The following is a 42,157-nucleotide window of genomic DNA, read 5'->3' as shown; positions in this document are numbered from 1 at the left end:
ACTTCCCCACCCAGCAGTACGGCCAGACCTCGGGCGGAAACCGCTGCTGATCGCACACCCCAACCCGACCGGACACCTCGAGGAGACCCCCATGCTGCTGAAAGGCTTCTCCTACGCCATGATCGCCGCCTTCGCCGGCGGACTCGTCTTCACCCTCGTCGGCTCGGCCCAGACCTTCCTCAACCTCTGAGCCGTTCCCGACCGACAAGATCTCACACCGACCCGCCCGGCCTCCGCCGTGGCGGGTCGCGCCATGCGCGCCTGGGGGCGACCATGCCCGACCCCCTCGTCGCTCTCCCGATGCCGCCCGCCCGGGAACACAACGACCGCCGGGACGTCACATCCGGTCACAGCGGGACCGGAACGGGCAACACAGAGCGATGGCGCACAGGGCGGAACAAGACGGCGGCCAAGATGAGGGACAAGACGAGGCGGGCACCGCGAAGGACCTGCATCCGCGCAAGTTCGACCTGCTCAACCTCACCCTGGTCGACGTGAATGGCGGGCTGCGGCCCTATCTCAACGTCTTCCTGCTGGTGCACCGCGAATGGAGCGCGACCACGGTCGGCCTCGTGACGACCCTGGCGGGGCTCGTCGGCGTCGGCCTGCAGGCCCCCCTCGGGGCCGTCATCGACCGCGCGCGCGACAAGCGCTGGGCCATCGTGGCCGCTCTGATGGCGGCCTCCGCCGGGGCGGTGGTCATTGCGCTCTGGCCGCAATTCTGGCCGGTGCTCCTCGCCTTCACGGTCCTGACCGCGGCGGGCAGCAGCTTCACCCCGACCATCGCGGGCCTCACCCTCGGCATCTTCCCGAAGGCGCGCCTGTCGCGCCGGATGGGCCGCAACAGCGCCTGGTACCGGGCCGGCAACGTCGTCATCGCCGTCCTGATCGCGCTGGTCGGTTACGGCTTTCCCGACCGGGCGGTGTTCTTCCTCGTGCCGGCCCTGTCGTTCGCGGCCGCCGCGGCGGTCCTGTCAATTCCCCGGGACATCGTCGGGCGGGAGCTCGCCGAGGGGGTGAAGCCGAAGCCGCGCTCGGGGGCCGCCTTCAAGGTGCTCCTCGGCAATCGCCCGCTCCTCGTCTTCGCCGCCGCGATCTTCCTGTTCCAGCTCGCCAACGGGCCGATGGCTTCCCTGGTCGCGCAGAAGATCTCCCTGGCCCACGAGACCTGGTCGGCCGCCATCACCTCGACGACCATCGTGGCGGCGCAGGCGGTGATGCTGCCCATGGCCATCCTGGTCGGGCGCTTCGCCGACGGCTGGGGCCGGAAACCGATCCTCCTGTTCGCCTTCGCGATGCTGCCGGTGCGCGCGCTGCTCTACACCCTGTCGGACGACGCGATCTGGCTCTTCGCGGTGCAGGGCCTGGAGGGCGTCAGTACCGGCCTCTACAGCGCCATCAAGCCCCTGGTGATCGCCGACCTCATGGAGGACAAGGCCCGCTACAACCTCGCCTCGGGGGTGATCGCCACGGTCCAGGGCGTCGCCATCGCCTTCTCGAACGTGCTGGCCGGGAGCATCGTCGATTGGAGCGGCTTCACGGCGGCGTTCCTCGTCTCGGCGGCCATCGGCATCGGTTCGGCGCTCCTCCTCACGCGCATGCCGGAGCCTTCGGCGGAGCGGGCCTGAGAAGGTTCCGGCCGCCGCAGGCGATGCGCAGGCCCACGGGACCCGATCCCCGGAGCCGCCGCGTCAGTACGCCCCGGGTCCTGTGGCGAGGCCCGCGAGGGTGAAGAGGTCGACGGAGAGCTTGGCGCCGACGACGAGGGCATCGGGGATGTTCTTTGGGTAGGCGGGGAAGCGGGTCTGGTCGGGGTTGATGATGTACTGGAGGTTGGGGGTGAGGCGGACGGCGGGGGTGACCTGGATGCCGTAGTTGAGCTCCATCATGATCTGCTGGCGGGGCAGGGCGCGGTCGAGGCCGAGGGTGCCCTGGACGGCGGCGATGTTGGACAGGGCCAGGGGCGAGAAGCGCTGGGTGTTGACGACGAAGCCCAGGGTGTCGAAGGGCCGGCCCGCGAAGGTGCCGGTCTGGAGGGCGCCGATCTCGAGGAAGTAGTCCTCGACGAGGCGCCCGGAGGTGCCCGCCATGGCCACGCCGAACAGGGTCAGGCCCTGGACGGCGCCGGGATCGGGGCGCCAGACCATCTGGTCGAAGCGCGCATAGACGCCCGAGCGTCCGAAGCGGGTGGCGGGGGCCAGGCCGGTGAGGACGGCGCGCTGGCCGGTGATGTCGCGCACGGGGTCGGCGTAGTCGGAGGCGTCGTACCATCCGCCGATGCCGTAGTTGCGGGGCAGGGGGTCGTTGGCGAAGGTGGTGGAGTAGCCGAGCTCGAAGGGCAGGACCGCGCCGGTGGCGCCGCGGGTGGAGAGGTCGAGGCCGTTGTCGCCGGGCTGCTGGTGGCGGGGATTGACCTCGTAGACGCCGGCATGGACGAAGATGCGGTCGGTGAGCCAGGCCTTGGCGTGGGCCCCCCAGCTGGAGACGGGCCAGAAGGTGAAGTTCGAGGTCTTGAAGACGAAGGTCGGGTTTCCGCAGGCGGAATTGGACTGGAAGTTGCAGTAGAGCGGCGAGTTGAGGAAGGCGATGTTGGCCACGAGGCGGCCGAACTCGACCACGAGGCGGTCGTCGAAGAGCTTCTGCTCGTAGCTGAGCAGGGTGAGGCGGGTGGTCTGGCCGCCGCCGTAGATCTCCTGGACGGAGGTGTTGTTGCCGATGAAGTCGCCCGCGAGGTTGTCGCCGTGGCGGTTGGTGACGGCGACGTGGAGGGCGCCTCCGGCGAGGCCGGCGATGCGGTCGAGGTCGGCATCGATGCCGAAGAACAGCTGCCCGGCATAGGCGCGGCCCTGGCGGATGCCGCCGATGGGGTTGGCGGCGGCCTGGCCGGTGTAGTTGGCGCTGAGGGTGAGGCCGTGGCCGAGATCGAACACGCCGGTGGGCAGGGTGGCGGGCGTCGCGCTCTGGCCCAGGGTGTCCGCCGCCCCGGCCGCGCTCTGCGCTCCGGTGATGTCCTGGCCGTCGGGACGGGGCGGCAATCGGCCCGGAGAGCGCAGCGCCGGGCGCTGAGCCGTGTCGGGAACGCCGAACCCGGCGGCGGCCGCATCCTGCGCCTGTGCCTGCGGTCCGAGCGTCAGCGTTACCAGTCCCAGGCCGATGGCAGCCGTCTTCAATCCCGTGCCCATCTGTCGTCCCCTCATGGTCCGTGGTGTTCGCGTGGCCGGTCTTGGTGCCGGGTTGGGTGGTCGTAGTCCGATCGTTCGCAGCCCCGGCGCGGGTTCCTCCCCCACGGAGGGGGGACGGCCGGGCTCAGGCGGCGCGCGTCTTGAGCAGGCCGACGAGCAGCCCGGTGACGAAGGTGCCGACCACCAGGGCGATCAGGGCGCCGGGGACGTTGGTCACCGCGTTGGGGATCGGCAGGACGAAGAGGCCGCCATGGGGCACCTTCAGTTCGACCCCGAGGCTGAGCGCCACGGCGCCGGCCAGCGCCGAGCCCGCCACCATCGCGGGGATCACCCGCAGGGGATCGGCCGCCGCGAAGGGAATCGCCCCCTCGGTGATGAAGGCCGCGCCGAGCACCGCGGCCGCGCCGCCGGCCTCGCGCTCGGCCTGCGAGAAGCGTCCGGGGAACAGGCGGGTGGCGAGCGCGATCCCCAGGGGGGGCGTCATCCCGCCGATCATCACGGCGGCCATGGGCGCGGTGATGCCCGATGCGATCAGCGCGGCGGCGGAGGCATAGGCGGCCTTGTTGACCGGGCCGCCCATATCCACCGCCATCATGCCGCCGAGCACCAGACCGAGCACGACGGCGCTCGCCCCCTCCATGCTGCGCAGCCAGTCCGTGAGCGCCGCCAGGATCGCCGCCACGGGCACGCCGACGACGTAGACCATGAGCAGGCCGGTGACGGCGCTGGCCAGCAGCGGCAGGATCAGGACCGGCTTCAGGCCCTCCAGGTTCCGGTGCAGGCGGATGTGCCGATTGAGGAAGGCGGTGGTGGTGCCGGCGATGAAGCCCGCCGCGATGCCGCCGAGGAAGCCGGCCTGCAGGTTGGCGGCGAGCATGCCGCCGATCATCCCCGGCGCGATGCCGGGCCGGTCGGCGATGGAGAAGGCGATGTAGCCGGCCAGCACCGGAACGATCAGCGCGAAGGCCGCCTTGGCGCCGATCTCCCCCAGGGCGAAGCCCAGGGTGCCGGCGTGGTCGGGCTTCATCGCGTCGATGCCGCCGACGGCGAAGGCCAGGGCGATGAGCAGGCCGCCCGCCACCACGAAGGGCAGCATGAACGAGACGCCGGTCATCAGGTGCTTGTAGGCGCCCGCTTTCTTCTCCTCCGCCGCCTGACGGGCCGACCCGTCCGCCGCGGTGGTCCCCGCGTCGGGCTGGCGCTGCGCCTCGGCGAAGGCCGTGGCCAGCAAGCCCTTGCCGTCGCGGATCGCCGCCTTGGTGTTGGTGGCGTAGAGCCGCTTGCCGGCGAAGCGCGTCCGGTCGACCCCGGTATCGGCGGCGATCAGCACGAGGTCGGCCGCCGCGATCTCCTCGGCGGTCAGGGCGTCGCGGGCGCCCACCGACCCCTGCGTCTCGACCCGGACGGCGTAGCCGAGGGCCTCGGCCGCCGCCTGGATGCCCTCGGCCGCCATGAAGGTATGGGCGATGCCGGTGGGGCAGGAGGTGATGGCGACGATCCGCCGGCGTCCGCTCGGCGCCCCGTCCGTCGCCGCGGCCGCCTCGCCCGCCCCCCCGAGGAACCGGTCGAGCACCGCGTGGGCGTCGGTGAGCACGTCCTCGATGCGGATCCGGGCCCGGCGCATGGCCCCGAAGCGCCCCTCGTCGAGGTCGCCCTCGCCCACCAGCAGCACCGCGTCGGCCCGGGCGATGGCGCCGGCGCTCAGGGCGGTGCCGGGCACGCCCTTGCCGCGCAGTTCCAGGTCCAGGGGCTGGTTGCGCCGGCCCGCCGCCTCGCGCAGGGCCTCGCCGGCCAGCACCGCGTGCAGGCCGAGATCCCCACCGCCCACCACTGCGAGCACCTGCGTCATGGCTTCCTCCCCATGGTTTCCTCACCTTGCGGCGCGTCCCGGCCCGCCGGTGCGTCGTCGTGCTGCGTCGAAGGTCCGTGCCTCAGGCCGAGGCCGTGAGGGGCTCCACCCGTACCGCCGCGGCGAGGGCCAGGACCGTGTCGCGGGCGGGCAGGTTGGCGCCCGCTAGCCCGAGCTTGCCGGCCGCGAAGGCCAGGGCGAGCCGGGCGGTGGCGGTCCGGTCCAGGCCCGCCTGCAGGCCCGCCACGAGGCCGGCCACGAGGGCGTCGCCCGCCCCCACCGTGCTGGTCACCCGGGTCGCGGGCGGATGGGCCAGGTCCGTGCCGTCGGCGCTGGCGAACAGCGCCCCCTCGGCACCGAGCGAGACCACCACCAGGGGGATGCCGCGGGCCACCAGGCCCTGGGCCGCCGCCGCCACCCCGGCCAGATCCGGCAGGGACCGCCCGGCCCACTCCTCGAGCTCGTGTCGGTTGGGCTTGACCGCGAAGGGCAGGGCCGCGGCCGGGGCGGCCAGGGCCGCCGCCAGGGCGGGGCCGGAGGCGTCGAGGACGAGGCGGGCGCCCAGCGGCCGCAGCTCGGCGGCGATCTCCGCGTAGATCGTCGGGGCCACGCCGCCCGGCAGGCTGCCGGCCAGCATCACCAGGGTGCCGGGCTCCACGGCCTCGCGCAGCATCGCCCGGACGGCGGCGAGGCTGCCGGCCTCGACGGCGAGGCCCGGCAGGTTGATGTCGGTGGTGTCGCCGCCGGTGCCGTCGACCAGCTTCAGGTTGGTCCGGGTCTCGCCCGGGATCCGGACGAAGCGATCCGCGATGCCCTTGGCCGCGAGCAGGGCCTCGAACGGCCCGGCATTGTCCTGGCCGAGCAGGCCGGCGGCGGCCACCGGCACGCCCCAGTCGGCGAGGCAGGCGGCGACGTTGACGCCCTTGCCGCCCGCATCCGACCGGGTGCTGCGCGCCCGGTGGACGTGGCCGGGCCGGAGGACGTCGAGGATCACGGTCCGGTCGAGGGCCGGGTTGAGGGTGAGGGTGACCACGCGGGTCATGCGGGCTCTCCGTCGAGGAGGACGGCCAGGGCCCGGACTGCGGCCGCGTCCTCCTGGGCGCAGGCCCGGGCGGCCAGGGCCCGCAGCGCGCCCATCTCGCTCGCCCGCAGGCGCGCCTTCACGGAGGCCACGTCGCGCGGGGTCATCGACAATTCGTCAACCCCGAGGCCGGCGAGCAGGCAGGCGCCGAACGGATCGCCGGCGATGCCGCCGCAGACGCCGACCCAACGCTTGTGCCGGGCGGCGCCCTCGCAGGTCAGGTGGATCAGGCGCAGCACCGCCGGATGCAGGGAATCGGCCTCCGGCGCGAGTTCGGTGTTCTGGCGGTCGATGGCCAGGGCGTACTGCGTCAGGTCGTTGGTGCCGATCGAGAAGAAATCGCAGTGCCGGGCCAGGGCGTCGGCCTGGATCGCGGCGGCCGGCACCTCGATCATGATGCCGAGCGGCAGTTCCGGCGCGTCGAGTTCGGCCCGGATGCGGTCGCAATGGGCCCGGAGCGCGAGCACCTCCGGCACCGAGGTGATCATCGGGAACATGATCGACAGGGGGGCCCCCTTGCCGGTGGCCGCATCGGCGGGAATTCCATCCCTCGCCGCCCGGTAGAGGGCCCGCAACTGCGGCTCCATCAGGTCGGGCCGGCGCAGGAGCAGCCGGGCGCCGCGCACGCCCAGGAAGGGGTTCTCCTCCCGGGGCAGATGCAGGTGGGCCACCTGCTTGTCGCCGCCGATGTCGAGGGCGCGCACGATGAGGGGACGGCCGGCGAGGGCGTCCAGCATCGCCCGGTAGGTGGCGTACTGGTCGTCCTCGGTGGGCGTGTCGCCACGCTCGAGGAACAGGAACTCGGTTCGCATCAGGCCCACGCCCTCCGCGCCCTGGTCCAGGGCGAAGGGCACCTGCTCGGGATTGTTGACGTTGGCCCCGATGGTGACCGCGTGCCCGTCCCGGGTGCGGGCGGGCAGGGCGCGCGCGCGGGCCTCCTCCTCGGCCTTGGCGCGCTGGCGCGCGCTCCAGTCCCGGGCGGAGGCGAGGTCGGCGGCGCTCGGATCGAGGTAGAGCCGGCCGGTGCCGCCGTCGAGGATCGCGGGGGTGTGGTTCTCCAGGGCGAGCAGGGCGGGGCCGCCCGCCACCAGGGCGGGAATGCCGAGGGTGCGGGCGAGGATCGCGGTGTGCGAGGTCGGGCCGCCCTGGGCCGTGGCGAGGCCGATGACCCGGGTGGGGTCGAGCCCGGCGGTGTCGGACGGGGCGAGATCGGGGGCGATGAGGATGCAGGGTACGTCCGGCAGGTCGTGGCCGCTCTTGAGCGACGGGTCGATCTGCGCCAGCACCCGCCGGCCGACGTCGCGCAGGTCCGCCGCGCGGGCGGCCAGCACGGGATTGCCCAGGGCCGAGAGCCGGCCGGCCATCCGCTCCACCGCCTGGTTCCAGGCGAAGGCGACCCCGTGGCCCTCCACCATCAGCTGGCAAGCCAGGGTGATCAGGTCCGTGTCCGCGATGAGCTCGCCCTGGGCCCGGAAGATGCCCGCATCGGTCTTGCCGAGGCGGCGTTCGGTGTCATCCGCCAGCGCCCGGAGCTGGCCCTCGGTGGCGGCGAGGGCGGCGTGCAGGCGGTCGCCGCCCGACGTCAGGGGCTCGGGCTCGTCCCGGACCGTGACCTCCGTCTGGCTCAGCACGTGGATGGGGCCGATGGTGAGGCCGGGGCTCGCGCCGAGGCCCGCCAGCACCCGCGGCGCATCGGCGGGATTCCAGCCGGCCACCGGGCCGGCCGCCCGGGCGGCGGCGTCCGCCGCGGCCTTGGCGGCGGCCTTCTCCCCCGCGCTCAGGCCCGTCACCGCCGCGCAGATCCGGGCGAGGGCGCCGGCCTCGTCGTCGCCCTCCGCCGAGATCGTCACCCCGTCGCCGCAGCGCAGGCCGAGCTGGAGCAGGGCGATCAGATTCTTGGCGTCGGCCACCTCGGCGCCGTGGCGTACCTGGATCCGGGCGGGACAGGCGCGGGCCGTCTCGACCCAGTGGGCGGCCGGGCGGGCGTGGAGGCCGGTGGGATAGTCGACGGTCCAGTCGAAGCGCTGCCTGAGGTCGCCGGCCGGGCCGGCCGCGCCGGGGGCGGGCGCGTCCTCGGTGAGGGCCGCGGCGATGTCCTCCTTGCGGGTGGTGGTGCGCAGGGCGGCGAGGCGCGCCTCGTCCTGGATGAGCCGGGTGAGGCGGCGCAGGATGGTGATGTGGGTGTCCGACTGCGCCGCGATGGCGACCACCAGGTGGGCGACTTGGCCGTCGTGCCATTCGATCCCGCCCGGAACCTGCAGGACCGCCAGCCCGCTGGCGCGGACGTGGTGACGGTCGTCGACCATGCCGTGCGGGATGACCACACCGTGGCCCAGATAGGTGTTCGCCACGCCCTCGCGCCGCAGCATGCTGGCCTCGTAGGGCGCATCGATGCAGCCGGACGCGACGAGGAGCTGGGCCGCCGCGCGGATCGCCGCCTCCTTGCTGGCCGGGGCCGCGCCCAGCTGGATCAGCAGGCGCGGAGGTAGGATCGGCGTCGGCGCGAGCATGGCGTGCTCCTCCCGGAAAAACGGTTGTTGAAATGCTCGTTGGCACTATGAAAACGTTTTCACAATCGGTGTCAACGCGATTCGGCGCAATAATGCCGTATCACCGCTTGCCGATGGTGGGACGGGATGCCAGAACGACGCCATGACGCTGAAAACGTTCTCCGCCAGATGAGTGCCAGTATTCGTGACGTGGCGCGCGCCGCCGGTGTCTCGACGGCCACGGTCTCCCGAGCTCTCGGTCGAGGGCCGGTCAGCGACGTCCTGCGCCAGCAGGTCGAGGCAGCGGTTCGGGCGACTGGATATCGCCCGAATCTGTCCGCGCGCCGCCTGCGCTCGCAATCGACGCAGACCATCGGCTTGATCGTCGCCGATATCCGCAATCCGTTCTTCACGGCGGTGAGCCGGGCGGTGGAGGACGCGGCCTACGCCGCCGGCATGCGGGTGATCCTGTGCAACACCGACGAGGATCCGGAGCGCGAGCGCCTGTATCTCCGGCTGATGGAGGAGGAGCGCGTCACCGGCGTGATCTTCGCGCCCACGCGCGGAACGGCGGAATCGCTCAAGGCCGACAGCCTCGACGTGCCGGTGGTCTTCATCGACCGCACCGGCCCGGCGGGGACCTACGACAGCGTCGTCCTCGACAACGCGGCGGCCACCGGCGCCCTGGTCGATCATCTCTGGGAGCGCGGCTATCGCCGGATCGGGGGGCTGTTCGGCTCGACCAGTTCCACCGCGCAGGAGCGGCAGGCCGCCTACGAGGCGGCGCTCCGGCATCGCGGCGCCGAGCCCCTGGCCCGCGTGGCGCCGCCCACCGCGGAGGCGGCCGAGGCCACGCTCACCCGCTGGCTGGCCGAGCCGGACCGGCCCGACGCGCTGATCCTGTCGAACGGCCTGACGCTGATGGGCGCGGTGCGCGCCGCGCGCACGCTCGCCCTCGCGGTCCCGGACCAGCTCGGCCTCGCGGGCTTCGACAACGACCCCTGGACCGACCTGGTGGAGCCCGGTCTCACGGTGATCGAGCAGCCGGTGGCGCAGATCGGCGCCCAGGCGATGGCCCTGCTGTTCGACCGGCTGAAGGCGCCGGGCGAGGCCGTCCGCAAGGTCACCCTCAGCGGCCGGCTGGTGGTCCGGGGGTCGTCGGGGCGCGGCTAGCTCCGCGCCCGCCGCAGGGGGCCCGAGGCGTCGCCGGCCCGGTCTCGCCCCGGCGCCGGATCCGTCGCGGGGCGGACTCAGCGCAGGGTCGGCGACTCGCCGGGGTGCAGGGGCCGGTCCTCGTCCGGCCCGCTTACGGCGTTCAGGCGCTCGAGATGCTCGAAGACATGCGCGAAGGCGTCCGTGACGGCCTTCTCGAAGGCGCCGTCGGACCGACCCTGGGAGGCCTTGAGGGCGCTGAGCAGGGCTTGATGCGTTTCGGTGTCATGCGACATGGCTGTCCTCCCGACCGGACGGATGGCCCGCCCGGGGGAGCAAGCGCCCGCAGGGATCGCCGGTTCCGAGGGGCCGGACCCCGTGCGGTCCCGCAGACCCGATCGGCGCGGCGCGGCCCCTCGCGCATCCGTCATCGAACCTTGGCCGTCGGCACTCGTTGTCCGCCGGCCCCTGCAGGCCGGAGACACCCCCTCGGCATGCGTTCCCGTTCCCTTCTCGTCGGCTCCCTCGTCCTCCTCGCCGCCGGGGCCGGCCTCGCCGGCTTCGGCCGCTTCAGCTACGCGCCGACGCCGTCGCGGGAGTCCCTCGCGAACCCCGACCGCTACCCGATCTCGACGGCCTACGACGTGCTCGGGCGCCGCATCGGCCGGGAGGAGGCCGCGACCCTGCGCACCACCGAGGCGGGGCGTCGGACCCTGTCGCCCGAGGCCGGCGCCTTCGCCATCGACGAAGCCGTCATCGCGCGTGGGCGGGAGGCCTTCTACACCGAGACCTTCGGGAACGAGGTCTTTCTCACCGACGTGATGGGGATGCTCGACGGCGCCCTGACGCCCTACGAGGTCGCCCGCGCCGTGCTGCTGCTGGGCGGGACGGCCACCCACAACCTCCAGGTCCGCGTCGCCCAGGACGTGCGGATCGGCGAACGCCAGTGGCGCAAGGGCGACCTGGTCTCGACCGGCCTCGACGTCGAAAAGGGCGGCCTCGGCATCATCGGTCTGAAGACCTTCTACGACCGGGGCCACCTGCGCCTCGGCATCACCTGCGCCCTCTGCCACGCGGCGGTCGATCCCCGATCCGGCAAGGTCGTGGAGGGGGCGCCGAACGCCGACCTCAATGCCGGGCTGCTCCTCGCCCTCTCGGCCAACGCCTCCGCCTACTTCATGCACGGCAGCGTCGACCTCGCGGCCGTCGCGGGCGATCCGTCCCGCACGGTCCCGACCGCCGGGGGAGGGACCGCGGTGCTGCCGGACCGGGACAAGCTGGAGGCGGCGGCCAAGGTCGAGGTCGCGAGCTGGCCGCCGGGCAGCTTCGATTCCTCCGCCGACCGGGTGACGAACCCGACCTCGATCCCGTCGAGCTTCTCGGCCTACGGCGAGCCCTACAGCTGGAGCGGGCGCGAGGCGGTCGGGCCCTTCCACGGGCTGTCGTCCCTGAACAACAACGTGCACGCGGCCAATTCCGACACGACCCAGCTCGCCGCCGCCGCGCCCTGGCTGTTCGACCTCGATCCGGACCTCTACCTCGGCATCCTGTTCCAGGGGGCGGTGAACCCGGCCCTGCGCTACGACCCGACGAAAGCCACGCGGCCGAGTGCGATCCTGGCCGCCTTCGACCCGACGCCGGGCTCGCCCGGCCTCAACCGCTACGCCGTCCTGCCGAGCTTTCCGGCGACCAACTACATGACCGACAACGGGCTGTTCGCCTCCGCGGCCGGGGAGCCGGCGAACTTCGCCAACAACGCCATGTCGGCCTTCCAGAACCTCCTGCGTCCGCCGGCCGCCCCGAAGGCTGGGGCCGAGGCCGGCCGCGCGGTGTTCGCGCGGGCCGGCTGTGCCGGCTGCCATGCCGGCCCGGCGCTGACCAACAACCGGATCGTGCCCGTGGGCGAGATCGGCACCGAGCCGACCCGGGCCCGCGCCGGGGCCAAGATGGAGGCGCACCTCGCACCGCCGTCGATGTTCGCGACCGACACGCCGTTCCCCCTGCCGGCCGATCCCAGGATCGTGCCGATCCCCCTGGAGGGCGAGGCCCTGAAGCAGGTCCGGCTCGGCTGGGCCCATGCCGGCACCGAGGGCGGCTACAAGGTCCCGAACCTCGTCGGCCTCGCCTGGTCGGCGCCCTACCTGCACGATGGCGGCGTGGCGGTGGGGACCGACCCCGCCGGCCAGCTCGGCGTGCCCGGCACCCTGGAAAGCGGCCTCGCGCCGGACCCGCGCAACAGCCTGCGGGCCCTGGTGGACCGGGACCTGCGCGGGCGGGTCGTGGCCGCCAACCGCGCCTCCGCCACCGCACGCACGGCGCGTGTGACGGGCGAGGGGCACCCCTACTGGGTCGATGCCGCGGCCGGCTTCGGCCCCGCCGACCAGGAGGCGCTGCTGGGCTACCTGCTCTCCATCGATGCCCTGACGCAGGACGTGCCGGTGCCATGAGCCCGGCCGCGGACACCCACGAGGACACGACGATGCCCACGAGCGGAACCACCGAGGGGCCCCCGCGCCTCGAACGCAAGGCGGTCGCCGCCGTGGTGCTCGGCAACGCCCTCGAGTTCTACGACTTCACCATCTACGCCTTCTTCGCCAAACCCATCGGGGAGGCGTTCTTCCCCTCGCAGAACGCCACCGACAGCCTGCTCGCCTCCCTGGCCCTGTTCGGCATCGGCTACGTCATGCGGCCCATCGGCGGCATCCTCATCGGGGCCTTCGCGGACCGGGCGGGACGCAAGCCCGCCATGCTGATCACCATCGCGCTGATGGCCATCGGCATGGTGATGCTGGCGGCCGCTCCCGGCTACGCCACCCTGGGGGGCTGGTCGCAGGTCATCGTCATCGTGGGCCGGCTCATCCAGGGGCTCGCGCTGGGGGGCGAGGTCGGCCCCTCCACCGCCTACCTCCTGGAGGCCGCGCCGGGGCAGCAGCGCGGCTTCGTGGCGAGCTGGCAGATCGCCAGCCAGGGCTGCGCCGCGCTGATCGCCGGCCTGGTGGCCTCGGCCCTGACCTACGCGGTCGGCGACGACGCCATGGCCAGCTGGGGCTGGCGGGTGATGTTCGCGCTGGGCATCGGCGTCGTCCCCGTCGGCCTGATCATCCGCAGCCACCTGCCTGAGACCGCCGGCGAGCGCGCCGACCCGGCCGCGGCCGAGTCCACGCTCGCGGTGGTCCGGCGCCTGGTGCGCGAGCACGGCCGGATGCTGGTCCTGACCTTCCTCGTCATCGCTGCCTCCACCGTCTCCAACGCGGTGGGCACCAATATGCCGGTCTACGCCCAGGCCACCCTCGGGCTCACCGAGACGGTCTCCACCGCCGTGCCGATCGCCCTCGGCCTCGCCTCCATCGCCTTCCCGCTGCTGGGCGGCTGGCTGGCCGACCGGTTCGGCCGGCGCCCGGTGATGATCTGGCCCCGCGTGCTCATCGTCGTGCTGACCGTGCCGGCCTTCGCCTGGCTCGTGCGCGACCCGACCGGCCCGTCGGTCTACGCCGTGACCTTCCTGCTCTCGGCCCTGTCCTCGATCAACGCGGCGGCGATCATCGTGGCGATTCCCGAAGCCCTGCCGCGCGCGGTGCGCAGCGCCGGCCTCTCCATCGTGTACGCCTTCTCGGTCTCGATCTTCGGGGGGAGCACGAACTACCTCGTGAACAAGCTCATCGCCGTCTCGGGCGACAAGCTGGCCCCGGCCTACTACCTCGTGGCCTTCAGCATCGTGGGCACGATCGCGGCCCTCCTCATGCCCGAGACCCGCGGCCGGGACCTCGAGGCGAACGCGGAGGCGCGCTGAGCGGCGGCCGGCGCGCGCCGCCCCCGTCAGCCTCGGACAAGATAGGCTCCCTAAAGCTTCGGTCATGAATGATCGGGACCGGAGCCGGCCGTGACAGGCGTCTACCTCTTCGACTTGGCCTCGCAGCAGGCGCGCTACCTCGCGGTGCGTCAGTCGACCATCGCGAGCAACGTCGCGAACGCCAACACGCCCGATTACAAAGCGCGCGACGTGGTGCCGTTCTCCGAGGTGATGGCGCGCACGGCCTCCGCCGGCATGGCCTTGACGGAAAGCGCCCACGTCACCTCCGTCGAGGGCCGCATCCCGACGAAGCCGGTCTCGGCCGCCGAGGCCTGGGACGCGCTCTCGACCTCGAGCTCGGTGAGCCTGGAGCAGGAGATGCTCAAGGCCGGCGAGGTCAGCCGCGAGCACAACCTCAACATGGGCATCGTCAAGGCCTTCGACCGGATGCTCAAGGCGGCGGTGAAGAGCTGATGATCGACCCCCTCGCCGCCTCCACCCGCCTCGCCAGCGCCGGCATGGAGGCGCAGTCCCTGCGCCTGCGCATCGCCGCCGAGAACGTCGCCAACGCACAATCCGTCGGCGATGGCCCCGGGGCGGACCCCTATGCCCGCAAGACCGTGACCTTCCGGTCCGCCCTGGACCGGGCCGCGGGCGGCCCCACCGTGGCCCTGCGGCGGATCGGCACCGACGACGCGCCGTTCCGCATCGAGCGCGACCCCGGCAACCCGGCGGCCGATGCCGAGGGCAACGTGAAGATGCCCAACGTCAACGTGCTGGTGGAGATGGCCGACATCCGTGAGGCCAACCGCTCCTACGAAGCCAACGTCCAGGTGATCAAGCAGGCCCGCGCCATGGTCGCCAGCGTCATCGACCTCCTGAGAACCTGAGACCCGCGATGATCGAAGCCCTCACCTCGCTCGCCGCCTTCGACCGGGCCGCCGGCATCACCCGCACCGACTCGGCCGCGCCGCTGGCGCGCACGAGCTTCCCCGTGATCCCGGCGGCCGCCACGGCCGGTCCCGCCACCGATTTCGGGGACGTCATGGCGCAGCTCGCCGGGGGGCTGCGCACCTCCCTGCGCACCGGCGAGGCCACCGCCATCTCGGGCATCCAGGGCAAGGCCTCGACGCAGCAGGTGGTCGAGGCGGTGATGTCGGCCGAGCAAAGCCTGCAGACCGCCATCGCCGTCCGGGACAAGGTGGTCGCCGCCTATCTCGAGCTCAGCCGCATGCCGATCTGACGATGGATCGCGTGGACAACCCTGCCAAACGCTTCGACGGGACCGGGACACCATGAGAGCGCTCGCCATCGCGGCCACGGGCATGAACGCCCAGCAGATGAACCTCGAGGTCATCGCCAACAACATCGCCAACCTGAACACCACTGGGTTCAAGGGGGCGCGGGCCGAGTTCACCGACCTGCTCTACCAGGCCGAGCGCCAGCAGGGCGTGCCCAACCAGGCCGGCCAGGAGCCGGTGCCGGAAGGCGCGATGCTCGGCCTCGGCGTGCGCACCGCCGCCATCCGCAACCTGCACCGCCAGGGGCCGCTCGCCAACACCGCCAACCAGCTCGACCTCGCGGTGAACGGCCGGGGCTACTTCCAGATCACCAACCCCAACGGCGAGATCAACTACACCCGCGCCGGGGCCTTCAACCGCAACAACACCGGCCAGATCGTCACCCTGGAGGGCTACGCCCTCGACCCGGCGGTCCTCATCCCCAACGGCGCCGTCGACGTGGTGATCAACCAGTCGGGCCAGGTCTTCGCCAAGGTGGACGGGCAGGTGCAGGCGCAGAACCTGGGCCAGATCACCCTGGCGAACTTCGCCAACGATGCCGGCCTGGAGCCCCTCGGCAACGGCCTCTACCGCGAGACCGCGGCCTCCGGTGCCCCCGTCACCGGCGTGCCCGGCGACCCGAGCTTCGGCAAGCTGCAGCAGGGCTACCTGGAGAGCTCGAACGTCGATCCCGTCAAGGAGATCACCAACATGATCACGGCCCAGCGCGCCTTCGAGATGAACTCGAAGGTGATCCAGGCCGCCGACGAGATGGCCGGAACGATCTCCAAGGGCATCCGCTAAGCGCGTCGGGCGGCGCCGCCGCCTGAGCCCCATACCCCCACCTCCGCGCGGCGGCGACGGGCGGCACCGGCTCTCCGCCGGGGCCGTGGCCGCCCGTTCGGGCATTCTCCAAGGGCGCGACAACGTCATGGGTATTCACCTTCCGGGCCTTTCCCCGCGCAGCCGGTGCCGCCTCGCCGCCGTCGGGCTCGCGCTGCTGGCCGGGCCGGCCGCGGCCGAGGACCTGATGCTGCCGGTGCCGACGGTGACGATCTATCCCGGCGACACCATCAAGCCGTCGATGCTGCGGATGCAGGCCTATCCGGAGAGCTTCAAGGCCCGCACCGCCGTGGTCGACGCCGCCCTAGCGATCTCCGGGCGCGTCGCCAAGCGGATGCTGCTCCCGGGCGAGCCGGTGCCGGTCAACGCCATCGATGATCCCCGCCTCGTCAGCCGGGGCACCCCGACGCAGATCGTGTTCGAGGAGCAGGGCCTGCTCATCACCGCCGTCGGCGCGCCGCTCCAGAACGGCGGCCTCGGCGACGTCATCCGCGTGCGCAACACCGACACCAACCGCATCGTGCTCGGCACCGTGATGGCCGACGGCCGAATCCGGACCGGGGACCATTGATGCACCGCCTCCTGGCCAGAATCCTCGCCAAGCTCCCGGCTCTCGCCGCGGCCCTCCTCCTGGCCCTGCCCGCGCCCGCCCTGGCCGGCACCCGGATCAAGGACATCGCCACCCTCAAGGGCGTGCGCGACAACCAGCTCGTGGGCTACGGCCTCGTCACCGGCCTGCAGGGCACCGGCGACACCCTGCGCAACGCCCAGTTCACCGAGCAATCCCTGCAGTCGATGCTCGATCGCATGGGCATCAACGTCCGCGACGCCCGCCTGCGCACCCGCAACGTCGCCGCCGTGATGGTGACCGCCGACCTGCCGCCCTACACCGGCACCGGCTCGCGCATCGACGTCACCGTGACCTCGCTGGGCGACGCCACCTCCCTCAAGGGCGGCACCCTGCTGATGACGCCGCTGATGGGCGGCGACAGCCTGACCTACGCCGCCGCGCAGGGGCCCCTCGCGGTCTCGGGCTTCAGCGTCGGCGGCCAGGCCGAGACGGTGACCCAGGGCGTGCCGACGGCCGGGCGCATCCCCAACGGCGCCCTGATCGAGCGCGAGGTGCCGGGCACCTTCCGGGACCTGCCGGAACTCGTGTTCGAGTTGAAGAACCCCGACTTCAAGACCGCCACCATGGTGGCCGACGCCATCAACGCCTACGCGCTGGCGCGCTTCAACCGCCGGGTCGCGGCCCCGCGGGATCAGCGCGCCATCGCCCTGATGCGGCCGAGCAACATCGCCCAGACCCGGTTCGTGGCCGAGATCGGCGACCTCACCGTCAACCCCGACACCCCGGCCCGCGTCGTCGTCGACCAGCGCACCGGCACGGTGGTGATCGGCCGCAACGTCCAGATCTCCACCGTGGCGGTGACGCACGGCAACCTCACGGTGCGGGTGACGGAGGCCCCCGAAGTCTCGCAGCCGGCGCCGTTCTCCAACGGGCAGACGGCGGTGGTGCCGCGCACGGAGGTGGCGGTCAACGAGCAGTCCGGCCGGATGGCGATCATCGGCGGCTCGGACCTCCAGACCCTGGTGCGCGGCCTCAACAACGTCGGCCTCAAGCCCAGCGACATCATCTCGATCCTCCAGGCGGTGAAGACCTCCGGGGCGCTTCAGGCGGAGCTCGTGGTGCAATGAGCGCGGCCAACGGCCATCCCCTGCCGGGCGCGGCGGCCCGCCTCGTCGTGCGCACGCCCGGCCTGACCCGGCCCGCCCGCTGGCTCGCCCTGATGGCGCTGCGGGTCCTGCTGTTCGTCGGCCTCCTGTTCGTCGGCGTCCTGGCGCTCGCCGCCTTCGGCCTCGGCCCGGCCGGCGCCGTCGAGGGCGGCCGACCGGCGATCTCGGGGATGAACCCGGGCCCGCTCCCGAAGGCCGCGGCGAAGCCGGCCGCGCCCCGCCTCGCCGTCGCGGCCAAGCCCGTGGCAGACAAGCCCGTCGCCGGCGTCATCCCACCGGTCGGCCCGGCCGAGCCCGTCACGGTGGTGTCCCAGCCGATCGAGACCACGGGGGCGATCGAGGCCAAGGGGTCCGATGCCAAGGCGTCCGATGCCAAGGCGTCCGAGGTGAAGCCCGCCGAACCGGCGCAGGTCGCCGAGGTCCGGGCCCCCGAGCCGGAGCCGGTCAAGCCCGCGCCGAAGCCACCGGCCTATTGCGCCAGCATCGCGGACGCCGCCGCCGACGCCCGCTTCGCCTGGCAGAAGGAGCAGCTGGCGACCCTGGAGAGGCAGGTCGAGGAGCGGATCGCCGCCCTGGAGGCCAAGCGCGCCGAGTACGAGACCTGGCTCGCCCGCCGCGACGCCTTCCTGGCCAAGGCCGACGAGGGCGTGGTGGCGATCTACACCAAGATGCGGGCGGATGCCGCCGCGCTCCAGCTCGCCAACATGCCCGACGAGGGCGCCGCTGCGATCCTGACCAAGCTCAACGCCCGGAACGCGAGCGCGATCCTGAGCGAGATGGAGGCCGCGCGCGCCGCGCAGCTGGCCCGCATGATGACCGAGATGGGCAAGACCGGCGCGGGTAAGACCGAGCCGGGCATGAAGCCCCGCACGAGCGAGAAATCCTGATGCTTCCCAACACGTTCCGGGCCGGCCTGATCCTGGTGCTGGCGGCGCCCGCCCTCGGCGCCTGCAACACGCCGGTGGACCGGATCGGCCAGGCGCCGCTGCTGACGCCGATCGGCACCGGCCTGCAGCCGCCACGCGAGGCCTTGCCGACCACCTACGGCTCCCTCGGGCGCCGGACCTACCACTCGACCTGGGCGCCGGGCAGCGCCGAGATGTTCCAGGATCCACGCGCCCGCAACATCGGCGACGTGATCACGGTCTCGATCCTCATCGACGACAAGGCGCAGTTCGGCAATTCGAGCGACCGCTCGCGCAGCCAGAAGTCGGGCCTCGGCTTCGATTTCGGCTACGGCGTCTCGGCCCTGAAGGACACGGCCACCGCGGATGCCGGCATCCGCTCCTCCACCGAGACCAAGGGCGCCGGCAACATCGACCGCTCGGAGGTGCTGCGCCTCCAGGTCGCCGCCATCGTCACCGAGCAGATGCCCAACGGCAACGTCGTCATCAGCGGCTCGCAGGAGGTGCGGGTGAACAACGAGGTCCGCGTGCTGACCGTGGCGGGCATCGTCCGGCCGCGGGACATCTCGCGCAAGAACACCATCGACTACGACAAGATCGCCGAGGCGCGCATCTCCTATGGCGGGCGCGGCCGCATCTCGGACGTGCAGGCGCCGACCTTCGGCCAGCAGGTCTTCGAGACCCTGGCGCCGTTCTGAGACCTGGGGGGCGGGAGCGGAACCATGGCGGCCAAGGACGACAAGACGGCGGCGAAGAAGGGCGGCGGCAAGGGCTGGATCCTGGCCCTCGCCCTGACCAGCCTCGTCGCCATCGGCACGGGCGGCGGTCTCGGCCTCTACCTCCTGTCCACCGTCGAGAAGGCGGTGGACGGCAAGAAGAAGGACGAGGAGGACAAGGCGGTCAAGGTCCTGAAATACACCGGCGACCTCGCCCTGCGCAGCGTCGGCTCGGTGGTCACCAACCTCGCCGACACCAACGACGCCTGGGTCCGCCTCGAATCCTCGGTCGTGTTCAAGACCGGCGCCGTGCCGAACCCGGACGTGGCGCTCGCCGAGATCCGCTCCGACATCGTCGCCTACCTGCGCACCGTCTCCCTGAAGCAGATCGAGGGTGCCAGCGGGCTCCTGCACCTGCGCGAGGACCTCAACGAGCGGGTGGCCCTGCGCACGAAGGGGCAGGTCCGCGAGCTGATCGTCGAGATGCTGGTGGTGCAGTAGGGCCCCATGACCGTGCCGACCCTCTCAAGATCCGTCACCGCCGGCCTCGCCCTCGCCGCCGGACTCGGCGCCGGCCTCGCCCTCGCCGGGCCGGCGCTGGCCCAGTCGGCCACGGGCCTGCCCGCCCTCGATGCGCTGCTGCCGGCCGGGAACGGGGCGGCGAGCGGGCGCATCCTGCAGCTCGTGGCGCTGCTCACCGTGCTGTCGCTGGCCCCCGGCCTCCTCGTCATGGTGACGAGCTTCACCCGGTTCGCCATCGCGTTCTCGTTCCTGCGCTCGGGCCTCGGCCTCCAGAGCACGCCGGCCAACATCTTCCTCGTCAGCCTGTCGCTGTTCATGACCTTCTACGTCATGGCGCCGACCTTCGACCGGGCCTGGGAGGAGGGCCTGAAGCCGCTCACGGAGAACCGGATCTCCGAGGTGGAGGCGATCCCGAAGCTCGTCGAGCCGTTCCGGGAGTTCATGACCCAGCATGTCCGCCCGAAGGACCTCCAAACCTTCACGGATCTGGCCAGCCGCAACATCCCGAAGGCCGAGGGGGGGGAGAAGATCGACCTGCGCATCCTGATCCCGGCCTTCATGATCTCGGAGCTGCGCCGCGGCTTCGAGATCGGCTTCCTGATCGCCCTGCCGTTCCTGGTGATCGACATGATCGTCTCCACCATCGTCATGTCGATGGGCATGATGATGCTGCCGCCCACCGTGATCTCGCTGCCGTTCAAGGTGCTGTTCTTCATCCTCATCGACGGCTGGAACATGCTGGTGGGAGGCCTGGTCCGGTCGTTCTTCTAGCGCTTCGTCGGCGCGGGCCGCCCGGCGTGTCGCGACGCAATCTCCGCGCAAGGCTGGCGGGCGACAGGACGGGATCGGATCGCGGATCCGAAGCGGAGCAGCCCACCGAATGTCCGGTCTTCAGCACGCCGAACGGCTCTGGAACAACATCCTCGCCCTCGGCGGACGGCGCATCGCCGCCCTGTCGCTCATCGGCGTGGTGGTGTTCCTCGCCGTCGGCCTCGGCGCCTATTACCTGAGCCGCCCGGCCCAGGAGCCCCTCTACACGGGCCTGAGCCGCGAGGATGTCGGGCGCATCGGCAGCGTCCTGAAGGACGCCAACATCCCCTTCGACGTCAGCGCCGACGGCGCGGCGGTGCTCGTCGCCTACGGCCACACCGCCCAGGCCCGGATGCTGCTCGCCGAGAAGGGCCTGCCGCAGAGCGCCAAGTCCGGCTACGAGCTGTTCAACGACCTCGGCTCGCTGGGCATGACCTCGTTCATGCAGGAGGTGACCCGCGTGCGCGCCCTGGAGGGCGAGATCGCCCGCACCATCCAGGGCATGAAGGGCGTGAAGGCCGCCCGGGTCCACATCGTGCTGCCCGACCGGGGCTCGTTCCGCCGCGACCAGCAGCCCCCTTCCGCCTCCGTGGTGGTGCGGACCGAGCCCGCCGACGACGTCAGCGGCGCCCAGTCGATCCGCCACCTCGTCGCCTCCGCGGTGCCCGGCATGAAGCCGGACCGCGTCACCGTGATCGGCTCGGACGGTTCGCTCCTGCTTTCCGGGGACGATGCCAACGCGGTGCCCACCGGCAAGATGGCGACCCTGGAGAAGACCATCGGCCACGAGGTCCAGGACAACATCCGCCGGACGCTGACCCCCTATCTCGGCGTCGGCAACTTCGAGGTCAGCGTCGCGGCGCGCCTGAACACCGACAAGACGGTGCAGAACGAGACGATCTTCAATCCCGACCAGCGCGTCGAGCGCTCGACCCGGGCCGTGCGCGAGACCGAGAACTCGCAGAACCGCAACGCCGGCCAGCGGCCCACCACCGCGCAGGCGAACCTGCCCGACCAGCGCGCCCGCTCGGATGGCGGCGACACCGCCAGCAACGAGACGCAGAAGCGCGAAGATCTGACGAACTACGAGATCTCCTCGAAGACGATCCAGACCGTGAGCGACGGCTACAACATCAAGCACATCTCGGTGGCGGTCCTCGTCAACCGCGCCCGCCTCGCCGCCCTGGCCGGGCCGGATGCCAGCAAGGCCGCCATCGACGCGCAGGTCGCCGAGATCGAGCAGCTCGTCGGCTCGGCCGCGGGCTTCAACAAGGAGCGCGGCGACAACGTCAAGGTCGCCGCCGTCGGCTTCGTCAATGACGGGCAGCCCCTGGAGCCGGTGGCCCCGCTCAGCCTCACCGACGTGCTGATGCGCCAGTCGGCGACCCTCATCAACGCCGGCACCATCCTGCTGGTCGCCGGCCTGCTGATCTGGTTCGGCCTGCGCCCCGCCATGCGGGCCATCCTGGAGATTCCGGCCGCCCAGCAGGAGGAGGCCCGCGCCCTGGCCGCGGCGGCGGAGGCCCAGGCCCTCGCGGCGGCCGCGCCGAACGCGGCGCTCGCGGGTCCCAACGCCGCCCTCGGCGCCGATACGGACGCCGTCCCGAGCCTCGCGGCCCCCGGCCAGAGCCCGGTCGCCAGCATGATCGAGGACCTCACCGAGAAGCTGAACCGTTCGCCGCAGAAGAGACTTGAGCAGATGATCGAGGCCGACGAGGCGCAGGCCGCCGAGATCCTGAAGCGCTGGCTGCTGCGTGAGGCCGCGTGATGGCCCCCGTGATCGCCCGCCTCCTGCCCGACTTCTCCGACGCCGTGGTGCCGGTGCGCGGCGCCCCCGCGCCCCACACCGCCGCGCCCCGTCCCTCCGAAGGGCTCGCGGCCCTCCTGCGCAAGCCCGTGGAACCGCCCGAGGACCGCGAGGCCCTGCTCCGCGCCGCCGAGGCCCGGGGCCTGGAGCGCGGACGCGAACTCGGTCGGGCGGAAGCTGCCGCCGAGTCCGCCTCGGTGATCGCCTGCCTGCAGGCCGATCACGCGGCCCGCCTCACCGAGACGCGCCAGGCCTGGTGCGTGGAAGAGGGCGACCGCCTCGCGGCCGGCTTCGCCGACGCGCTCCAGGCCCTCGGCGCCGGACTCACCGACCGGGTGGGGCATCTCCTCGTGCCCGTGCTCACCGAGGCCCTGCGCCGCCAGGCCGTCGACGAGCTGGCCCAGAGCCTCGCCCGCATCCTCGGCGAGGCCCGCGCGCCCGTGCGGGTGAGCGGACCGGCCGACCTCCTCGACGCGGTGGCGGGCAAGCTCGGCCCGTTCGAGGCCACCCTCGCGTTCCAGCCCTCCGAGGCCGTGGACGTCACGGTGCAGGCCGACCAGACCGTGATCGAGACCCAGCTCGGCGCCTGGGGCCGCCTCATGACCGCCGCGGTCCAGGGAGCCTGACCCGATGGCGGACGAGGGCCACCACGAGATCATCATCATCCGGCGCCACGGCGACCACGAGGACGGTCACCACGGCGGTGCCTGGAAGATCGCGCTCGCCGACTTCATGACCGCCATGATGGCGCTGTTCCTGGTGCTGTGGCTGATCGGCTCCACCACCAAGGAGACGAAGTCGGCCATCGCCGAGTACTTCAACCCGGTGAAGCTCGCCGACGTGAGCTTCGATCGCAAGGGCCTGCGCGATCCCCAGAACAAGCCCGGCGAGCCCACGCCGGAGGAGGGCAAGCCCGACGGCGGAACCGGCGACAGCAGCGCCGACGGCAAGGGCGGCCAGTCCGACGCGAAGTCGGATGCCAAGACCGACGGCAAGAGCGCCTCCGGGCCGCCGGGCAGCCGCGCCCGCGAGGCGGCCCTGTTCCAGGACCCCTACGCGGTCCTGGCCAAGCTCGCCGCCGAGCTCGAGCCCGGCCCGGAGACGGCCTCGGCCGACGCGGTCGTGACCGAGACCGGCGAGCCCGGCATCAAGGGCGGCGAGGCCGCCCGCGATCCCTTCGATCCGCTCTACTGGCAGGTGGCGCCCCTCGCCAAGACACGCACCGAGCAGGCCGGGTCCACCGGGACGGTGACCCCCCTGCCGCAGGAGGCGCGCCCCGACGTGCGCGCGGCCGCCTCCGGGGCGAAGCCGGCCGCGATCAAGGTCGCCTCGGCCCTGCCGGGCGAGACGGACGCCAGGGTGATGGCGCTCCTGGCCAAGGCCGAGGCGCCCAAGACTGAGGCGTCCAAGACCGAGGCGCCCAAGACCGAGGCGCCCAAGGACGCGAACAAGGACGCGAAGGCTGCGGCCGAGGCCAAGTCGGCCGCCGAGAAGTCCGCCGCCGAGAAGGCGGCCGCGGAAGCCAGGTCCGCGGAAGCCAGGTCCGCGGAGGCCCGGGCGGCCGAGGAGGCCCGGCAGGCGGCCGATGCCGCCGAGACCGCAACGCTGGCCGAGATCAGGGCCGAGATCGCCAAGGTGCTGCCGATGCAGGGCGGCGCGCCGGCGCCCCGCACGGAGGTCCGCCGCACCGGCGAGGGCATCCTCATCAGCCTCACCGACGAGGTGAACTTCGCGATGTTCAGCGTCGGCTCGGCCGAGCCGCAGGCCAAGGTGGTGCGGGCCCTGGAGCAGGTCGCCCGCATCCTCAAGGACCGGCCCGGCCGGATCGTCGTGCGCGGCCACACCGATGCGCGCCCCTTCCGCTCGGAGGTCTACGACAACTGGCGTCTGTCCTCGGCCCGGGCACAGATGGCCTCCTACATGCTCGTGCGCGGCGGCGTGCCCGACGCGCGCCTGGAACGCATCGAGGGCTATGCCGACCGTCAGCCGCGCAACCCCGCCGATCCGAAGGCGGCCGAGAACCGGCGCATCGAGATCCTGCTGCGGGCGCGGCCCGAGTGATGCGGGCCGCCGGGATGCGCCGCGCGCGGATCGCCTGCGTCCTGCTCGGCGGCCTGGGCTTCGTCCCGGCCGCCTGGGGGGCGGACTCCCACGGCGCGGGGGATCACGGCGGAAGCGATCACGGCGCCGCCCCGGCCGCCCCGATCGAGCCCCTGCCCGTGGCCCCGCGCCCGGTTCCGGTGGAGCTGGTGCGCACGCTGCAGCTGCTCCAGGACCGGATCGCCCAGGGCTCGGCCCAGGCCCATCAGGGCCAGCGCGCCTTTCTGTCCCTGGCCGAATCGCGCATGCTCGGCCTCGATCCCGAGACCTGGGCCGACCCCGTCAGCGTGCACGCGGCGGTGACCTTCGGGCTCGGCGGCGGCGGCCCGGGGCTGCTGCGCCACCTCGTCGCCTCGGGCAAGGTGCCGGAGGCCGAGCGGCCGGTGGTGTTCGGCGCGCTCGCCTATCTCGAGGGACGCGAGAAGGAGGCCCGCGCCCTCCTGGTGAAGATCGACCCGCTGGTCGTGCCGGTGAGTCTCGGCGCGCAGCTCGCCCTGGCGCAATCCGCTCTGGTGGTGCGCGACGATCCCACCCAGTCGATCCGCCTCCTCGACCTCGCGCGCCTGCTCGCCCCCGGCACCCTGGTGGAGGAGGGGGCGCTGCGCCGCGAGATCTTCGTGCTGGCCCAGGCCAACGACCTGGCGAAATTCGAGACCCTGGCGGTGCAGTACCTGCGGCGCTTCCGCCACTCGGTCTATGCCGGCAACTTCCGCCAGCGCTTCGCCGCCGCGCTCACCCGACTCGACTTTGCCGGCGACGACGTCCGCTTCGCCCGCCTCCAGGCCATGCTCGACGAGATCGAGATCGAGGGGCGGCGCGAGCTCTACCTCCTTCTCGCCCGGGCCGCCCTCGATCAGGGCAAGACCACCACGGCGGTGTTCTCCGCCGAGCGCGGCGTCACCCTGGCGGAGCCCGGCTCGCCGGAGGCGGTGCGCGCGCGCCTCTATCGCGCGGCGGCCCTCCTCGTCGTGGAGGGGCGCTTCGACGAATCCGTCGAGACCCTGCGCATGACCGACCGCACCGTGCTGGACTCCGCCGACCGCGACCTCCTGGACGCCGCGCTCTCGACCGCCCGGGAGATCCGGGCCGGGCCGCCCGCCCCGATCCCGGTCCAGGCGGACCCCACGGGTCCCCGCGTCCTGCCGGTCGCGCCATCCATTGCCCGGGCGCAGGACGCCATCGGGCGCATCGACGAGATCATGCGCAGGAGCGAGCGTTGAACACCCTCGGTGCCACCAGTCCCGGCCCCCGCGCCCTCTCGGACGCGCCCGGCCCCCGCGGCGCAGGTTCGGAGACGCCGGAGGCGCCCCGCGATGCCTTCGGGGCCGTGCTGGGCGCCCTCGGAGGGGGACGCAACGCGGACGAGACGCCCACGCCGGAGGCCGACCGGCCGGGCCGCCGCGACGACGAGGCTGCCCCGGCCCCGTCCGGCGAGGAGACCGATCCGCTGGCCCTGCTCGCCCTCGTGGTTCCGACGGCCGCCCCCGCCCCCGCCGCCGGCGCCCCGGCGCCGAAGCCGCAGGCGATCACCCTCGAGACCCTGGTGGCCCGCGCCTTGCCGGCCCAGGCCCCGGGGCAGGCCGTGGCCAGCGGCCCGGCGACCCGGCCCGGCGGACCGGACGGTCCGGCCGGGACGGACCCGCTGGCCGGGGCGGACCTGCTTCCGGGGGCGGACCTGCTGGCCGGGACGGACCCGGTCGCCGCCGGCCGCGTGCCGCAGGCCGCGGGCGCCGAGGCGCGGACCCGCATCGCCGTGCTCCAGCGCGAGACCCACTTCGCGCCGGTGCTTCCGAGCCTCCTCGGCGGATCGCGGGCGGCCGTCCCGGCGCCGGGCGCGCCCGGCCTGCCCGATGCTGCGGCGCTCCTGCCCGCCGCCGCTGGGGGGCTGCCCGCCGCCGCGGGGGGCTTGGCCGCCGCCGCGGGGGGCCTGGCCGCCGCCGCGGGGGGCCTGGCTCCCGGCGAAGCCGCCGCTGCGGTCGGCCCGACCCCGGCTGCGCCGCCCACCGGCCCGGCAAACCTGCCCGCATCGGGCGCCCCCGTCCTTCCGGCGCAGCCCCCGACGCAGGCCGCCCTCGTCTCCGCGACCGCGGCGGCCGCCCCCGCGCGCGCGCCGGGATCGCTCTCGGGCGACGCCGTCATGCCCGCGCGCGATCCCGTCCGTGGCGGCGCAGGACCGGGCGCGATCGAGCGGCCCCCCGCGACACCCTCTGCGATCCTGCGCGTCGATCCGGTGGCGGCGTCCGCCGAGACCGGCACCGCGGCCGCGCGCACGGCCCGGAGCAGCCTCGCGCCGGCCCTGCCGGGCGTTGCCGACGCGAACCTGTCCACCCCCCTGACCCTGCCGGCCGGGTCCCTGTCCGGCCCGGCCGCCGCGCCGGCCCAGCAGGTGGCCGCCGCCGTCCTGGCGGAGCTGCCGCGCGGACCGGCCGGGGCCGTCCCCGGCGCGCTGCCCGGGGCTCCGGTGGGGGAGGGCCCCCTGAAGCTTCTCACGCTGCAGCTTCATCCGGCGGACCTCGGCACCGTTCTGGTGCGGATGCGCCTGCGCGACGGCCAGCTCGAGATGAGTCTTCAAGCCAGCCGCGAGGACTCGGCGCGCCTGCTCCGCGAGGGCGGCGAGGTCCTCAACGATCTCCTGCGCCAGGGCGGCTACCGGCCCGAGAGCGTCACCGTCACCGTCGCGTCGCCCCCGGCCGACGGCCGGGGCGCATCGGGGAATCCAGGCTCGCAACAGGGACAGGGCGCACAGGGCTTCCCGGGCCAGGGCGAGTCCGGTGCGAACCAGGGCCGCCCCACCCCGGACCAGGCCGGGCGCTGGTCCTCCCCGGGCGGCGATCCGGCCGCCTCCGACCTTCACGAGCGGATGCATGAGAGCGTTTCGAGCAGCCCTGATCGCAGCGGCATTTACCTCTAGCCCCGGCCTGGCCGTCTCCGGTCTGGGCGGGGCGCTGGCCAACAGCGCCCCGCCGGTGCCGGGAAAGGCTGCGGCGCTGCCGGCCTCGGCCAATATCTGCGAGCGGGAGATGGCGGGGGCCTCGGCCAAGCACGGGGTGCCGCTCGGCGTCCTCTACGCGGTCGGCTTGACGGAGAGCGGCCGGCGCGGCTCGCTGCAGCCCTATGCCATGAACATCCAGGGCCGGGCCTATTTCGGCACCAGCGCCGCCGACGTGATGAGCCAGCTCGCCCAGGCGCGGGCGAGCGGCATCAAGCTCGTCGACCTGGGCTGCATGCAGATCAACCACCATTATCACCGCGAGAAGTTCGCCAGCCTGGAGGCGATGATCGATCCGCGCCAGAACGTCGAGTACGCGACCCTGTTCCTGAAGCAGCTGAAGGCGCGCGAGGGCAGCTGGACCCTGGCGGTGGCGCGCTATCATGCGGGTCCGAACAACAATCCGGCCCAGAAGCAGTATGTCTGCCGGGTCATCACCAACATGGTGGCCACGGGCTTCGGCGCCTGGACGCCGGGGGCGCGCAGCTTCTGCCAATAAGGCGCGTGCGCGTTGGGGACTCCGTCGGAGCCTCCTCTCGCGCCACGCCCCCGTCCGAGCCCCCTTGTGGCCTGGACGGCCTCCGGGGCCCGCCAGGTGGCGCCGACTTTGCGAGCGGCCCGGCTCAGGAAGGAACGCCCATGGCCTTTGCCTGCACCATCCCCGCGGTCGCCACCCTCCAGCAGGACGACGCGACCGTGCGCATCACGCGGTGGGATTTCGCGCCCGGTGCGGTCACTGGCTGGCACGAGCACGGATGGCCCTACTTCGTCGTGATGCTGGTGGCCGGGACCCTCAGGGTCCACGACGGCGACCGGGTCACCGACAGCATCCTGGAGGCCGGACAGGCCTATGCCCGCCCGGCCGGCATCCGGCACGACGTGATGAACGGCTCCGACCACCCGATCGCCTTCGTCGAGATCGAGGTCAAACGCCCGGAGGCTCTGGTCACGACGGCGGAGCCCGGCGACGGGCCGTCCCCGCCGGCAGGGTCCTGAGCCGTCCCGGGGCTCGGGCGCGTCCTCACGCGGAGGCCGCCCATCGCTCCTGCATCAGCTGCATCGACGGCGGCAGGCCGAGGACACGGCGATAGACGGCGATGCGCCGCAAGGCCTTCTGCTGTTCCCGACCCGATTGGGCGCGACACATCCGTTCCGCGGACCCCAGCAGCATATCGGCGTCACGGGCTGGCAGGGCCGCCAGGGTCTGTAGCGCGGGGAGAGCCGACCGGGACATGTGCATGAACACGGAACGTCCGGCGCGCCGGCTTTCGGCCGTCACGGCTGCGTGAGCGGGCGAATGTGGTAAATAGATTCCTCCGCCCCTCGGCGTTTGGGGAGGACGACGCGCAAGGGGCGGGCCGCTGAATCACGGCGACGGCCGCGCCCGATCAGGGATCGGCCGGCGAGCCGCTCTTGCAAGCACAGGCGCGCGATCGGTGGGGCGGATGCTGATGAACCGTGGCGCATGTGCTGTTTCTCACCTGAGAACATCAAAATACGATTGAGAGACGCGAAAATTAAATTTGGGCGGCCAAGTCTTCCATTTCAGGCCTATGCGCTGAAGACATGTCTCTTCGCGTCGAAGCCTCCGAACCCTCCTCTGGAGCATGCGCTATAGTGGTCGGACGCTGAGGCCTTCGCATTATGGTGCGTTGCAAAATGAGCAAGTCGCAGCGCACAAAAATGTGGTTTCATCTCCTCAACGGCCGGCACGTTGCCAGCCAAACCGGAGATTTCAGATGCGCGCGACCCGCCTCTTCGCCTTGACCGTCCTCGCGTCCGCCACCGTCGCCACCGGCGCGGCCCAGGCGGGCGAGGCCCTCTACCTGACGCCCCCGCTGTTCCGTGAGCAGGCGCGCGAGACCCAGCAGGTGCGGACCCTCAGCGACCTGACCACCACCCCTCAGCCCGTCGCCCCCGCGAAGGCCGCCACCGCCCCGCAGAGCGCGCTGGCCGGCAGCGAAGTCGAAACGACGGGCTCCTTCTGAGGAAGAGACCGACCGCCGCGACCCTGCGGTCCATCCGCCGAGGTCGTCGAACCCGGGCTCATCGGGCGATCCCCTGAAGGATCCGCCCCGGTGGGCCCGTTTCGTTGTGCATCGGCGTCGCGGCAGGCGGGGCTCAGCCGACGAAGGTGTAGCCCATGAAGCGCTTGGCCTCGATCGGGTCGTAGCCGAGGCGCTGGCTGAGCTTCTTGCGCAGCTTGCTGACGTGGCCCTCGATGACGCTCTCCTCGACGCCGTTGCTGTAGACGCCGTAGACGATGTTGTAGATCTGCGACTTGGTCATCCGCCGGCCCCGGTTGCGCACCAGGCACTCCAGGATGTGGCGCTCGCGCCGCGGCAGGGGCAGCACCGCGCCGTCCACCTCGGGATCGCGGCCATCGAAATGGACCTTCAGGCGCTCGGGCTCGGGCGGCGCCTCGCGGACCGGGCCGGCCTGCGCGTTCACCCGGCGCCAGATCGCCTCGGAGCGTGCCAGGATCTCCCGGATATGGACGGGCTTGGGCAGCACGTCGTCGATGCCGGCCTCGAAGAGCTGCAGGGTCTGGTCGAGGGAGCGCACGTCGCTCAGGGCGATGATGGGGGCGCGCGACAGCTTGCGGATCAGCGTGGCGCACTTCGCCCGGCCCTCGAAATCGCCCAGGAGGAAGCCCTGGATCGCCTCGCGGTCGACCCGGGAGGAAGACTGGAACCAGTGGGTGAATTCCTGCGGGTCGAGGCCGAGGGAGGAGATGCCCTCGCGGTCGAAGCTCGCCTTGTAGCCGGAATTCACCGAAGGCCGCTCGTCGACCAGGACATACATCGGCAATCTCCGGATGATCTTGCGACGGTCGGGGGTATGCTGGGTTACAACTGGACAGCGAAACAATCAGGGGTCGGTACGGAGCCTTGCACGTCGCTCCTCAAGTCCAGCCTGGCCGAGGGAATCGCCTATCATTTAGCAATGTCGGGCATCGCCGGCGCCGTCAATGAGGTTTGGGTCACACGCAGATGTGATCGCGCGATCGGCGCGTCGACAAACGGTCGCGGTGCGGGTGAGGAGCTGCGAGGACGCGGCCGGGCCGGATCGATCGGGCCGGTGCGCCCGGCTTCCGCTCAGGCGGCGGCGCGGGTCAGGCGGGCCCCGGCGAGGGCCGTCTCGAAGCCGTTGAGGCAGAAGGTCGGGCCCTGGTCGGCCAGGATCCGCTGGATCGCGACGCCCACGTAGACGCCGTCGAGGATGAGCTTGAAGAACACCGTCACGGGTTCGGTGACGAACTCCATGTCGAGCACCACGGTGAGCGAGCGGCCCCAGTCGAACCGGACGTCGGCCCCGTCCGCGTACGCGATGGTCGCTTCCTTGAAGAACGGCTCGGCGGAGGAGGCGACGAGGTCGGCGATGTTCCCGTGCCGGGCGGCCTGCACCCAGCCGATCAGGATGCCGCCGTCGAGGAGGCAGAGTTCCGCGATGAAGTCCCGGATCGCGTTGGCGAAGACGCGCTCGGCATCGGCGAGCACGTCCGGGACGTCCACGCACAGGGCTCCGGGGGAGGAAGACGCCTCGGTCATCAGCGAGCCTTCGAGAACAGGAAGAACAGGATCTGAGCCACTGCGCTGTAGAACTCCGCGGGAATCATCTGGTCCACCTCGACACTGTCGTACAGGGACCTTGCGAGAGGCTTGTCTTCCACGACCGCAATGCCGTTCGCCTCGGCGATTTCTCGGATGCGGAGCGCCACGAGGTCCTTTCCCTTGGCGAGAACGAGAGGCGCGGGCTGTTCGTCGCGCGCATACCGGAGCGCGATCGCGTAGTGCGTCGGATTGGCGATGACCACGGTGGCCTGCTTCACATTGGCGAGCATGCGCTTGCGGGAGCGGTCCTGGGCCAGGGAGCGCAGGCGGCTCTTCACCAGGGGATCGCCCTCGGTCTGCTTGTGCTCGTCCTTGAGGTCCTGCTTCGACATCCGCAGGGAGCGCTGCCAGCGCAGGCGCGACCAGACCAGGTCGGCGGCCACGATGACGATGGTGGCGATGCAGACGACGGAAACGAGCCGGATCGAGACGGTGAGGATGAGGTCCGGGATCTGGCTCGGGTCGGTGAACATGGCACTCACGGCTTTGCTGCCCTCCGAGCGCAGGAGCAGCAGGCAGACGAGACTGATGCTTAAAAATTTAAGGACCGATTTCAGGAACTCGAGCTGACCCGCTTTTCCGAAGATTCGTCCCCAGCCCGCCGCCGGCGAGATGCGCGACCATTGCGGGCGGATGCGTTCGCCCACGAGGCTCGGCACGTTCTGGATCAGGGCGGAGACGAGGCCGCAGAGGCCGAGGATCAGCACGACCGGGATCAGGAAGCGTGCGGCCGCCATCGCGGTTCCTTCGAGAATCCGGGCGACGTCCTGATTGTTCTCCAGGGCGAAGTCGCGGGGATGGTCGAAGAAGGGCGCGAGCGCCTGCATCAGGGGCGTGACCGCGTCGCGCACGACGAAGCTGAGGGCGATGAGCAGGCCGAGGATCGAGGCGAAGATGGGGGCCTCCCGGGAGAACGGGACGTTGCCCTTCTCGACGGCCTCCCGGATCTTCCGCTCGGTGGCGGCTTCGGTCTTGCTCTCCTGATCCTCGTCGGACATCGCTCACGCCGGGTCGGGCCACCGTCCCTAGCGGACGAGGGCCTCGACCTCGTCCCCGGAATTGATCTCCAACTCGCCGCGCCCGGCCATCTCGAGGGCGAGGTCGGTGATGCTGCGGCGGGCCTCGGTCACGTCCTTCTGCGCGGCCGGCTCGCCGCCGTTCAGCTCGTGCTCGACCATGCGGCGGACGCGGGCGGAGAGGGCGCCGAGGATGACGCTGCGGAACTCCGCGTCGGTGCCCTTGAGCGCCAGGACCAGGCGGTCGTTGGGCACGGCGTCGAACAGCGTGGTCCGGGCACGGGGCTGGAGCTTCACGATGTCGTCGAAGGTGAAGAGCAGGCCCTTGAGGATCTCCACGGATTTCGGGCGCGACTCGGACAGGCTGGTGAGCACCTCGTCGATCTGGGTCCGCTCCATCTTGTTGATGATGTCGGCCATCTTCGCGTGGGTGTCGGCCCCGCCGTTGCGGGCGCCGCTGGCGAGGAGGTCCTCGTGCAGGGCGCGCTCGACGGTGGCGATCACCGCGTCGCAGACCGGCTTGAAGCTCAGCATCCGCCGCATCACCGTGTTGCGGGTGGGCTGGGGCAGGTGGGCCATCACCTTGGCGGCCGCCGCGGGCTTCAGGCGGGACAGCACCAGGGCCGCGGTCTGGGGATGCTCCTTGATCAGGTAGCTCGCGATCACGCCCTCGGAGACCGTGGTCAGGCGCTCCCAGACCGAGCGCGTGGCGTCCCCCCGGACGTCGGCCAGGATCTCGGCCACCTGGTCGGCGGGGAGCAGGCCGGTGAGGAGCTTCTCCACCTCCGACGCGGTGCCGACGAGGCGCCCGTCGGCGGCGAATTCGTGCGAGAACATCTCCACGATGTCGTCGAGCTGGTGGGCGCTGACGGTGCCGAGCTGCGTCGCCGAGCGCGTGATGCGCCGGATCTCCTCGGGATCGAAGTACTTCAGCAGGCGACCGGCCGCCGGCTTGCCCATGGCGAGCAGCAGCGCCGCGACCTCGTCCACGGGGTTGAGGTGCCGGTGGACGCCCTGCGTCCGGTGGGGGATCGGCACGCTCGCCACGGGTTCGCCCTCAGCCGTTCTGGCCGGCATCGGCCGGGCCGACGATCTCGGTGAGGGAGACCCCGAAGCGGGAATTGTCCTCCTCGACCACGACGATCTCGCCCCGGGCGACGACGCGGCCGTTGACCGTGACGTCCACGGGCTCTCCGACCCGGTGGTCGAGGGGCACGATGGCGCCGCGCCCGAGCTTCATCAGGTTGGCCACCGGCATCGTCGCCGAGCCGAGGACCACCTGGATCAGCACCGGGATGCGCAGGATCGAATCGAGGTTGCGGCCATCGCCGATCCGCGCGTCGCCGGCCGCCGACCCCTCGGGCGCGACGCTGGGCGAGACGGTCGGAAAGACCGGGGCGGTGCCGGTGGACGCGAGGTCCGCATCGTCGAAGGGGCTGTTGCTCATCGTCCGCTCGTCAGGGGCTGCAATCGAACGTCAGGGGAAGAGTCGTCTGGCAGCGGAAGGGAAAGGATCGGGGAAACGCGGCCGGGGCGCAAGCGGATCGGCCGGCCTCAGCCGAGTTGGGGGGCGCGTGTGGCCGCAAGATCGCGTCGGCTCGCCTCTAATTCGGCGAGGGTCTGGCGCGCCTCGCCGATGCGCTGGTCGAGGGCCTCCAGGATCTCGCGTCCCTCGGTGCTGAAGTTGCGGACCGCGTCGCCCGCCTGGGCGAGGGCCTGGCCCGACTGCGTCAGGATGCGGCCGTACTCGGCCTGGGTCCGGTCGAGGCGCTTCAGCTTGAGGTACATCGGCACCACGCAGGCACTCGTCGCCACGAGGGCCACGAGGAGAATGGTGTCAACCCACGGTGTCATCGGGTGTGCCTTCCTTGTCCTGTGCGATGGCCTCGTCGACCCGCAGCACGTAGGAGCCCTGCGCCTGGCCCATGTGGCACCAGAACAGCGGGCGGTCGTTGCCCTCGAGCTTCACCCGGGTCGAGGGCGTGGCGTCGAGGCCGATGATCTGGCCGACCTTGAGGTCGGCGATCTCGCCCAGCGTCAGCAGGCGCTCCTCGAGCACCGCCCGGAGGGTGACTTCCGCCTTCTGCACCTCGGCGGCGATCTGCTGCGTCCATTTCGGGTCGCGGGCGGCCGTGTCGCCGGTGAGCACCTTGGACAGGGCGGGCCGCATCGGGTTGATGACCGATTGGGGCAGGATGAGGAACATCTCGCCGCCGCGGTTGAGCGCCTGGATGGTGAACTTGGCCTCCACCGCCTTGTTGTTGCGCCCCCCGATCACGGCGAACTCCATCCGGGTCTCGGTCCGCTCCAGGCGGAACGGCGTCGCGGAGACCAGGGAGAACGACGATTCGAGCGCGCGGCCGACCTGTTCCAGGATGGTCTGGGCGAGCCGGATCTCGAGGCTGGAGAAGGCGCGCTCGTCCTCCACCGGCGGCTCGGCCCCGTCGCTGCCGAACAGGGCCTCCACCATGGTGAAGAGGAAGTCCCGGTCGAGGCCGATGAGGATGTGGCTGTCCCATTCGGGGGCGTGGAAGATGCCCGCCACCGCGTTGTTCTCGTAGGCGTCGAGCATCTCGCCGAAGCGGCCGCTCGCGAAGCCGCTGAAGGCGAAGTAGACCGGCGAGGCGACGAGGGGCTTCAGGTTGTCCGAGCAGCCCGAGGTGAGCCGGTCGAACACCACGTTCAGCATCGGCATGCGGTCGAGGGACAGGCCCCCGGCCTCGATCAGGCGGGCGCGGATGTCGGTGGCGTTCCCGGTGGGGCCGTCCATGCTCAGGCGGCCTCCCGCTGGGCGCCGCCGGTGACGGTGGCGTTCTCGACCTCGTCGATGGTGGGACGATCGCCGAGCGAGATGCCCTTGCGCCCGTGCTCGACGGCGATCTGCGGCACCGCTCCGCTCATGTGGGCGATCAGGCTCTGCTTCACGATGATGTAGACGTGGTTCTGCTTCTCGCGGATGGTCTTGATCTTGATCGCGAAGGGGGCCAGCACGCCGTAGGACATGAACACCCCGAAGAATGTCCCCACGAGTGCGGCGCCGATGAGGCCGCCGAGGATCTGCGGCGACTGGTCGAGGGCGCCCATCGCCTTGACGATGCCGAGCACCGCCGCCACGATGCCCAGCGCCGGCATCGCCTCGGCCACCGTGGTCACGGCGCCGTAGGGCTTGAGGCGGTCCTTGCGGTAGCCGCTGATCTCCTCGTCCATCAGCGCCTCGATCTCGTGGGCGCGGGCGTTGCCGATCAGGATCAGGCGGGCATAGTCGCAGATGAACAGCACGAGGTCGGCGTTCTTGGCCACGTCCGGGTAGGCCTTGAAGATCTCGGAATTGGCCGGGTCGTCGAGATGCGGCTCGACCTCGTTGCGGGGCTTGGTCTTCAGCTCGCGGATCAGGGCGTGCATCAGGCCGAGGAGCGCGAGGTAGTCCTTGCGCTTGGGCACCTTGCCCGTGAGCGCGTCGAGGCTGGCCTTGCCCGTATCGACCACCGTCTTCATCGGGTTGGCCATGACGAAGGTGCCGGCGCCCATGCCGCCGATGATGACGAACTCCCAGGGCTGCCAGAGCACGACGAGGTGGCCGCCCATGGCGACGAAGCCGCCGAGCATGCAGCCGATTGCGATGACGAGGCCGATCAGAACGCCCAAGGCTCAACGCCTCCGATAGGGATGGAGAATCCGGTGCAGTGGACCTACGCAGGATGGCTTGCGCGGGGCTGGATGGGAGGGGCTGGAGGGGCGGGGCCTGATGGACGGTGCGCGCGAAAACGCACCGGCGGCCCGGCCGCGCGTTAGGGAGGAACCCGATACAGCAGCGAGACACGCCATGAGCAGCAGCGCGACCCCCGACAACGACCACGAGCCCGCCACCGTCAACGTCTCGGAGCCCTGGACCCTGGCCTACTGGGCCCGCCGCTTCGAGGTGCCGCGCGAGGACGTCGAGGCCGCCGTCGCCGCGGTCGGCCACGAGCCCGCGAAGGTCGCCGCTGAACTCGGCCGGCCCTGGCCCTTCGCGGGCAGCGGCATCGTCTGAGGCGCGCGCCCTAGCGCCGCCCGGTCGAACCGAACCCGCCGGTGCCCCGCGCACCGGCCTCCCCGGAGGGCGGCACCGCGTCCGAGGCGTCGCGGAGCGTGAGCGCCGGCCGGGTCACGCGGGTGAAGACGAGCTGGGCGATGCGGTCGCCGGGCTCGATGCGCAGGTCGGTCCCGCCGGGATTGCGGTTCCAGGCCGAGATCATCAGCGGCCCCTCGTAATCGGCGTCGATCACGCCGGTGCCGTTGCCGAGGACGAGGCCCTCGCGATGGCCGAGGCCGGAGCGCGGAAAGACGAGGCCGCACCAGCCCGGGTCGCCGATGGCCAGGCTGAAGCCCGCCGGAATCAGGGCCGGCGGCCCCTGGGGCGCCAGCGCCAGCGGCGCGTCGAGGCAGGCATGCAGGTCGAGGCCCGCGGCGGCCGCCGAACCCCAGCGCGGGAAGCCCCAGCCGGAGAGGCGGCCGTCCAGGAGGCGGATCTCGACGGCGAGGGCCGCGCTCACGCCGTCCGGGCCGCGATGGCGTCGGCCAGGGCCACGGTGCGGGCGGCTTCGGCCGCGTGCAGGCGCTCCACCATCTGGCCGTCGAGGCCGATGACGCCGCGGGTGCGGTTCTCCGGTTCGGCGAAGGCGGCGAGGATGCGCCGGGCCCAGGCGATCTCGGCCTCGTCGGGGCCGAAGGCGGCGTTGGCCGGGGCGATCTGGTCGGGATGGATCAGCATCTTGCCGTCGAAGCCGCAATCGCGGCCCTGTGCGCACTCGGCCGCGAAACCGGGCGCATCGCGAAACGCGTTGTAGATGCCGTCGATGACGTCGATCTCGTAGGCGCGCGCGGCCGCGATCACGCTCATCAGCCAGGGCATCAGGGCGGGGCGGCCCGGCACGCCGAGGCGCAGCCGGCTGGCCTTGGCCAGATCGTTCGGCCCCACCATGAGGCAGGCGAGCCGGGTGTCGACGTCCCGAGCCGAGCTGGCGATCTCGGCGAGGTGCAGGATCGCCATCGGGCTCTCGATCATGGCCCAGGTCCGGGTCCGGTCCGGGGCGCCGAGGCGGCGCAGGCGCGAGCCCACCGCCACCAGGGCGTCGGCCCCCGTCACCTTCGGCACCACGATCGCGTCCGGCCCGGCCGGCGCGATGGCGGCGAGGTCGTCCGCGCCGTCGGGCGTGTCGAGGGCGTTGATCCGCACCACCACCTCGCGCGGGCCGAAGCCGCCCTCGGCCACGGCGCGGGCCACGGCCTCGCGCGTCGCGGCGCGGGTCTCGGGGGCCACCCCGTCCTCGAGGTCGATCATCACCACGTCGGTGGGGAGGGTGCGGGCCTTCACGAGCAGGCGCTGATTCGACCCCGGCATGGCCAGGACGCTGCGGCGCGGGCGGATCTCGGTCATGGCGCATCCCTCGAGGCACGGTCGGGAATCGGGCGCCGCACGTCCGCACCCGGCGGCGCGCCGTTCCGGTCGAGGCCTCGACCGGCAGCGACTCGCCCTCGGCCCCGGCGATAGCCTCCCGCGAATCCCGATTCAAGGCGGCGGCGCGGACCGAGCGCCGGCCCGTCCTCCCCGGAAAAGCGCGTCGGCCGCGGCCGGTCCGCCCCTGTCCGGGGCCCGTGTCATCGAACTGTCGCGCAATCGTCATACCGCCTTAGCCCAACCGACCGTATGGCGCGGTGCACAACGGCTCACGGGCGCCGCGCCCGGGCCGATGCGCGCTCCTCAAGGAGACCACAGATGAAATTCACGACCCTCGCCGCCCTCGTGGGCCTCGGCCTCGCCACTCTCGCCCCCGCTCAGGCGGCCGAGATCACCGGCGCCGGCGCCACCTTCCCGTTCCCGGTCTACTCCAAGTGGGCCGAAGCCTATCGCAAGGAGAGCGGCCTCGGACTGAACTACCAGTCCATCGGCTCGGGCGGCGGCATCAAGCAGATCCAGGCCAAGACCGTCGATTTCGGCGCCACCGACGCGCCGCTGAAGGGCCCCGCCCTGGAGAAGGACGGCCTCGTCCAGTTCCCGACCGTCATGGGCGGCGTGGTCACCGTGGTGAATATCCCGGGTGTCGAGCCGGGCAAGCTGAAGCTCACCGGGGAGGTCATCGCCGAGATCTACGCCGGCAAGATCGCCAAGTGGTCGGACTCCAAGATCGCCAAGCTGAACGAGGGGCTGAAGCTCCCCGACGCCAACATCACCCCGGTCTACCGGTCCGATGCCTCGGGCACGACCAACATCTTCACCACCTACCTCTCCCAGGTCTCCGAGCCCTGGAAGAAGGAGTACGGCGCGGCCACCACGATCAGCTGGCCGGTGGGCCAGGGCGGCAAGGGCAACGAGGGCGTCACCGCCACCGTCAAGCAGGTCCCGAACGCCATCGGCTACGTCGAGTCGGCCTACGCCAAGCAGAACAAGCTGAGCTACGCCCTGATCCAGAACAAGGCCGGCAAGTTCCCGCAGCCCGACGACAAGGCCTTCCAGGCCGCCGCCGCCAGCGCCGACTGGAAAGCCGCCCCCGGCTTCGGCATCTCGCTGACCAACGAGGGCGGCGAGGGCGCCTGGCCGATCACCGCCGCCACCTTCATCCTGGTCCACAAGGATCCGGCCGACGCGGCCCGCACCGCCGAAGTGCTGAAGTTCTTCGACTGGGCCTACAAGAACGGTGACAAGCTCGCCGTCGACCTCGACTACGTGCCGCTGCCCGACACCGTCGTCAGCCAGATCCACGACGCGTGGAAGGAGATCAAGGGCAAGGACGGCAAACCCGTCTTCAACATGTAGGCCCGTCCTCACCCGGGAAGCCGAACCTCGCGGGCGCTCCGCCCGCGGGGCCAGGGGGCGAGCCGCCGTGCCCCCGTGACCGCGACCGACGGGCCCGGCGTCGCGATGCCGGGCTCCCCCTTCGCCACCCCCTATCGCCACCCCTTGGCAACGATCCGGTGATCCCCCCTCGCGCCGACGACCGGCGCAGGGTAGGACGCCGCCCGGTGAAGAGAAGACATTCGGATGGCCGCCTTGACTGACCAGATCGCCCTGACGCGGGGCCGCGCCGCGGCCCGCAAGACGCCCGGCGGCCTCGGCGACAGCCTGTTCCGCGCTGCCTCCTACGGCGCGGCGATCCTGGTGCTCCTGTTTCTGGCCGGCATCCTGGCCTCCATCGCGTACGGCGCCTGGCCGGCCTTCCAGGAATTCGGCCTCGGCTTCATCACCTCCAGCGTCTGGAACATCGGGCAGGAGCAGTACGGCGGCCTCGTGGCCATCGTCGGGACCCTGGCCTCGGCCGTCCTCGCCCTGCTGATCGGCGTGCCGCTCTCGCTCGGCATCGCCGTCTACCTGACGCAGCTCTGCCCCGGCTGGGCCCGCAAGCCCGTCTCGATGACCATCGAGCTCCTCGCCTCGGTGCCGAGCATCATCTACGGCATGTGGGGCCTGTTCGTGTTCGCCCCGCTCTTCGCCCGCTTCGTGCAGGTGCCGGTGTCGAACCTCGTCGAGGGCATGCCGATCGTCGGCACCCTGTTCTATGCCCGCGTCCCCTCGGGCGTCGGCATCCTCACCGCGGGCATCATCCTGGCCATCATGATCGTGCCCTTCGTGGCCTCGATCACCCGCGACATGCTCGACCAGATCCCGACGGTGCTGCGGGAGAGCGCCTACGGCATCGGCTGCACCACCTGGGAGGTGGTGCGCCACGTGCTGGTGCCCCAGGCCTCGGTCTCCATCATCGGGGCCATCATGCTGGGCCTCGGCCGGGCGCTCGGCGAGACCATGGCGGTGACCTTCGTCATCGGCAACGCCAACCGCCTCTCGGGCTCGGTCTTCGACCCGGGCTCCACCATCGCCTCGCGCATCGCCAACGAGTTCAACGAGGCCGACGGCATGCAGCTGAACGCCCTGATGGCCCTCGGCTGCATCCTCTTCGTCATCACCTTCTTCGTCCTGATCGTCGCGCGCCTCCTCACCCGCCGCGCGAAGGTCGCCTGAGGCCAGCCTCACCGAGTCGTCAGGAGCCGCATCATGGACGCCGCGAACCCCCTCACCACCGCCGCCCCGGCCCGGATCAGCCGGGTCCGGCCCGGCCGCCGGGTCGCCGACCGGATCCTGATCCTGGCGAGCACGATCGCCACGCTGGTGGGCATCGTCGTGCTCGGCTCGATCCTGTTCATGCTGGTGGTCGAGGGCATCAAGGGCGTCTCGCCGACCCTCTTCACCGCCCCGACGCCGGGGCCCGGTTCCGAGGGCGGCGGCATCGCCAACGCGATCCTCGGCAGCCTGGTGATGACCCTCCTGGCCATCCTGGTGGCGACGCCCGTCGGCGTGATGGCGGGGACGTTCCTGGCCGAGTACGGCCGCAACTCGAAGATCGCCGACGTCATCCGCTTCCTCAACGACATCCTGCTCTCGGCGCCCTCGATCCTCATAGGCCTGTTCGTCTACACGCTGATGGTGCGCCCCATGGGCTCCTATTCCGGCTGGGCCGGCGCGGTGGCGCTGGCCATCATCGCCACCCCGGTGATCGTGCGCACCACCGAGGACATGCTGCGCCTCGTGCCCTCGACCCTGCGCGAGGCCGGCGCCGCGCTGGGCGCCCCGCCCTCCATCGTCATCCGGAGCATCACCTGGCGCGGCGCCAGCGCCGGCATCGTCACCGGCATCATCCTGGCCCTGGCCCGCATCGCCGGCGAGACCGCGCCGCTGCTCTTCACCGCGCTCAACAACAACAGCTGGTTCGCCCCCAACCTGATGGGCGGCGTGCCGAACCTGCCCGTGATGATCTACCAGTTCGCCCTCTCGCCCTATCCGAACTGGCAGCAGCTCGCCTGGGCCGGCGCCCTCCTCATCACCGTCACGATCCTCGCCCTGTCGATCGTGGCCCGCTTCGTCATCAAGACCGAGCGGTCGCGCTGACCACCCGCGCGCCGCCTGTCCCCGCCGCTTCGCCCGATAGGATCTTGAACCGATGAACGCCGCCCCCGGGATCACGTCCGCGCAGCTCACCGGACGCCACAAGGCCGACGAGTCCTCACCGGTCCGCATCGCCGTCAAGGACCTGAATTTCTACTACGGCAGCTTCCACGGCCTGAAGTCGGTCAACCTCAACTTCCACGACCGCCAGGTCACGGCGCTGATCGGCCCGTCGGGCTGCGGGAAGTCCACCCTGCTGCGCACCTTCAACCGGATCTACAGCCTGTATCCGGACCAGCGCGCGGAAGGGGAGATCCTCCTCGACGGCCAGAACGTCCTGGATTCCGGGGTCGACCTGAACGAGCTGCGCTCGCGCATCGGCATGGTATTCCAGAAGCCGACCCCGTTCCCGATGTCGATCTACGACAACGTCGCCTTCGGCCTGCGCCTCTACGAGAAGCTGCCCAAGGCCGACCTCGACATGCGCGTCGAGGAATCCCTGCGCAAGGCCGCCCTCTGGGACGAGGTGAAGGACAAGCTCAGGCAATCCGGCATGGGCCTCTCGGGCGGCCAGCAGCAGCGCCTCTGCATCGCCCGCACGGTGGCCCAGCGCCCCGAGGTGATCCTGTTCGACGAGCCGACCTCGGCCCTCGACCCGATCTCGACGGGCCGCATCGAGGAGCTGATCGAGCAGCTGCGTTCGGAATTCACCATCGTCATCGTCACGCACAACATGCAGCAGGCGGCGCGCATCTCGCAGTTCACCGCCTTCATGTATCTCGGCGAACTGGTGGAGTTCGGGCCCACCACGCGCATCTTCATGAATCCGGAAAAGCGCCAGACGCAGGACTACATCACCGGCCGCTTCGGCTGATCCTCCGCCGGCCGGTCTCGGCCCGCGTCCCCCATCACCGCCAGGGCGGGCCCCGACAGGCGGGCCCGATCGAGGAGCGAACCCCATGCCCGACCACATCGTCAAATCCTACGATACGGACCTCGAGGACCTGCGCCGCTCGATCTCCGAGATGGGCGGCATCGCCGAGAAGATGATGACCGAGGCCGGCGAGGCCCTGGTGCGCCGGGACGCGCCCCTGGCCCAGGCGGTGATCGCCGCCGACGCCCGCCTCGACACCCTCCAGCGCGAGATCGAGGAGCGGGCGATCCTGCTCATCGCCCGGCGCCAGCCCCTGGCCATCGACCTGCGCGAGACCGTGACGGCGATCCGCGTGTCGAACGATCTCGAACGCATCGGCGACCTCGCCAAGAACGTCGCCAAGCGCGTCGTGGCGATCGCCGACCAGATCCAGCCGCAGAAGATCGTCATCGGCGTCCAGCACATGAGCGACCTGGTGCAGGAGCAG

General features: G+C 71.8%; 45 protein-coding genes (1 of these 45 only partly in view). 29 read left to right on the top strand and 16 right to left on the bottom strand.

Going from position 1 to position 42,157, the window contains the following annotated elements:
* Positions 1-190: hypothetical protein (locus AC6EUL_RS17840; RefSeq protein ID WP_499871684.1), on the top strand; the 190-nt coding region annotated here is incomplete at its 5' end.
* Positions 191-380: 190 nt separating this feature from the next.
* Positions 381-1,628 carry an MFS transporter gene (locus AC6EUL_RS17835; protein WP_499871681.1) on the top strand — a complete coding sequence of 416 codons (1,248 nt, stop codon included), beginning with the start codon at positions 381-383 and terminating at the stop codon, positions 1,626-1,628.
* Between the two features lie 63 nt (positions 1,629-1,691).
* Here the strand turns inward: AC6EUL_RS17835 and AC6EUL_RS17830 are convergent, their stop codons facing one another.
* The 4 genes from AC6EUL_RS17830 to ptsP form a co-directional block, all read right to left on the bottom strand.
* Complete coding sequence (locus AC6EUL_RS17830) at positions 1,692-3,197, bottom strand: carbohydrate porin (protein ID WP_499871678.1); 1,506 nt, start codon at positions 3,195-3,197, stop codon at positions 1,692-1,694.
* A gap of 109 nt (positions 3,198-3,306) precedes the next feature.
* The gene (locus tag AC6EUL_RS17825; protein ID WP_499871676.1) at positions 3,307-5,031 is read right to left on the bottom strand and encodes a fructose-specific PTS transporter subunit EIIC; all 1,725 of its coding nucleotides are present in this window, start codon (positions 5,029-5,031) and stop codon (positions 3,307-3,309) included.
* Positions 5,032-5,113: 82 nt separating this feature from the next.
* Complete coding sequence (gene pfkB / locus AC6EUL_RS17820) at positions 5,114-6,073, bottom strand: 1-phosphofructokinase (RefSeq protein ID WP_499871674.1); 960 nt, start codon at positions 6,071-6,073, stop codon at positions 5,114-5,116.
* Positions 6,070-8,622, bottom strand: a complete 2,553-nt coding sequence (ptsP, locus tag AC6EUL_RS17815; RefSeq protein ID WP_499871672.1) for a phosphoenolpyruvate--protein phosphotransferase — start codon at positions 8,620-8,622, stop codon at positions 6,070-6,072. Before ptsP ends, pfkB begins: the two co-directional genes overlap by 4 nt.
* Positions 8,623-8,790: 168 nt before the next feature.
* Between ptsP and AC6EUL_RS17810 the strand changes: the two genes are divergently transcribed.
* A complete protein-coding gene (locus AC6EUL_RS17810) occupies positions 8,791-9,774 on the top strand; it encodes a LacI family DNA-binding transcriptional regulator (protein ID WP_056213236.1) in 984 nt (327 codons plus the stop codon).
* 77 nt (positions 9,775-9,851) lie between these two features.
* Here AC6EUL_RS17810 and AC6EUL_RS17805 read toward each other — a convergent pair whose 3' ends face one another.
* Positions 9,852-10,049: a hypothetical protein gene (locus AC6EUL_RS17805; RefSeq protein ID WP_056213238.1), complete on the bottom strand. Its 198-nt coding sequence runs from the start codon at positions 10,047-10,049 to the stop codon at positions 9,852-9,854.
* 198 nt (positions 10,050-10,247) lie between these two features.
* On the opposite strand from AC6EUL_RS17805, the gene AC6EUL_RS17800 reads away from it, so the two are divergent.
* The 19 genes from AC6EUL_RS17800 to AC6EUL_RS17710 all read left to right on the top strand — a co-directional run bounded on the left by AC6EUL_RS17800 (position 10,248) and on the right by AC6EUL_RS17710 (position 28,248).
* A complete protein-coding gene (locus AC6EUL_RS17800; RefSeq protein WP_499871670.1) occupies positions 10,248-12,200 on the top strand; it encodes a cytochrome C oxidase Cbb3 in 1,953 nt (650 codons plus the stop codon).
* A gap of 32 nt (positions 12,201-12,232) precedes the next feature.
* Complete coding sequence (locus AC6EUL_RS17795; RefSeq protein WP_499871692.1) at positions 12,233-13,543, top strand: MFS transporter; 1,311 nt, start codon at positions 12,233-12,235, stop codon at positions 13,541-13,543.
* A 90-nt stretch (positions 13,544-13,633) separates the two neighbouring features.
* Entirely contained in the window at positions 13,634-14,017 is a 384-nt protein-coding gene (gene flgB / locus AC6EUL_RS17790) for a flagellar basal body rod protein FlgB (RefSeq protein WP_056213241.1), read from the top strand.
* A complete protein-coding gene (flgC, locus tag AC6EUL_RS17785) occupies positions 14,017-14,433 on the top strand; it encodes a flagellar basal body rod protein FlgC (protein WP_056213243.1) in 417 nt (138 codons plus the stop codon). The genes flgB and flgC overlap by 1 nt, the downstream gene beginning before the upstream one ends.
* An 8-nt stretch (positions 14,434-14,441) precedes the next feature.
* A complete protein-coding gene (gene fliE, locus AC6EUL_RS17780; RefSeq protein WP_056213245.1) occupies positions 14,442-14,786 on the top strand; it encodes a flagellar hook-basal body complex protein FliE in 345 nt (114 codons plus the stop codon).
* A gap of 52 nt (positions 14,787-14,838) precedes the next feature.
* Positions 14,839-15,627, top strand: a complete 789-nt coding sequence (flgG, locus tag AC6EUL_RS17775; protein WP_056213247.1) for a flagellar basal-body rod protein FlgG — start codon at positions 14,839-14,841, stop codon at positions 15,625-15,627.
* Between the two features lie 127 nt (positions 15,628-15,754).
* Positions 15,755-16,237, top strand: coding sequence for a flagellar basal body P-ring formation chaperone FlgA (flgA, locus tag AC6EUL_RS17770; protein ID WP_056213249.1), 483 nt, complete (start codon positions 15,755-15,757; stop codon positions 16,235-16,237).
* Entirely contained in the window at positions 16,237-17,364 is a 1,128-nt protein-coding gene (gene flgI / locus AC6EUL_RS17765) for a flagellar basal body P-ring protein FlgI (RefSeq protein WP_056213251.1), read from the top strand. Before flgA ends, flgI begins: the two co-directional genes overlap by 1 nt.
* 374 nt (positions 17,365-17,738) lie before the next feature.
* Positions 17,739-18,290 (top strand): MotE family protein, encoded by a 552-nt coding sequence (locus tag AC6EUL_RS17760; RefSeq protein WP_499871690.1) that lies wholly within the window; start codon positions 17,739-17,741, stop codon positions 18,288-18,290.
* A complete protein-coding gene (gene flgH / locus AC6EUL_RS17755) occupies positions 18,290-19,006 on the top strand; it encodes a flagellar basal body L-ring protein FlgH (protein ID WP_055957344.1) in 717 nt (238 codons plus the stop codon). The genes AC6EUL_RS17760 and flgH overlap by 1 nt, the downstream gene beginning before the upstream one ends.
* Before the next feature lie 24 nt (positions 19,007-19,030).
* Entirely contained in the window at positions 19,031-19,525 is a 495-nt protein-coding gene (locus tag AC6EUL_RS17750) for a flagellar basal body-associated FliL family protein (RefSeq protein ID WP_056213255.1), read from the top strand.
* Between the two features lie 6 nt (positions 19,526-19,531).
* Entirely contained in the window at positions 19,532-20,317 is a 786-nt protein-coding gene (fliP, locus tag AC6EUL_RS17745; RefSeq protein ID WP_056277206.1) for a flagellar type III secretion system pore protein FliP, read from the top strand.
* 109 nt (positions 20,318-20,426) lie between these two features.
* Complete coding sequence (fliF, locus tag AC6EUL_RS17740) at positions 20,427-22,124, top strand: flagellar basal-body MS-ring/collar protein FliF (RefSeq protein WP_499871662.1); 1,698 nt, start codon at positions 20,427-20,429, stop codon at positions 22,122-22,124.
* On the top strand, positions 22,124-22,789 hold the full coding sequence (locus AC6EUL_RS17735) for a hypothetical protein (RefSeq protein WP_499871660.1): 666 nt from the start codon (positions 22,124-22,126) through the stop codon (positions 22,787-22,789). The genes fliF and AC6EUL_RS17735 overlap by 1 nt, the downstream gene beginning before the upstream one ends.
* Before the next feature lie 4 nt (positions 22,790-22,793).
* A complete protein-coding gene (locus AC6EUL_RS17730) occupies positions 22,794-24,224 on the top strand; it encodes a MotB family protein (RefSeq protein ID WP_499871658.1) in 1,431 nt (476 codons plus the stop codon).
* Between the two features lie 14 nt (positions 24,225-24,238).
* Positions 24,239-25,483: a MotC family chemotaxis protein gene (locus AC6EUL_RS17725; protein ID WP_499871655.1), complete on the top strand. Its 1,245-nt coding sequence runs from the start codon at positions 24,239-24,241 to the stop codon at positions 25,481-25,483.
* On the top strand, positions 25,480-27,174 hold the full coding sequence (gene fliK / locus AC6EUL_RS17720) for a flagellar hook-length control protein FliK (RefSeq protein ID WP_499871653.1): 1,695 nt from the start codon (positions 25,480-25,482) through the stop codon (positions 27,172-27,174). The genes AC6EUL_RS17725 and fliK overlap by 4 nt, the downstream gene beginning before the upstream one ends.
* Entirely contained in the window at positions 27,128-27,751 is a 624-nt protein-coding gene (locus AC6EUL_RS17715) for a transglycosylase SLT domain-containing protein (RefSeq protein ID WP_082487038.1), read from the top strand. Before fliK ends, AC6EUL_RS17715 begins: the two co-directional genes overlap by 47 nt.
* Before the next feature lie 140 nt (positions 27,752-27,891).
* Positions 27,892-28,248, top strand: a complete 357-nt coding sequence (locus AC6EUL_RS17710) for a cupin domain-containing protein (RefSeq protein ID WP_056277227.1) — start codon at positions 27,892-27,894, stop codon at positions 28,246-28,248.
* Positions 28,249-28,273: 25 nt separating this feature from the next.
* Here the strand turns inward: AC6EUL_RS17710 and AC6EUL_RS17705 are convergent, their stop codons facing one another.
* The gene (locus AC6EUL_RS17705) at positions 28,274-28,498 is read right to left on the bottom strand and encodes a hypothetical protein (RefSeq protein ID WP_056349604.1); all 225 of its coding nucleotides are present in this window, start codon (positions 28,496-28,498) and stop codon (positions 28,274-28,276) included.
* 493 nt (positions 28,499-28,991) lie between these two features.
* Here AC6EUL_RS17705 and AC6EUL_RS17700 point away from each other — a divergent pair, with 493 nt between their 5' ends.
* On the top strand, positions 28,992-29,240 hold the full coding sequence (locus tag AC6EUL_RS17700) for a hypothetical protein (protein ID WP_499871649.1): 249 nt from the start codon (positions 28,992-28,994) through the stop codon (positions 29,238-29,240).
* 133 nt (positions 29,241-29,373) lie between these two features.
* On the opposite strand, the gene AC6EUL_RS17695 is transcribed toward AC6EUL_RS17700, so the two are convergent.
* From AC6EUL_RS17695 to motA, 8 genes are all read right to left on the bottom strand, one after another.
* Positions 29,374-30,057: a response regulator transcription factor gene (locus tag AC6EUL_RS17695; protein WP_056349601.1), complete on the bottom strand. Its 684-nt coding sequence runs from the start codon at positions 30,055-30,057 to the stop codon at positions 29,374-29,376.
* A gap of 293 nt (positions 30,058-30,350) precedes the next feature.
* Positions 30,351-30,803 (bottom strand): BspJ family T4SS effector nucleomodulin, encoded by a 453-nt coding sequence (locus AC6EUL_RS17690; RefSeq protein WP_499871646.1) that lies wholly within the window; start codon positions 30,801-30,803, stop codon positions 30,351-30,353.
* Positions 30,803-31,864, bottom strand: coding sequence for a flagellar biosynthesis protein FlhB (flhB, locus tag AC6EUL_RS17685; RefSeq protein ID WP_056213279.1), 1,062 nt, complete (start codon positions 31,862-31,864; stop codon positions 30,803-30,805). The genes AC6EUL_RS17690 and flhB overlap by 1 nt, the downstream gene beginning before the upstream one ends.
* A gap of 27 nt (positions 31,865-31,891) precedes the next feature.
* Positions 31,892-32,959 (bottom strand): flagellar motor switch protein FliG, encoded by a 1,068-nt coding sequence (locus tag AC6EUL_RS17680; RefSeq protein ID WP_082487032.1) that lies wholly within the window; start codon positions 32,957-32,959, stop codon positions 31,892-31,894.
* Positions 32,940-33,329, bottom strand: a complete 390-nt coding sequence (gene fliN / locus AC6EUL_RS17675) for a flagellar motor switch protein FliN (RefSeq protein WP_056277231.1) — start codon at positions 33,327-33,329, stop codon at positions 32,940-32,942. Before fliN ends, AC6EUL_RS17680 begins: the two co-directional genes overlap by 20 nt.
* A gap of 107 nt (positions 33,330-33,436) precedes the next feature.
* Positions 33,437-33,736 carry a hypothetical protein gene (locus tag AC6EUL_RS17670; protein WP_056213282.1) on the bottom strand — a complete coding sequence of 100 codons (300 nt, stop codon included), beginning with the start codon at positions 33,734-33,736 and terminating at the stop codon, positions 33,437-33,439.
* Entirely contained in the window at positions 33,720-34,652 is a 933-nt protein-coding gene (locus tag AC6EUL_RS17665) for a flagellar motor switch protein FliM (protein ID WP_056213285.1), read from the bottom strand. The genes AC6EUL_RS17670 and AC6EUL_RS17665 overlap by 17 nt, the downstream gene beginning before the upstream one ends.
* Positions 34,653-34,654: 2 nt before the next feature.
* Positions 34,655-35,527: a flagellar motor stator protein MotA gene (gene motA / locus AC6EUL_RS17660; protein WP_056213286.1), complete on the bottom strand. Its 873-nt coding sequence runs from the start codon at positions 35,525-35,527 to the stop codon at positions 34,655-34,657.
* 178 nt (positions 35,528-35,705) lie between these two features.
* Here motA and AC6EUL_RS17655 point away from each other — a divergent pair, with 178 nt between their 5' ends.
* Positions 35,706-35,912, top strand: coding sequence for a DUF3606 domain-containing protein (locus AC6EUL_RS17655; RefSeq protein WP_056213289.1), 207 nt, complete (start codon positions 35,706-35,708; stop codon positions 35,910-35,912).
* A 10-nt stretch (positions 35,913-35,922) separates the two neighbouring features.
* Here the strand turns inward: AC6EUL_RS17655 and dut are convergent, their stop codons facing one another.
* Together dut and AC6EUL_RS17645 are read right to left on the bottom strand one after the other, a co-directional pair.
* Positions 35,923-36,414, bottom strand: a complete 492-nt coding sequence (gene dut / locus AC6EUL_RS17650) for a dUTP diphosphatase (protein ID WP_056213292.1) — start codon at positions 36,412-36,414, stop codon at positions 35,923-35,925.
* The gene (locus AC6EUL_RS17645; protein ID WP_056379916.1) at positions 36,411-37,298 is read right to left on the bottom strand and encodes an HpcH/HpaI aldolase/citrate lyase family protein; all 888 of its coding nucleotides are present in this window, start codon (positions 37,296-37,298) and stop codon (positions 36,411-36,413) included. Before AC6EUL_RS17645 ends, dut begins: the two co-directional genes overlap by 4 nt.
* A 339-nt stretch (positions 37,299-37,637) precedes the next feature.
* Here AC6EUL_RS17645 and pstS point away from each other — a divergent pair, with 339 nt between their 5' ends.
* The 5 genes from pstS to phoU form a co-directional block, all read left to right on the top strand.
* Complete coding sequence (gene pstS, locus AC6EUL_RS17640; RefSeq protein ID WP_499871637.1) at positions 37,638-38,675, top strand: phosphate ABC transporter substrate-binding protein PstS; 1,038 nt, start codon at positions 37,638-37,640, stop codon at positions 38,673-38,675.
* A 225-nt stretch (positions 38,676-38,900) separates the two neighbouring features.
* Entirely contained in the window at positions 38,901-39,875 is a 975-nt protein-coding gene (pstC, locus tag AC6EUL_RS17635; RefSeq protein ID WP_056213299.1) for a phosphate ABC transporter permease subunit PstC, read from the top strand.
* Positions 39,876-39,908: 33 nt separating this feature from the next.
* Entirely contained in the window at positions 39,909-40,799 is an 891-nt protein-coding gene (gene pstA, locus AC6EUL_RS17630; protein WP_056213301.1) for a phosphate ABC transporter permease PstA, read from the top strand.
* A 52-nt stretch (positions 40,800-40,851) separates the two neighbouring features.
* Positions 40,852-41,670 (top strand): phosphate ABC transporter ATP-binding protein PstB, encoded by an 819-nt coding sequence (gene pstB, locus AC6EUL_RS17625; protein WP_499871631.1) that lies wholly within the window; start codon positions 40,852-40,854, stop codon positions 41,668-41,670.
* Positions 41,671-41,755: 85 nt separating this feature from the next.
* Positions 41,756-42,157 carry the 5' portion of a phosphate signaling complex protein PhoU gene (gene phoU, locus AC6EUL_RS17620; protein WP_056213306.1) on the top strand. The gene runs 324 nt beyond the window's last position, so 402 of the gene's 726 nt are visible here — the first part of the coding sequence; the start codon lies at positions 41,756-41,758; its stop codon lies off the right edge, out of view.

It is taken from the genome of Methylobacterium sp. 001424705, assembly GCF_059816145.1.
Note: the sequence above shows the minus strand (reverse complement) of the source record. Positions and strands in the feature narration are given on the sequence as shown.

Excerpts from the sequence above, each read along its gene's own strand:
- AC6EUL_RS17725 (WP_499871655.1), top strand. The coding sequence starts at position 24,239 with ATGCGCCGCGCGCGGATCGCCTGCGTCCTGCTCGGCGGCCTGGGCTTC.
- flgH (WP_055957344.1), top strand. The coding sequence starts at position 18,290 with ATGCTTCCCAACACGTTCCGGGCCGGCCTGATCCTGGTGCTGGCGGCG.
- AC6EUL_RS17805 (WP_056213238.1), bottom strand. The coding sequence starts at position 10,049 with ATGTCGCATGACACCGAAACGCATCAAGCCCTGCTCAGCGCCCTCAAG.
- AC6EUL_RS17645 (WP_056379916.1), bottom strand. The coding sequence starts at position 37,298 with ATGACCGAGATCCGCCCGCGCCGCAGCGTCCTGGCCATGCCGGGGTCG.
- fliN (WP_056277231.1), bottom strand. The coding sequence starts at position 33,329 with ATGAGCAACAGCCCCTTCGACGATGCGGACCTCGCGTCCACCGGCACC.
- AC6EUL_RS17695 (WP_056349601.1), bottom strand. The coding sequence starts at position 30,057 with ATGTATGTCCTGGTCGACGAGCGGCCTTCGGTGAATTCCGGCTACAAG.
- AC6EUL_RS17670 (WP_056213282.1), bottom strand. The coding sequence starts at position 33,736 with ATGACACCGTGGGTTGACACCATTCTCCTCGTGGCCCTCGTGGCGACG.
- AC6EUL_RS17655 (WP_056213289.1), top strand. The coding sequence starts at position 35,706 with ATGAGCAGCAGCGCGACCCCCGACAACGACCACGAGCCCGCCACCGTC.
- AC6EUL_RS17665 (WP_056213285.1), bottom strand. The coding sequence starts at position 34,652 with ATGGACGGCCCCACCGGGAACGCCACCGACATCCGCGCCCGCCTGATC.
- flgG (WP_056213247.1), top strand. The coding sequence starts at position 14,839 with ATGAGAGCGCTCGCCATCGCGGCCACGGGCATGAACGCCCAGCAGATG.
- flhB (WP_056213279.1), bottom strand. The coding sequence starts at position 31,864 with ATGTCCGACGAGGATCAGGAGAGCAAGACCGAAGCCGCCACCGAGCGG.
- flgI (WP_056213251.1), top strand. The coding sequence starts at position 16,237 with ATGCACCGCCTCCTGGCCAGAATCCTCGCCAAGCTCCCGGCTCTCGCC.
- AC6EUL_RS17830 (WP_499871678.1), bottom strand. The coding sequence starts at position 3,197 with ATGAGGGGACGACAGATGGGCACGGGATTGAAGACGGCTGCCATCGGC.
- AC6EUL_RS17730 (WP_499871658.1), top strand. The coding sequence starts at position 22,794 with ATGGCGGACGAGGGCCACCACGAGATCATCATCATCCGGCGCCACGGC.
- AC6EUL_RS17710 (WP_056277227.1), top strand. The coding sequence starts at position 27,892 with ATGGCCTTTGCCTGCACCATCCCCGCGGTCGCCACCCTCCAGCAGGAC.
- AC6EUL_RS17835 (WP_499871681.1), top strand. The coding sequence starts at position 381 with ATGGCGCACAGGGCGGAACAAGACGGCGGCCAAGATGAGGGACAAGAC.
- AC6EUL_RS17690 (WP_499871646.1), bottom strand. The coding sequence starts at position 30,803 with ATGACCGAGGCGTCTTCCTCCCCCGGAGCCCTGTGCGTGGACGTCCCG.
- pfkB (WP_499871674.1), bottom strand. The coding sequence starts at position 6,073 with ATGACCCGCGTGGTCACCCTCACCCTCAACCCGGCCCTCGACCGGACC.
- AC6EUL_RS17715 (WP_082487038.1), top strand. The coding sequence starts at position 27,128 with ATGAGAGCGTTTCGAGCAGCCCTGATCGCAGCGGCATTTACCTCTAGC.
- AC6EUL_RS17810 (WP_056213236.1), top strand. The coding sequence starts at position 8,791 with ATGAGTGCCAGTATTCGTGACGTGGCGCGCGCCGCCGGTGTCTCGACG.
- pstC (WP_056213299.1), top strand. The coding sequence starts at position 38,901 with ATGGCCGCCTTGACTGACCAGATCGCCCTGACGCGGGGCCGCGCCGCG.
- pstA (WP_056213301.1), top strand. The coding sequence starts at position 39,909 with ATGGACGCCGCGAACCCCCTCACCACCGCCGCCCCGGCCCGGATCAGC.
- pstB (WP_499871631.1), top strand. The coding sequence starts at position 40,852 with ATGAACGCCGCCCCCGGGATCACGTCCGCGCAGCTCACCGGACGCCAC.
- AC6EUL_RS17800 (WP_499871670.1), top strand. The coding sequence starts at position 10,248 with ATGCGTTCCCGTTCCCTTCTCGTCGGCTCCCTCGTCCTCCTCGCCGCC.
- AC6EUL_RS17750 (WP_056213255.1), top strand. The coding sequence starts at position 19,031 with ATGGCGGCCAAGGACGACAAGACGGCGGCGAAGAAGGGCGGCGGCAAG.
- flgC (WP_056213243.1), top strand. The coding sequence starts at position 14,017 with ATGATCGACCCCCTCGCCGCCTCCACCCGCCTCGCCAGCGCCGGCATG.
- AC6EUL_RS17700 (WP_499871649.1), top strand. The coding sequence starts at position 28,992 with ATGCGCGCGACCCGCCTCTTCGCCTTGACCGTCCTCGCGTCCGCCACC.
- pstS (WP_499871637.1), top strand. The coding sequence starts at position 37,638 with ATGAAATTCACGACCCTCGCCGCCCTCGTGGGCCTCGGCCTCGCCACT.
- fliP (WP_056277206.1), top strand. The coding sequence starts at position 19,532 with ATGACCGTGCCGACCCTCTCAAGATCCGTCACCGCCGGCCTCGCCCTC.
- AC6EUL_RS17735 (WP_499871660.1), top strand. The coding sequence starts at position 22,124 with ATGGCCCCCGTGATCGCCCGCCTCCTGCCCGACTTCTCCGACGCCGTG.
- flgA (WP_056213249.1), top strand. The coding sequence starts at position 15,755 with ATGGGTATTCACCTTCCGGGCCTTTCCCCGCGCAGCCGGTGCCGCCTC.
- fliF (WP_499871662.1), top strand. The coding sequence starts at position 20,427 with ATGTCCGGTCTTCAGCACGCCGAACGGCTCTGGAACAACATCCTCGCC.
- ptsP (WP_499871672.1), bottom strand. The coding sequence starts at position 8,622 with ATGCTCGCGCCGACGCCGATCCTACCTCCGCGCCTGCTGATCCAGCTG.
- AC6EUL_RS17795 (WP_499871692.1), top strand. The coding sequence starts at position 12,233 with ATGCCCACGAGCGGAACCACCGAGGGGCCCCCGCGCCTCGAACGCAAG.
- fliE (WP_056213245.1), top strand. The coding sequence starts at position 14,442 with ATGATCGAAGCCCTCACCTCGCTCGCCGCCTTCGACCGGGCCGCCGGC.
- AC6EUL_RS17680 (WP_082487032.1), bottom strand. The coding sequence starts at position 32,959 with ATGCCGGCCAGAACGGCTGAGGGCGAACCCGTGGCGAGCGTGCCGATC.
- AC6EUL_RS17825 (WP_499871676.1), bottom strand. The coding sequence starts at position 5,031 with ATGACGCAGGTGCTCGCAGTGGTGGGCGGTGGGGATCTCGGCCTGCAC.